The 57,522-nt window shown below is 68.6% G+C and carries 47 protein-coding genes and 2 tRNA genes (2 of these 49 only partly in view); 18 read left to right on the forward strand and 31 right to left on the reverse strand.

Features of this window, described 5'->3' with window-relative positions:
- A protein-coding gene (locus tag KHC28_RS19035) for a putative bifunctional diguanylate cyclase/phosphodiesterase (RefSeq protein ID WP_214009874.1) crosses the window boundary here: on the reverse strand, positions 1-1,206 show its 5' portion. Its footprint begins 1,050 nt before the window's first position; 1,206 of the gene's 2,256 nt are visible here — the first part of the coding sequence; it begins with the start codon at positions 1,204-1,206; its stop codon lies off the left edge, out of view.
- 203 nt (positions 1,207-1,409) lie between these two features.
- On the reverse strand, positions 1,410-2,810 hold the full coding sequence (gene mgtE / locus KHC28_RS19040; protein ID WP_214009875.1) for a magnesium transporter: 1,401 nt from the start codon (positions 2,808-2,810) through the stop codon (positions 1,410-1,412).
- Positions 2,811-2,985: 175 nt separating this feature from the next.
- On the opposite strand from mgtE, the gene KHC28_RS27500 reads away from it, so the two are divergent.
- Positions 2,986-3,270 carry an acylphosphatase gene (locus KHC28_RS27500; protein WP_312893261.1) on the forward strand — a complete coding sequence of 95 codons (285 nt, stop codon included), beginning with the start codon at positions 2,986-2,988 and terminating at the stop codon, positions 3,268-3,270.
- Positions 3,271-3,275: 5 nt separating this feature from the next.
- Here the strand turns inward: KHC28_RS27500 and lipB are convergent, their stop codons facing one another.
- A complete protein-coding gene (lipB, locus tag KHC28_RS19050; RefSeq protein ID WP_246564960.1) occupies positions 3,276-4,007 on the reverse strand; it encodes a lipoyl(octanoyl) transferase LipB in 732 nt (243 codons plus the stop codon).
- A 158-nt stretch (positions 4,008-4,165) separates the two neighbouring features.
- On the opposite strand from lipB, the gene KHC28_RS19055 reads away from it, so the two are divergent.
- A tRNA-Leu gene (locus tag KHC28_RS19055) sits at positions 4,166-4,250 on the forward strand.
- A 766-nt stretch (positions 4,251-5,016) separates the two neighbouring features.
- Here KHC28_RS19055 and KHC28_RS19060 read toward each other — a convergent pair.
- Positions 5,017-5,092 (reverse strand) — tRNA-Lys (locus tag KHC28_RS19060).
- 223 nt (positions 5,093-5,315) lie between these two features.
- On the opposite strand from KHC28_RS19060, the gene wrbA reads away from it, so the two are divergent.
- Positions 5,316-5,915, forward strand: a complete 600-nt coding sequence (gene wrbA / locus KHC28_RS19065) for an NAD(P)H:quinone oxidoreductase type IV (RefSeq protein WP_214009877.1) — start codon at positions 5,316-5,318, stop codon at positions 5,913-5,915.
- 148 nt (positions 5,916-6,063) lie between these two features.
- Here the strand turns inward: wrbA and tgt are convergent, their stop codons facing one another.
- From tgt to gyrA, 7 genes are all read right to left on the reverse strand, one after another.
- Complete coding sequence (tgt, locus tag KHC28_RS19070) at positions 6,064-7,200, reverse strand: tRNA guanosine(34) transglycosylase Tgt (RefSeq protein WP_214009878.1); 1,137 nt, start codon at positions 7,198-7,200, stop codon at positions 6,064-6,066.
- Entirely contained in the window at positions 7,197-8,273 is a 1,077-nt protein-coding gene (queA, locus tag KHC28_RS19075; RefSeq protein WP_214009879.1) for a tRNA preQ1(34) S-adenosylmethionine ribosyltransferase-isomerase QueA, read from the reverse strand. The genes tgt and queA overlap by 4 nt, the downstream gene beginning before the upstream one ends.
- Positions 8,274-8,449: 176 nt before the next feature.
- Positions 8,450-8,908, reverse strand: a complete 459-nt coding sequence (locus KHC28_RS19080) for a peptidylprolyl isomerase (RefSeq protein ID WP_214009880.1) — start codon at positions 8,906-8,908, stop codon at positions 8,450-8,452.
- A gap of 52 nt (positions 8,909-8,960) precedes the next feature.
- Positions 8,961-9,524: a peptidylprolyl isomerase gene (locus tag KHC28_RS19085; protein ID WP_214009881.1), complete on the reverse strand. Its 564-nt coding sequence runs from the start codon at positions 9,522-9,524 to the stop codon at positions 8,961-8,963.
- Between the two features lie 40 nt (positions 9,525-9,564).
- Complete coding sequence (gene coaD, locus KHC28_RS19090) at positions 9,565-10,074, reverse strand: pantetheine-phosphate adenylyltransferase (RefSeq protein WP_214009882.1); 510 nt, start codon at positions 10,072-10,074, stop codon at positions 9,565-9,567.
- A gap of 90 nt (positions 10,075-10,164) precedes the next feature.
- A complete protein-coding gene (locus tag KHC28_RS19095; protein ID WP_214009883.1) occupies positions 10,165-10,746 on the reverse strand; it encodes an LOG family protein in 582 nt (193 codons plus the stop codon).
- A gap of 97 nt (positions 10,747-10,843) precedes the next feature.
- Positions 10,844-13,600: a DNA gyrase subunit A gene (gene gyrA / locus KHC28_RS19100; protein WP_214009884.1), complete on the reverse strand. Its 2,757-nt coding sequence runs from the start codon at positions 13,598-13,600 to the stop codon at positions 10,844-10,846.
- 259 nt (positions 13,601-13,859) lie between these two features.
- Between gyrA and KHC28_RS19105 the strand changes: the two genes are divergently transcribed.
- A complete protein-coding gene (locus KHC28_RS19105; RefSeq protein ID WP_214009885.1) occupies positions 13,860-14,486 on the forward strand; it encodes a MarC family protein in 627 nt (208 codons plus the stop codon).
- 474 nt (positions 14,487-14,960) lie between these two features.
- Here the strand turns inward: KHC28_RS19105 and ssb are convergent, their stop codons facing one another.
- Positions 14,961-15,521, reverse strand: coding sequence for a single-stranded DNA-binding protein (gene ssb, locus KHC28_RS19110; protein ID WP_214009886.1), 561 nt, complete (start codon positions 15,519-15,521; stop codon positions 14,961-14,963).
- 331 nt (positions 15,522-15,852) lie between these two features.
- On the opposite strand from ssb, the gene uvrA reads away from it, so the two are divergent.
- Positions 15,853-18,759 carry an excinuclease ABC subunit UvrA gene (gene uvrA / locus KHC28_RS19115; protein ID WP_214009887.1) on the forward strand — a complete coding sequence of 969 codons (2,907 nt, stop codon included), beginning with the start codon at positions 15,853-15,855 and terminating at the stop codon, positions 18,757-18,759.
- Between the two features lie 1,511 nt (positions 18,760-20,270).
- Here the strand turns inward: uvrA and KHC28_RS28030 are convergent.
- Positions 20,271-20,495, reverse strand: coding sequence for a transposase (locus KHC28_RS28030; protein WP_376772761.1), 225 nt, complete (start codon positions 20,493-20,495; stop codon positions 20,271-20,273).
- 1,317 nt (positions 20,496-21,812) lie between these two features.
- On the reverse strand, positions 21,813-22,886 hold the full coding sequence (locus KHC28_RS19130; protein WP_214009889.1) for a COX15/CtaA family protein: 1,074 nt from the start codon (positions 22,884-22,886) through the stop codon (positions 21,813-21,815).
- A 208-nt stretch (positions 22,887-23,094) separates the two neighbouring features.
- Here KHC28_RS19130 and KHC28_RS19135 point away from each other — a divergent pair, with 208 nt between their 5' ends.
- Entirely contained in the window at positions 23,095-23,367 is a 273-nt protein-coding gene (locus KHC28_RS19135; RefSeq protein WP_214009890.1) for a DUF2842 domain-containing protein, read from the forward strand.
- A 57-nt stretch (positions 23,368-23,424) separates the two neighbouring features.
- Here KHC28_RS19135 and KHC28_RS19140 read toward each other — a convergent pair whose 3' ends face one another.
- The 5 genes from KHC28_RS19140 to tpiA all read right to left on the reverse strand — a co-directional run bounded on the left by KHC28_RS19140 (position 23,425) and on the right by tpiA (position 29,018).
- Positions 23,425-24,798, reverse strand: a complete 1,374-nt coding sequence (locus KHC28_RS19140) for a lipopolysaccharide biosynthesis protein (protein ID WP_312893262.1) — start codon at positions 24,796-24,798, stop codon at positions 23,425-23,427.
- 149 nt (positions 24,799-24,947) lie between these two features.
- Entirely contained in the window at positions 24,948-25,817 is an 870-nt protein-coding gene (locus tag KHC28_RS19145; RefSeq protein ID WP_214009891.1) for a VOC family protein, read from the reverse strand.
- Between the two features lie 160 nt (positions 25,818-25,977).
- Positions 25,978-27,606, reverse strand: coding sequence for a CTP synthase (pyrG, locus tag KHC28_RS19150; protein WP_214009892.1), 1,629 nt, complete (start codon positions 27,604-27,606; stop codon positions 25,978-25,980).
- A gap of 116 nt (positions 27,607-27,722) precedes the next feature.
- Positions 27,723-28,130: a preprotein translocase subunit SecG gene (gene secG, locus KHC28_RS19155; RefSeq protein WP_214009893.1), complete on the reverse strand. Its 408-nt coding sequence runs from the start codon at positions 28,128-28,130 to the stop codon at positions 27,723-27,725.
- Positions 28,131-28,259: 129 nt separating this feature from the next.
- Positions 28,260-29,018, reverse strand: a complete 759-nt coding sequence (gene tpiA / locus KHC28_RS19160; RefSeq protein WP_214009894.1) for a triose-phosphate isomerase — start codon at positions 29,016-29,018, stop codon at positions 28,260-28,262.
- Between the two features lie 191 nt (positions 29,019-29,209).
- Here tpiA and KHC28_RS19165 point away from each other — a divergent pair, with 191 nt between their 5' ends.
- On the forward strand, positions 29,210-31,126 hold the full coding sequence (locus KHC28_RS19165) for a peptidylprolyl isomerase (protein WP_214009895.1): 1,917 nt from the start codon (positions 29,210-29,212) through the stop codon (positions 31,124-31,126).
- Between the two features lie 25 nt (positions 31,127-31,151).
- Positions 31,152-32,666: an anthranilate synthase component I gene (gene trpE, locus KHC28_RS19170; protein ID WP_214009896.1), complete on the forward strand. Its 1,515-nt coding sequence runs from the start codon at positions 31,152-31,154 to the stop codon at positions 32,664-32,666.
- A gap of 313 nt (positions 32,667-32,979) precedes the next feature.
- Here trpE and csgH read toward each other — a convergent pair whose 3' ends face one another.
- From csgH to KHC28_RS19190, 4 genes are all read right to left on the reverse strand, one after another.
- Positions 32,980-33,279 (reverse strand): curli-like amyloid fiber formation chaperone CsgH, encoded by a 300-nt coding sequence (gene csgH, locus KHC28_RS19175; RefSeq protein ID WP_214009897.1) that lies wholly within the window; start codon positions 33,277-33,279, stop codon positions 32,980-32,982.
- 83 nt (positions 33,280-33,362) lie between these two features.
- Complete coding sequence (locus tag KHC28_RS19180) at positions 33,363-33,725, reverse strand: hypothetical protein (RefSeq protein WP_246564961.1); 363 nt, start codon at positions 33,723-33,725, stop codon at positions 33,363-33,365.
- A gap of 870 nt (positions 33,726-34,595) precedes the next feature.
- Positions 34,596-35,090, reverse strand: coding sequence for a hypothetical protein (locus KHC28_RS19185; protein WP_214009898.1), 495 nt, complete (start codon positions 35,088-35,090; stop codon positions 34,596-34,598).
- Between the two features lie 182 nt (positions 35,091-35,272).
- Complete coding sequence (locus KHC28_RS19190; protein ID WP_214009899.1) at positions 35,273-36,388, reverse strand: helix-turn-helix transcriptional regulator; 1,116 nt, start codon at positions 36,386-36,388, stop codon at positions 35,273-35,275.
- Positions 36,389-37,335: 947 nt separating this feature from the next.
- On the opposite strand from KHC28_RS19190, the gene KHC28_RS19195 reads away from it, so the two are divergent.
- From KHC28_RS19195 to KHC28_RS19225, 7 genes are all read left to right on the forward strand, one after another.
- Positions 37,336-37,944 carry an anthranilate synthase component II gene (locus KHC28_RS19195; RefSeq protein ID WP_214009900.1) on the forward strand — a complete coding sequence of 203 codons (609 nt, stop codon included), beginning with the start codon at positions 37,336-37,338 and terminating at the stop codon, positions 37,942-37,944.
- Between the two features lie 40 nt (positions 37,945-37,984).
- The gene (gene trpD / locus KHC28_RS19200; RefSeq protein ID WP_214009901.1) at positions 37,985-39,007 is read left to right on the forward strand and encodes an anthranilate phosphoribosyltransferase; all 1,023 of its coding nucleotides are present in this window, start codon (positions 37,985-37,987) and stop codon (positions 39,005-39,007) included.
- A 6-nt stretch (positions 39,008-39,013) separates the two neighbouring features.
- Entirely contained in the window at positions 39,014-39,838 is an 825-nt protein-coding gene (gene trpC / locus KHC28_RS19205; RefSeq protein WP_214009902.1) for an indole-3-glycerol phosphate synthase TrpC, read from the forward strand.
- A gap of 4 nt (positions 39,839-39,842) precedes the next feature.
- Complete coding sequence (gene moaC, locus KHC28_RS19210) at positions 39,843-40,334, forward strand: cyclic pyranopterin monophosphate synthase MoaC (RefSeq protein ID WP_214009903.1); 492 nt, start codon at positions 39,843-39,845, stop codon at positions 40,332-40,334.
- 15 nt (positions 40,335-40,349) lie between these two features.
- The gene (locus tag KHC28_RS19215; protein WP_214009904.1) at positions 40,350-41,579 is read left to right on the forward strand and encodes a molybdopterin molybdotransferase MoeA; all 1,230 of its coding nucleotides are present in this window, start codon (positions 40,350-40,352) and stop codon (positions 41,577-41,579) included.
- Between the two features lie 58 nt (positions 41,580-41,637).
- A complete protein-coding gene (hpxZ, locus tag KHC28_RS19220) occupies positions 41,638-42,024 on the forward strand; it encodes an oxalurate catabolism protein HpxZ (RefSeq protein ID WP_214009905.1) in 387 nt (128 codons plus the stop codon).
- Positions 42,025-42,201: 177 nt separating this feature from the next.
- Positions 42,202-42,915 (forward strand): GntR family transcriptional regulator, encoded by a 714-nt coding sequence (locus tag KHC28_RS19225; RefSeq protein ID WP_214009906.1) that lies wholly within the window; start codon positions 42,202-42,204, stop codon positions 42,913-42,915.
- A 72-nt stretch (positions 42,916-42,987) separates the two neighbouring features.
- On the opposite strand, the gene atzF is transcribed toward KHC28_RS19225, so the two are convergent.
- Positions 42,988-44,817, reverse strand: a complete 1,830-nt coding sequence (atzF, locus tag KHC28_RS19230; protein WP_214009907.1) for an allophanate hydrolase — start codon at positions 44,815-44,817, stop codon at positions 42,988-42,990.
- A 200-nt stretch (positions 44,818-45,017) separates the two neighbouring features.
- Between atzF and lexA the strand changes: the two genes are divergently transcribed.
- Positions 45,018-45,740, forward strand: a complete 723-nt coding sequence (gene lexA, locus KHC28_RS19235; RefSeq protein ID WP_214009908.1) for a transcriptional repressor LexA — start codon at positions 45,018-45,020, stop codon at positions 45,738-45,740.
- Between the two features lie 313 nt (positions 45,741-46,053).
- On the opposite strand, the gene KHC28_RS27510 is transcribed toward lexA, so the two are convergent.
- Positions 46,054-49,014, reverse strand: coding sequence for a ComEC/Rec2 family competence protein (locus KHC28_RS27510; RefSeq protein ID WP_246565025.1), 2,961 nt, complete (start codon positions 49,012-49,014; stop codon positions 46,054-46,056).
- A 220-nt stretch (positions 49,015-49,234) separates the two neighbouring features.
- Here KHC28_RS27510 and gltX point away from each other — a divergent pair, with 220 nt between their 5' ends.
- Both gltX and gltA read left to right on the forward strand, forming a co-directional pair.
- A complete protein-coding gene (gene gltX, locus KHC28_RS19245) occupies positions 49,235-50,671 on the forward strand; it encodes a glutamate--tRNA ligase (RefSeq protein WP_214009909.1) in 1,437 nt (478 codons plus the stop codon).
- 248 nt (positions 50,672-50,919) lie between these two features.
- On the forward strand, positions 50,920-52,230 hold the full coding sequence (gene gltA, locus KHC28_RS19250) for a citrate synthase (protein ID WP_214009910.1): 1,311 nt from the start codon (positions 50,920-50,922) through the stop codon (positions 52,228-52,230).
- A 161-nt stretch (positions 52,231-52,391) separates the two neighbouring features.
- On the opposite strand, the gene lpxB is transcribed toward gltA, so the two are convergent.
- The 6 genes from lpxB to bamA all read right to left on the reverse strand — a co-directional run.
- Positions 52,392-53,579 carry a lipid-A-disaccharide synthase gene (lpxB, locus tag KHC28_RS19255; protein ID WP_214009911.1) on the reverse strand — a complete coding sequence of 396 codons (1,188 nt, stop codon included), beginning with the start codon at positions 53,577-53,579 and terminating at the stop codon, positions 52,392-52,394.
- Entirely contained in the window at positions 53,576-54,523 is a 948-nt protein-coding gene (locus KHC28_RS19260) for an LpxI family protein (RefSeq protein ID WP_214009913.1), read from the reverse strand. Before KHC28_RS19260 ends, lpxB begins: the two co-directional genes overlap by 4 nt.
- The gene (lpxA, locus tag KHC28_RS19265) at positions 54,498-55,328 is read right to left on the reverse strand and encodes an acyl-ACP--UDP-N-acetylglucosamine O-acyltransferase (protein WP_214009915.1); all 831 of its coding nucleotides are present in this window, start codon (positions 55,326-55,328) and stop codon (positions 54,498-54,500) included. The genes KHC28_RS19260 and lpxA overlap by 26 nt, the downstream gene beginning before the upstream one ends.
- A complete protein-coding gene (fabZ, locus tag KHC28_RS19270; protein WP_214009916.1) occupies positions 55,325-55,798 on the reverse strand; it encodes a 3-hydroxyacyl-ACP dehydratase FabZ in 474 nt (157 codons plus the stop codon). Before fabZ ends, lpxA begins: the two co-directional genes overlap by 4 nt.
- Positions 55,795-56,892: a UDP-3-O-(3-hydroxymyristoyl)glucosamine N-acyltransferase gene (gene lpxD / locus KHC28_RS19275; protein WP_214010014.1), complete on the reverse strand. Its 1,098-nt coding sequence runs from the start codon at positions 56,890-56,892 to the stop codon at positions 55,795-55,797. The genes fabZ and lpxD overlap by 4 nt, the downstream gene beginning before the upstream one ends.
- Positions 56,893-56,991: 99 nt before the next feature.
- The coding region annotated (gene bamA / locus KHC28_RS19280) for an outer membrane protein assembly factor BamA (protein ID WP_214009917.1) crosses the window boundary (this coding region is incomplete at its 5' end): on the reverse strand, positions 56,992-57,522 show 531 of its 1,118 nt. Its footprint extends 587 nt past the window's final position.

The following is a 57,522-nucleotide window of genomic DNA, read 5'->3' on the forward strand; positions in this document are numbered from 1 at the left end:
GATGACGAACTCGTCACCGCCGAACCGTGAGGCCAGCAGCCCCGGCATGGTCAGCGCCTTCAACCGCGCGCCGATCTCCGCCAGCACCACGTCGCCGACATGATGCCCGAGCGTGTCGTTGATGTCCTTGAAGCCGTCCAGATCGAGGAAGAATACCGCCAGCCGATGCCCATCCCCCTCCAGCCGCGCGAGGCGGTCGCCCAGCACGCGCATCAGCATGGCGCGATTGGCGAGACCGCACAGCGGGTCGACATAGGCAAGCCGCGAGGCATAGGCCTCGCTGGCCGCGAGGTTTCGCGTCGCCCGGCGCGCATACCAGAGCACGCCGGCTGCCGCGACCAGCAGCAACACCGTGGTCGCCATCAAGGCCGGCAGCAGGGCGTGCAGCAGTGCCGTGCCAGGGGTATCCGGCTTCCACACCAGCCACGCCGGCTGGCTCTCTCCGGCGGCGAACGGGATCGCCACGCCATGGCGGTCGGCGGCAGGCGGCTGGAGGCTGACGGTCGGTTCGGCGATACGCAGCTCACGTGCGAGGCTGTTCAGGAAATGGTCGTCGATGAACAGAACGGTGACGGCGACCGGCGGAATCTGCTCGGGCGCGATCACCCGGCCATAGTCCGGCGTGATACTGATGGCACCGACCAGCGCCGGCCGGCCTTCCACGCGCACATAGCCGGCGCGAAAGGCCGAAGGCGCGTTGCCCTGCAGCCCGGCGGCCGCGCCGTCATTACGCCCCGACCGTCCGGCGACCGCCTTCTGGACGTCGTAGACGAAAGGCATCAGCGCGTCGCCGTCGAAGATCGCCTGCTCGCCGGCAACCTTCTCGCCATCGATCGCCGCATAGGCGACCGAGGTGTCGAGCACGATATAGGAACGGTCGTGGTGGTCCTGGTCGCGCAGCCACTTGCCGTAATTGCGGTGCACCCAGTCGACGTCGAGGAAATAAGCCGTCCGCAGTACCGATTCGTCCCAATGCGCGAAGCTGGCGAGATCCCGTTGCAGCAGGCCGACCTTGCCTTGCAGGGCATCGGCGACGACGCCGGTCCATCGCTGGCGCGCCGAGGCATCGACCCGCTCCGCCGCCAGCAGGGCGAAGGCGCCCATGGCGACGATCGCGGCGCACACCACCAGCGCCACCGCCAGGATTGTACGGTCGCTCGCCTTTGCCGAAGCCGTGCCGGCTCCACTGTCGATCGGAATACGCATTGCCGCCTGCCCGCTGCGATTTCCGATCAGAGGGTCCAAGCCGGCTCGCCCGACTCCCTCATGCCATCGATCCTCATTATTCCCTGACTTAACGGGCGAAACTTAATGTGGCTTGAAAGAATGAAAGAGATCGGTCGCCCCGCCGATCACCTCGCATGTGACATCATCGCGGCAATTCGCGCAAACGTGAATCGACGGCAAATTCAGAACCAGAGCGCGGCGATACCCAGAAAGGCGAAGAAACCGATCACATCGGTGATGGTGGTCACGAAGGGGCCGGACGACACTGCCGGATCGACGCCCATCCTGTTGAGCGTCAGCGGAACAAGAATGCCGCCCAGCGCCGCGGCGACCAGGTTGATGATCATCGCCAGGGCGATGACATAGCCGAGATCGGCGACGCCGAACCGGGCGAACACCACCGCCGCCATGATCACCGCGAAGACGACGCCGTTGAACAGCCCGACCAGCAATTCGCGGGCGATGACGCGCTTGGCATTGCTGGCGCGCAATTCGCGCGTGGCGATGGCGCGCACCGCGACCGTCATGGTCTGCGTGGCGGCATTTCCGCCCTGGCTGGCGACGATCGGCATCAACACCGCCAGTGCGACCAGCTTCTGCAATTCGTCCTCGAACAGCGAGATCACCGCCGAGGCGAGGTTGGCGGCGATGAGGTTGACCAGCAGCCAGGAAAAGCGGCTCTTGGCGATGTACCAGAAGCTGTCGGACAGCTCCTCGTCGGCGGCGACGCCGCCGAGCGCCTTCACGTCCTCGTCGGCCTCCTCCTGGATGACGTCGACGATGTCGTCGACGGTCAGCACGCCGACCAGCCGCCCGGCGCCGTCGACCACCGGCGCGGAGATGAGGTTGTAGCGCTCGAAGACACGCGCCACGTCCTCCTGGTCGTCCGTCGCCTGCACCACATGGCGGTCGGGCGTCACCACGTCGGCGAGCTTCAGCCCGCGCTTGGTGCGCAGCAGTCGGTCGAGCGGCACCGAGCCGGTCAGCCGGTAGGTGGGATCGACCACGAAAACCTCGAAGAAGGTCTCCGGCAATCCTTCCGTCTCGCCGAGATAGTCCAGCGTCTGCCCGACGGTCCAGAACGGCGGCAGCGCGATGAACTCGGTCTGCATGCGCCGGCCGGCGCTCTCTTCCGGATAGTCGAGGCTGCGCTGCAGCGCCGCGCGCTCGGTGAGCGGCAGATGGCCGAGAATCTCCTGCTTGTCGGCATCGTCGAGATCTTCGAGAATGTAGACTGCGTCGTCGGAATCGAGGTCGCGCACGCCCTCGACCACCGTCTCGGTCTCCAGTTCCTCGAGGATCTGGACGCGGACGGTCTCGTCGAGCTCGGTGAGCGCGGTGAAGTCGAAATCGGCGCCGAGCAGTTCGATCAGTTTCGGCCGGGCCGGCGCCGGCAGCGCTTCCAGCAGGCGGGCGAGATCGGTCTCGTGGAAATCGGCGACGAGGTCGCGCAGTTCGCCGCCGCGCCCCGCCTCGATGGCATTGCTTACCCGCTCGATGAAGGCGGGATCGTCGATCAGGGCGAGTTCGTCCTCGGGCTCGCGCTCGTCCGGACGAACGGCGAGATCGGTATCGTCGTTCATGCCGACCTCCAATGTCTGCGGATCTGGATCCGATCGTGGATTCGAGGAACGGAGCTGTTCTTATGAAGCATTGCCAGGGAAGGCAAATAGCGGCGCCAGCCTCGCGCGCCAGCCTCGGGAACGCGGCTCAGCCCACCCCGCCGCTCCCCGCCGCCTCCGGCCGGGCGCTGTCGTCGTGAACGCGTCGCGCGGCCTGCGCATCGTCGTTCACGGCCGGGTCCAAGGCGTCGGCTATCGCGCCTGGCTGGCGATGGAAGCAGGACGGCGCGGCCTGCGTGGCTGGGTTCGCAATCGCCGCGACGGCACGGTGGAGGCGCTGCTCCACGCCGACGAGGCGACCATGGAGGCCTTGATCGACGCCTGCCGGCGCGGACCAGCGGCCGCCTCGGTCAGCGCCATCGACCGGTTCGAGACGGATGAGGTGCCGCCGGCGAGCTTCGAGGTTCGCGCCTCGGCGTGAACGGCTCAGCTCCGGCCGGCGTCGTCCGCGACCGTCGGCCCGAACAGGGCCTCGAACTCGCGGCGCAGGGCAAGATCGACATCTTCCATCGTCACCGGCAGGCCGAGATCGACGAGGCTGGTGACGCCGTGCTCGCGCACGCCACAGGGAACGATACCGCCGAAATGGTCGAGATCAGGATCAACGTTCAGCGCCACGCCGTGCATCGTCACCCAGCGCCGCACCCGGATGCCGAGCGCGGCGATCTTGTCCTCGTCCGAGCCGGCGCGGTCCGGCCGGCGCACCCAGACGCCGACGCGGTCCTCGCGCCGCTCGCCGCGGACATGGAAGTTCCACAAGGTGCGAATCAGCCATTCCTCGAGCGTCGCCACGTAACGGCGGACATCCGGCGAACGCCGCTTGAGGTCGAGCATCACATAGGCCACCCGCTGGCCGGGACCGTGATAGGTGAACTGGCCGCCGCGGCCGGTTTCGTAGATCGGGAAGCGGCCGGGATCGACGAGATCCTCTGCCCGCGCGCTGGTGCCCGCCGTGTAGAGTGGGGGATGCTCCAGCAGCCACACGGTCTCCGGCGCGGTGCCGGCGGCGATGGCCTGGGCCAGGGCGTCCATTTCGGCGAGAGCGTCGGGATAGGCGACCGGCGCATCGGCGATACGCCAGCGCACCGGCGGCGCACCGGGTGCCGGCAGCATGGTGGCGATAAGCTCGTCGCGGGCGGGTGGTACGGTATGTTCCATGACGACCAGATAGTGATCGGGAAGGCATCTGTCTCTAGGAGCGACCCCTGCGGTGAACAAGCCTGTCCACAGCTGCGCGCGGCCCTTGTGAAGCCGGAACCGATCTGTTAGACGATGCCGCGCCGCGGAGCCAGCCAATGGTTCGGCTTCCGGTGGTTGCGGTCGTGGCGGAATTGGTAGACGCGCTGCCTTGAGGTGGCAGTGGGTAACACCGTGGAGGTTCGAGTCCTCTCGACCGCACCATTTTTTCTGATTTGGTGCTGATTTCGTTAGCCTTTCTCTCCATTTTCCCGCACCGGAAGCGATGGTGCGGGAAGAGATGTTCCAGCATTGTTCGCCAGCAAGTGCATCGTGTCCTTCGCAAGGCGCTGCCGATCGGCCTTCCGCGTGTAGAGCGAGGCCATCGTGCCCCGGTCCAGCCAAAAATGCTTCTAGCTGCGCCACCGTCGCGCCGGCATTTGCTGGGCGTCTGGCTGCTATCTTTTGGACACCGTGCGCCGACTTCGGCACACCCGCGGCCCGAGCCGCCGCGGCGAACTCATTGCCAAATGCTTCCTTGGTGAGAGGCCGGCCGTTGGCGCCGGCGATGAATGTCAGATCACCACAGGAACCGGCATCGAGTGTGGTCTGGAGCACCGCCAGAATCGGCAGCATTACCTCGATTGTTCCGTCGCCCTTTTCCGCCTTGAGAGCGGCAGCACCCTGACGAACGCGCCGCCGCCCGGGCCCGCCGCATCAGCACGCCTCAGCCTGGTGCCGGGCGGCACGGTGAGACGCCCCCGATACCGAATGCCGAGCAGCCGTCGCATCTAAGAGACCGTGATGTCATGTCGTCATCGACAGGATGGAGCCAGCCATCGTCGGCTTAGCCGAGGAGAGCGGCCTGATCGTGTTCATGCGTCATGCCGTCAGCGAGAGAACCAGTCCCCGGCTCACGCGAAGCACACCTCTCACCGACCTCATAGCGGCAAGACAGCTCCAATTTATTTTCTACTATCATGGATTTAAGTGGTGAGCCCGTCGGGATTCGAACCCGAGACCCCATGATTAAAAGTCACGTGCTCTACCGGCTGAGCTACGGGCTCCCACGGGACGGGGCTTAAGGGTTTCGAAGTCGGATGGCAAGAAGCACCGACACCTTACCCTTTGTCGTCGACACACTCCTGACAGGAGCCGCCCTTTCGATTGCATTTCTGCAAGGCCACCCTGTCAATCATCGCGCTTCCGGTGCACCGTCCGAGCCGCTAGCTTCCTGCCAACACCTCAGCCGGGCTGCCGGCCACGCCAGGATGCAAGGAGCATACGCAGATGGCAAAGGTTCTCGTTCTCTATTATTCGACCTATGGCCACATCGAGACGATGGCCGAAGCCGTCGCCGAAGGCGCCCGCGAGGCCGGCGCCGATGTCGTGGTGAAGCGCGTTCCCGAGACGGTGCCGGAAGAGATCGCCAGGGCGAACCACTTCAAGCTCGACCAGAAGGCGCCCATCGCCACCGTCGACGAGCTGAAGGATTACGATGCGATCATCTTCGGCTCCGGCACCCGCTTCGGCACCGTCGCCTCCCAGATGCGCGCCTTCATCGACCAGACCGGCGGCCTGTGGTTCACCGGCGGCCTCGTCGGCAAGGTCGGCTCGGTGTTCACCTCCTCGGCAACCCAGCACGGCGGCCAGGAATCCACCATCCTTGGCTTCGTACCGACCCTGCTGCATCACGGCATGGTTGTTGTCGGCCTGCCCTATGCCTTCCAGGGCCAGATGGGCCTGGACGAGATCAAGGGCGGCTCGCCCTATGGTGCCTCCACCATCACTGACGGCGACGGCTCGCGTCAGCCGTCCAAGGTGGAGCTCGACGCTGCCCGTTACCAGGGCAAGCACGTCGCCACCATCGCCGGCAAGCTGCACGGCTGAGCGAACGACATTCCGAAGCAAGAACGGCCGGACCCGCAGGTCCGGCCGTTTTCGTTCCAGTGTCGTCGTCCCGGCCGGAGGCAAAGCCCGAGAGCCTGGATCGCATCGCCGGGGACATCCGGGATGACGCGAGGAGCGGCGCAGGCCGTCAGCCACGCGCGGGAATGTCGCCCCTCGCCCAGCCTTCCTTCACCTCGGCCTTGAACGCCTCGAAGCGCCCCTCCGCAATGGCGGCGCGGATGCCCTGCATCAGGCTCTGGTAATAGGCGAGGTTCACCCAGGTGAGCAGCATCGAGCCCAGCATCTCGTCGCAGCGGATGAGGTGGTGGAGATAGGCGCGCGAATAATCCCGCGCCGCCGGACAGTCGCTCGTCTCGTCCAGCGGACGCGGGTCGTCGGCATGGCGGGCGTTCTTCAGATTGATCTTGCCGAAGCGGGTGAAGGCCTGCGCATGGCGGCCGGCACGCGTCGGCATCACGCAGTCGAACATGTCGACGCCGCGGCCCACCGCCTCGATGATGTCGTCCGGCGTGCCGACCCCCATCAGATAGCGCGGCTTGTCCTGTGGCAGGATTGCATTCACCACCTCGATCATGCCCAGCATCACATGCTGCGGCTCGCCGACCGCGAGGCCGCCGATCGAATAGCCGGGGAAGCCGATATCGACGAGGCCACGCGCCGATTCCTCACGCAGCACCGGCACGTCGCCGCCCTGCACGATACCGAACAACGCCCGACCGGGAGGCTGGGCCTCGAAGGCGCGCTTCGAGCGCTCCGCCCAACGCAGCGACAACCGCAGCGCCCTCGCCACGTCTTCGGGCGGCGACGGCAGCTTCACGCATTCGTCGAGCTGCATCTGGATGTCCGAGCCGAGCAGGCCCTGGATCTCCACCGAGCGCTCCGGCGACATCTCGTGATAGGCGCCGTCGATATGCGAGCGGAAGGTGACGCCCTTCTCGGTCAGCTTGCGCAGGCCCGCCAGCGACATCACCTGGAACCCGCCGGAATCGGTCAGGATCGGATGCGGCCAGCGCATGAATTTGTGCAATCCGCCCAGCTCGGCAATCCGCTCGGCCGAGGGGCGCAGCATCAGATGATAGGTATTGCCGAGCAGAATGTCGGCGCCAAGCTCCCGCACTTGTTCGGGGTACATCGCCTTCACCGTGGCGGCGGTGCCGACCGGCATGAAGGCGGGCGTGCGCACCACCCCGCGCGGCGTGATCACCTCGCCGAGGCGGGCACTGCCGTCACGGCCGAGCGGGCGATAGGAGAAGGCTTCGGTCATCGGGATCTTTCGGGAAACAGCAGGCAGGCGTCGCCATAGGAATAGAAGCGGTAGCCGGTGTCGATGGCGTGGGCATAGGCGCGCTTCTGCGCCTCGTGGCCAACCAGCGCCGCAACCAGCATGACGAGGGTCGAGCGCGGCAGGTGGAAGTTGGTCATCATCGCGTCGATGAAGCGGAAGCGGTAGCCGGGCGTGATGAAGATGTCGGTCTCACCCTGCCAGGCCTCCAGCCGGCCCGAGGCGGAAGCGCTCTCGATCAGCCGCGTCGCCGTCGAGCCGACAGTGACGACACGGCCGCCCCGCCGTTTCACCGCGTTGAGCGCCTCGGCGGTCTCCTGCGAGACCTCGCCCCATTCGGCATGCATGCGATGGCCCGTCGTGTCCTCGGCCTTGACCGGCAGGAAGGTGCCGGCGCCGACATGCAGCGTCACGCGATGCACCTCGACATCTCGCGCCGTCAGACGGTCGACCAGCGCCGAGGTGAAATGCAGGCCGGCGGTCGGTGCCGCGACCGATCCCTCGGCATTGGCGAACATGGTCTGGTAATCGGCACGATCCTGCGCGTCCTCGGCCCGGCGCGCGGCGATGTAGGGCGGCAGCGGCATATGGCCGACCCGCGCCACCGCCTCGTCGAGCGCCGCGCCGGCAACAGCGAAGCGCAAGGCGATCTCGCCGCCCTCGCCTTTCGCGGCGATCTCGGCATCGAGCGTCGCCGCGCCGTCCTCGGAGCGGAACGTCACGACATCGCCGACCGCGAGCCGCTTTCCCGGCCGCGCCAGCGCCAGCCAGCTATCGGGAGCCAGCCGCTTGTGCAGCATCGCCTCGACCCGCACATCGGAACCGCCAGCGCGGCTGCGAATGCCGTCGAGGCGGGCGGGCAGCACGCGGGTATCGTTGACGACGAGCGCGTCGCCAGGCGCCAGCAGGTCGGGGAGATCACCGACATGCCGGTCATCGAGCTCCGGCGCGCTCCCCGGGCGCACCACCAGCAGCCGCGCCGCCTCGCGCGGCTCCACCGGGCGCAGCGCGATGCGCTCGGGCGGCAAATCGAAATCGAAGAGGTCGACACGCATGATCGGTTCGATGCCGAGGCCGACGGCCGGATCGATCCCGTCCGGGCGGCCAATAAAGAGACGAACATAATGCAAGCGGCGTCCCGGCGGCCGGATGTGGTCATCCGAAGGCCGGGACGCCGCTCAGCGAAAGCGTTGCCGGACGGTTCACCACCGCCCGGCGGAGCTTCGGACGATCACGCCGCCAGCTTGGCGGAGACGATCTTGTCCGGGTTGATCACCGGCTCGCCGCGCTTGATCTTGTCGACATTCTCCATGCCCTCGATCACCTCGCCCCAGACGGTGTACTGGCCGTCGAGGAAGGAGGCGTCGGCGAAGCAGATGAAGAACTGGCTGTCGCCGGAGTTCGGGTCCATGGCGCGGGCCATGGAGACGGTGCCGCGCTGATGGCGACCCTTGTTGAACTCCGCCTTCAGCTTCTGGCCGGAACCGCCGCGGCCGGTGCCGGTCGGGTCGCCGGTCTGCGCCATGAAGCCGTCGATGACGCGGTGGAACACCACGCCGTCATAGAAGCCCTGCTTGGCCAGTTCGCTGATGCGGGCGACATGGCCGGGAGCGAGGTCCGGGCGCAGGCGGATCTTCACCGGGCCCTGGGTGGTCTCCAACAGCAGGATGGATTCGGGGGTGTCGCTCATAGTCGTTACTCCTTGAGAAAAATCTGACGGATGACGGTGCGTGTCGCGCACATCACTTCACGTCGGCGGCAACCTTCATCGACACGATCTTGTCGGGGTTCTGCACCGGCTCGCCGCGCTTGAGCTTGTCGACGTTCTCCATGCCGGACACGACCTGGCCGATCACCGTGTACTGGCCGTTGAGGAAGGACGCATCGCCGAAGGTAATGAAGAACTGCGAATTGGCGCTGTTCGGGCTCTGGGCGCGGGCCATGCCGACCGTGCCGCGCGTAAAGGGTACGTTGGAGAATTCGGCCGGCAGGTCGGGATAGCGCGAACCGCCGGTGCCATTGCCGTACTGGCCGTCGCCGGTCTGGGCCATGAAGCGGTCGATCACCCGGTGGAAGGGCACGTTGTCGTAAAAGCCCTCGCGCGCCAGCTGCTTGATGCGCTCGGCATGCTTGGGCGCGATATCCGGGCGCAGCACGAAGACCACCGGCCCCTTGGTGGTCTGCATGATGATGGCGTTCTGCGGATCGACGTTAGGCGGCAGCTTGGGAGCCTGCGCCGTCTGGGCGACGGCGGGTAGCGCGAACACGGCGGTGACGGCGAAGGCGGCGATCAGACTGCGGATCATCAGAAAACTCCGGTGCGGCTGCGGATTTGGCCGTGCGCGATCAAATAGGGCGGCGCAGCTTGGTGGCCAGACGGCCGACCACGGCGGCCGGCACGAAGGACGAGACGTCGCCTCCCATCCCGGCGATCTGCCGGACAAGGGTGGCGGTGATGGGGCGGGACACGGCGGAGGCCGGCAAAAATACCGTCTGCACCTCCGGCCGCAGCACGGCGTTCATGCCCGCCATCTGCATCTCGTAGTCGAGATCGGTGCCGTCGCGCAGGCCGCGAATGAGCAACCGGGCGCCATGGCGATACGCCGCTTCCACGACCAGATCGGCGAAGGTGATGCATTCGAACGCCGCGCCCTCATGGCGGGCGATCGGCTCGAAGATCTCGGTGAGCATCTCCAGCCTTTCCTCCGCCGCGAACAGCGGGGCCTTGCCGGGATGCACGCCGATACCGATCACCAGCCGGTCGACCATGCGCGCGGCGGCACGTGCCACCTCGACATGGCCATTGGTCGGCGGATCGAAGGAACCGGGATAGAAGGCGGTGCGCAGGGCGCTCATGCGGAGCCTCTCGTTGCGCGGCAAGGGTTAGCGGGCTCACGCGGTGGACGCAAGGGGCAGACGCGTCTGCGTCACCCCGCAGGGCGTCGGTCAGCGCTCGCCACGACCGATCCACTTGGCGACCTGCGGCGCCCGATAGGCCCGCAGCCGGGCCAGCAGCGCTTTGGGATTGTCGGCGACGAGCAGCATGTCGCGATGCGCCTCGCGCATGAAGCCTTCCCCGACCACATGGTCGACGAAGCCCAGCAACCGGTCGAAATAGCCGCCGACATTGAGCAGCGCGCACGGCTTGTCATGGCTGCCGAGCTGCGCCCAGGTCCATACCTCGAACAGCTCCTCCAGCGTGCCGATGCCGCCGGGCAGCGCGACGAAGGCATCGGCGAGCTCGGCCATCATCGCCTTGCGCTCATGCATGGAGCCGACGATACGCAAATCCGCCAGCCCCTTATGCGCGACCTCGCGCTCCAGGATGCCGCGCGGGATGACGCCCGTCACCTCGCCGCCGGCGGCAAGCGCGGCATCCGCCAGCGCGCCCATGAGACCCACCGAAGCGCCGCCATAGACGAGGCCGATCCCCTCGCGCGCCAGCGCGGTGCCGAGCGCGACGGTGGCTTCGGTATAGTCCGGCCGATGACCGGCATTGGAGCCGAGGAAAACGCAGATGCGGCGCATGGGCATGCCCTTCGACTGACACGTCGCTCAAACGGCAACGGCGCCGTCTCCAGCGCCGTCGCATTGTCGGATCATGATGCGGCAGAAGGTCGGCGGCTCAGTCGGCCGCCTCCTCGCCGATCTCATCCTCGCCCTCTTCCTCGCTGACGCGCTCGACCGACACCACCTTCTCGTCCTCGGCGGTGTTGAAGACGATCACGCCCTGGCTGCCGCGACCGACGACGCGGATGCCGTTTACCGGGCAGCGGATCAGCTGGCCGCCATCGCTGACCAGCATGATCTGGTCGGCATCCTCCACCGGGAAGGAGGCGACCAGCGGCCCGTTGCGGTCGTTCACCGCCATGGCGACGATGCCCTTGCCGCCGCGACGCGTCGTCCGATACTCGAAGGACGAGGTGCGCTTGCCGAAACCGTTCTGCGACACGGTGAGGAGGAACTGCTCGGCCGCACCCATCTCGGCGTAGCGGGTCTGCCCGAGCTCGCTGCCGCCGGCATCGACCTCCTCGGCATCCGCGTCGACAACTTCCGCCTCGACGTCCGCTGATTCATCCACCTCGTTAAGACTACGCCGTATGGCATTGGCACGCTTGATATATTCGGCGCGCTCCTCCGCTGTCGCATCCACATGCCTGATGATCGCCATCGAGATCAGGCGATCGCTCTCGTCGAGCTGGATGCCGCGCACGCCCATGGAGTCGCGCCCCTTGAAGACGCGCACCTCGGTAGTGGGGAAGCGGATGCACTGCCCCTTGGCGGTGGTCAGCAGCACGTCGTCGGCCTCGGAGCACAGCTGGACGCCGGCGATCGCCTCGCCTTCCTCCAGCTTCATGGCGATCTTGCCGTTACGGTTCACATTGGTGAAGTCCGACAGCTCGTTGCGCCGCACCGTGCCGCCGGTGGTGGCGAACATGATCTGCAGCCGGCCCCAGGCCTCCTCCTCAGGCAGCGCCATGATGGAGGTGATGCGCTCGTCAGAATCCAGCGGAAGGATGTTCACCAGCGCCTTGCCACGCCCCTGCGGGGTGGCGATGGGCAGCCGCCAGACCTTCAGCTTGTAGACCTGCCCCTTGGAGGAGAAGAACAGCACCGGGGCATGGGTCGAAGCGACGAACAGGCGGGTGACGAAATCCTCGTCGCGCGTCTGCATGCCGGAGCGGCCCTTGCCGCCGCGCCGCTGCGCCCGATAGGTCGAGAGCGGCACCCGCTTCACATAGCCGGCGTGCGAGACCGTGACGACCATGTCCTCGCGGGCGATCAGGTCCTCGTCCTCGAAGTCGCCCTCGCCTTCGGTGATCTCGGTCCGGCGCGGGGTGCCGAACTGCGTCTTCACCTCGAGCAACTCGTCCTTGACGATCTGGCGGATGCGGACGCGGCTCGCCAGGATCTCGAGATATTCACGGATCTCGACGGCGATCTTGTCGAGCTCGTCGGCGATCTCGTCGCGGCCCAGCGCGGTGAGTCGCTGCAGGCGCAGCTCGAGAATGGCGCGCGCCTGCTCTTCCGACAGCTTGTAGGTGCCGTCCTCGTTCAAACGGTGGCGCGGATCGTCGATCAGGGCGATCAGCGACGCCACATCCAGCGCCGGCCAGTGCCGCGTCATCAGCAATTCGCGCGCCGTCGCCGGATCCGGCGAGGTACGAATGGTACGGATGACCTCGTCGATATTGGCGACCGCGATGGCGAGGCCGACCAGCACATGCGCGCGGTCGCGCGCCTTGCGCAGCAGGAACTTGGTGCGGCGGCTCACCACGTCCTCGCGGAAGGCGATGAACGCGGTCAGAAGGTCCAGCAGCGACATCACCGCCGGACGACCGCCGTTCAACGCCACCATGTTGGCGCCGAAGGAGGTCTGCAGCGCCGTCATGCGGAACAGATTGTTCAGCACCACGTCGCCCTGCGAATCGCGTTTGATCTCGATGACGATGCGCAGCCCTTCGCGCGAGCTCTCGTCGCGGATCTCGGATATGCCCTCCAGGCGCTTTTCGCGCACCAGCTCGGCCATACGCTCGATCATCGTCGCCTTGTTCACCTGATAGGGAATCTCGGTGACGATGATCGCCTCGCGATCCTTGCGGATCGTCTCCACCGTGGCGCGGGAGCGCATGACGATCGAGCCGCGGCCGGTCATGTAGGCCTGGCGGATGCCGCTGCGCCCGAGGATCAGCGCGCCGGTCGGGAAATCCGGGCCGGGCAGGATGTCGAGCAGCTTCTCCACATCGATATCCGGCTCGTCGATCATGGCGATGGTGGCATCGATCACCTCGCCGAGATTGTGCGGCGGGATGTTGGTCGCCATGCCCACAGCGATGCCGCCGGCGCCATTGACCAGAAGGTTGGGGAAGCGCGCCGGCAGGACCGTCGGCTCCTGCTCGCGGCCGTCGTAATTGTCCTGGAAGTCGACGGTGTCCTTGTCGAGATCGTCCAGCAGCGACAGCGCCGGCCGGGCGAGACGCACCTCGGTGTAGCGTTCGGCCGCCGGCGGGTCGCCGTCGATCGAGCCGAAATTGCCCTGACCGTCGATCAGCGGCAGACGCATGGAGAAGTCCTGCGCCAGGCGCACCAGCGCATCGTAGATCGCCTGGTTGCCGTGCGGATGGTACTTGCCCATCGTGTCGCCGGTGACGCGGGCGGACTTGTTGTAGGGACGCTCGGGGACGTAGTTGTTCTCGCGCATCGAGAACAGGATGCGGCGATGCACCGGCTTCAGGCCGTCGCGCACGTCGGGCAGCGCGCGGGAGACGATCACGCTCATCGCGTAGTCGAGATAGCTGCGCGAGAGCTCCTCGGTGATCGAAACGGGCCGGATATCCGAAGGACCTTCGTCCTCGGGCCTCAGCGTATCGGAATCGGACAAGGAAGCGACTTTCCGTAGATTGCTTATTGAGTTGTTTTATCTATCCGATTCCGCTCGCCAACGCCAGCGCGACGACTCCGCGACAGCCGTTAATTCATAAGCAATACCAATGACTTGCAACGGCGTTTTTGAAGCCCGCTCAAAAGGTGGCGGAACCATGGCCGACGGGACCGAAAATACCTTCCCCTTCGGGTCCCGCTCATAGGAAGATGCACCCGTACCGCCCACGCCCTGGCGGCATCGAGGGACCCGTCACGGCATGTTCGATTACGTCATATCGGCGGCGGTCACGATGCTGGTGGTCATCGACCCGATCGGCCTCGCGCCACTGTTCCTCGCCGTCACCACCGGCCTGTCGACGGAGGAACGACGCCACGTCGCCTGGCGCGCCTCGGCGATCGCCCTCGCCATCCTCGCTCTGTTCGGCCTCGTCGGCGCGCCGCTGCTTGCCGCGCTCGGCATCACCCTGCCCGCCTTCCGCATCGCCGGCGGGCTGCTGCTGTTCACCATCTCGTTCGAAATGGTGTTCGGGCGACGCAGCGAGCGCAAGACCGACGCCACCGATGCAGCGATGCGCGAACATCTCCTGCACAATCTGGCGGTGTTTCCGCTCGCCATTCCGCTGATGGCAGGGCCGGGCGCCATTACCGCCATGATGCTGCTGGCCGGCGAAGCGCGAGGCGATGGCGCCCGCCTCGGTGCGCTGTTTGCCATCACACTCATGGTGATCGCCAGCTGCCTGATCGTCTATCTCGCCGCCGACCGGGTGAACCGCTGGCTCGGCATCACCGGCAACGCCATATTGACGCGGCTTCTCGGCGTCGTGCTCGCCGCTCTCGCCGTCCAATTCGTCATCGATGGCGTGAAGACGGCATTCGGGCTGTAGACCCTGCGAGGTCATCCGGGCCACGGCGGCGTTCAGGGCCGCCTCCCCGGCACCCCGGCCACGCCCGCGACGACGGACAGCGTAACCCGCCAACACCGATCGGCTGCCGCCCTGAGCCCACCCGGCGACGATAAGCCCGACAGTGAGAGGTTGGCCTCGCATGATCACCTTCGAGGGATCATGCCCTCGAGGGATCATGCACTTGAGGAATCAAGCACACCGACACACCGGCAGCTCACATACGCGACCGTCGCCGGTGCCGCCCCGACCACGCCGGCCGCTGGTCGACGGGCCTGCCTTCTGCACTCAAACGATCGAACCGCAACCTGCGAGCCGACGAAGGGAAGCTCCCTCCATCAGGCCCGACAAGGTTGGAACCGCTCAGCGCCCGACACGAAGACCGCAGCGGAGTCGAGACGGAAGCGCGGTCGCGCGCAGCGGCGAGAACATGCACTCGCCGTGCAGATCGAAAGCTCAGAACGGAATTTCGTCGTCGATGTCGCTGCTGCTGCCGCCGCCGAACGAGCCGCCACGCGAGGGCGCCCCGCCGCCGACCGCCGCCGGCTTGCGCTCGCCGCCGAAGGAGCCTCGGGCGGACGACCCACCGAAAGAGCCGCCGCCGGAGCCAAAATCGCTGCTGCCCGCGCCGTAATCGTCGCCGCCACTGGCACCCTCACCGCCGCCGCGGCTGTCGAGGATGGTCAGCTCGCCGCGGAACTGCCGCAGCACCACTTCGGTGAAATAGCGCTCGGCGCCGGCTTGGTCGGTGGCCTTGCGGGTTTCCAGCTGGCCCTCGATATAAACTTTCGTGCCCTTGCGCAGATATTGCTCGGCGATACGCAGCAGGTTCTCGTTGAAGATCACCACGCTGTGCCACTCGGTGCGCTCGCGGCGCTCGCCCGAGGCCTTGTCGCGCCACGTCTCCGATGTAGCGATGCGCAGATTGCACACCCGGCCACCGTTCTGGAACGTCCGCACTTCCGGATCGCGGCCCAGATTGCCGACCAGGATCACCTTGTTGACGCTGCCGGCCATTCCGTCCTCCAAAATCCGTCTGCCGTATAGGATCGATGAGTATAGACCACGGCGCCGCTCATCGGCGGACTCGCGACGCCTTCGTCCACATCTTTGGCACCGCGTCGGCACCGGAAGCCAAAGTCGCCGACCCTGTCGCCCAAACAATGTTCTTGTTATGTTCGTATCATCGTGCATAGTGCCACGCAAGCCCGATGACGTTTCGGCCGAGCGACACTATGTTTGACGCCATGCAGCAAGCACGAGCACCCTCCCCGAGACGGCCATGCCGCCCACCGGGGGATCGGGTGCTTTCGTGCTGTCCCCTTGGGACCGGGATTGAGAGACAGGAATGAAGGACCTTCCGCCGCCGTCGCGCCGCGACGCCCGCTCGATCACCATTCGCGGCGCGCGCGAGCACAATCTGAAGAATGTCGACCTCGAGATCCCTCGCGACAGCCTCGTGGTGTTCACCGGCCTGTCGGGCTCCGGCAAATCGTCGCTCGCCTTCGATACCATCTATGCCGAAGGCCAGCGGCGCTATGTGGAAAGCCTGTCCGCCTATGCCCGCCAGTTCCTGGAGATGATGCAGAAGCCGGACGTCGACCAGATCGACGGCCTCTCGCCGGCCATCTCCATCGAACAGAAGACCACCTCGAAGAACCCGCGCTCGACGGTGGGCACGGTCACCGAGATCTACGACTATATGCGCCTGCTCTGGGCGCGCGTCGGCATTCCCTATTCACCCGCCACCGGGTTGCCGATCGAGAGCCAGACCGTCAGCCAGATGGTCGACCGCGTGCTCGCGCTGCCGGAGAAGACCCGCCTCTATCTGCTCGCCCCCGTGGTGCGCGGGCGCAAGGGCGAGTACCGCAAGGAACTGGCGGAGTTCCAGAAGAAGGGTTTCCAGCGCGTCAAGATCGACGGCGCCTTCCATGAGATCGCCGAGGCGCCGGCGCTCGACAAGAAGTTCAAGCACGACATCGACGTGGTGGTGGACCGCCTGGTCGTGCGCCCGGACATGGCGAGCCGCCTCGCCGACAGCTTCGAGACCGCGCTTGGCCTCGCCGACGGCATCGCGGTGGTCGAGTTCGCCGACGAGACCGAGGCGGACGGCAGCCAGAAGCGCATCATCTTCTCGGAAAAATTCGCCTGCCCGGTTTCCGGCTTCACCATTCCCGAGATCGAGCCGCGGCTGTTCTCCTTCAACAATCCGTTCGGCGCCTGCCCGACCTGCGACGGGCTCGGCCATGAGAGCAAGATCGATCCCAACCTGATCGTTCCCGACGGTGCGCGCACGCTGAAGCAGGGCGCCATCGCGCCCTGGGCGAAGTCAAGTTCACCCTATTACGGCCAGACCCTGGACGCCCTCGCCCGCCATTACGGCTTCAAGCTCACCACGCCCTGGGCGGAGCTGCCGGAGAAAGTGCGCGGCGTCATCCTGCACGGATCCGGCAGCGAGGCGATCCGCTTCATCTATGATGACGGCGTGCGCGCCTACGAGACCTCCAAGACCTTCGAGGGCATCGTTACCAATCTCGAGCGTCGCTGGCGCGAAACCGAGAGCGAATGGGCGCGCGAGGAGATCAGCAAATACTTCTCCGACGTGCCTTGCGCCGCTTGCAACGGCTATCGCCTGAAACCGGAAGCGCTGGCGGTGAAGATCGCCGGCTCGCATATCGGCCAGGCGGCGCAGCTGTCGGTACGCACAGCACTCGACTGGTTCGCCACCCTCCCCGGCCAGCTCACCGACAAGCAGAACGAGATCGCAGTGCGCATCCTCAAGGAGATCCGCGAGCGCCTCGCCTTCCTGCTCGATGTCGGGCTTGACTACCTCACCCTCGCCCGCGCCTCCGGCACGTTGTCGGGCGGCGAGAGCCAGCGCATCCGCCTCGCCTCGCAGATCGGCTCCGGTCTCACCGGAGTGCTCTATGTGCTGGACGAGCCGTCCATCGGCCTCCACCAGCGCGACAATGAGCGCCTGCTCGGCACGCTCAAGCGCTTGCGCGATCTCGGCAATACCGTCGTGGTGGTGGAGCATGACGAGGACGCCATCATGGCCGCCGATTATGTGGTCGATGTCGGCCCTGGCGCCGGCGTGCATGGCGGGCAGATCGTCGCACAGGGCACGCCGCCGGAGATACTTGCTAACCCGAATTCGCTGACCGGCAAATACCTTACCGGCGAACTCGGCGTGCCGGTCCCCAAGCGGCGCAAGCCGAATCCGAAGCGGATGCTGCGGGTGGCGGGCGCGCGCGGCAACAATCTGAAGGACGTCACCGCCGAGCTGCCGCTCGGCCTGTTCACCGCGGTCACCGGCGTCTCTGGCGGCGGCAAGTCGACCCTGCTCATCGACACCGTCTACAAGGCGGTGGCACGCCGGCTCAACGGCGCCTCCGAGCCGCCGGCGCCGCATGACCGCCTCGAAGGGCTGGAGCAGCTCGACAAGGTGATCGACATCGACCAGTCGCCGATCGGCCGCACGCCTCGCTCCAATCCTGCGACCTATACCGGCGCCTTCACCCCGATCCGCGAGTGGTTTGCCGGCCTGCCGGAGGCGAAGGCGCGCGGCTACGGCCCCGGGCGTTTCTCCTTCAACGTCAAGGGCGGCCGCTGCGAAGCCTGCCAGGGCGACGGCGTCATCAAGATCGAAATGCATTTCCTGCCAGACGTTTACGTCACCTGCGACGTCTGCAAGGGCAAGCGTTACAATCGCGAGACGCTGGAGGTCACCTTCAAGAACAAGTCGATCGCCGACGTGCTCGACATGACCGTCGAGGAGGGCGCGGAGTTCTTCAAGGCGGTGCCGGCGGTGCGCGAGAAGCTGGAGACGCTCTCCCGCGTGGGGCTCGACTACATCAAAGTCGGCCAGCAGGCGAACACGCTGTCGGGCGGCGAGGCACAGCGGGTGAAGCTCTCCAAGGAATTGTCGCGCCGTGCCACCGGGCGCACGCTTTACATCCTCGACGAGCCGACCACGGGCCTGCATTTCCACGACGTCGCCAAGCTGTTGGAAGTGCTGCACGAACTGGTCGAGCAGGGCAATACGGTGGTGGTGATCGAGCACAATCTCGAAGTGATCAAGACCGCCGACTGGGTGATCGATCTCGGGCCGGAAGGCGGTGACGGCGGCGGCGAAATCGTCGCCGAAGGGCCGCCGGAGGCGATCGCCAAGGCGTCGCGCAGCCATACCGGCCGCTTCCTCGCCGAGGTGCTGGCGCGTCGCCCGATGAAGAAGCGGCCCGACGCGGCGGAGTAGTCCGAACCCCTCGTCTCGACGCGCCGCGATGTGCAGTGAGGTGTACGATGCGGCCAATCCGGCGGCGGAATGTCCGATGAGGACGAGCGGTGGAGGCAGTCACCTCTACCGCATTTGCCGGCCCGAGGAGTTCAGGCGGGGTGCCCCTTCGCCCGGGCGGGTCGCAAAGTGGCGAGTGCCCTTTTGCGCCTGCCGCTCCTGTCGAGCGGGATGGCATGGAATGGTGTCGTCCATGTCGCGGATGCCCAGTTGGAGCTTGCGATGATGGCTGGACACGGCGAGCCGGCCTCCATGCCACGCGCGGTTGGCTGTACGAACGGCGGCAGGGTGGCAACCGTCCGGCGACCGGGCCGTAACGGCACGGATTGACGCGGCCGGCGTCGCTGATGTCCGGTTAGCGCTCGCGAAGGTTCACTGCCTCCGGCCAGCGCCCCTGCCCTCTGCGACTGGTAGCGTTGGCTGCAAGACGAACAGACCGGGGCAACATCCTCGCAGGGATGCGTGACGACGTGGAATGAGCTCGACCGCCTCGCGATGGTGCAAACGGTGCTCGCAGCCGCACAGGTGCCGGCGGGTTGGTCTGCCCTTCCTTCTCGCGCTATCGGCTGCGGGAAATATAAGCCGTTAGCATCGGGCTGCCGACCGGGCCGGTAGGGCATGGGGCGAGGTCGACCGCGACATACTGGATCGCAGTCGACATGTGCCATGGCGGCCGCCGCTGTGGACGAACCTACCCTTGCGTCACGATCCGTCTGCTGCGGTCGACATCGGCTTCCCGATCGGTCCGTAACGGACCCGACCAGGACCCGCTATACCGCCGGCACTTGATGGAGGGGTCGATGCTCGGGTCGATGCTTGGGTCGATGGTTCACCCCGATCGGCGGCCTGTTCATTCGCCACGCACCATCGGCCACATGGGATGGGATGCATCGGGTTCGCAGCCGAGCCGATGACGCACGGAACCAAGCCGCCTGTCGTGTTCCAGGGGGTGAGATTGAGTTGGTCCACCAAGTGGATGAGGCTGCGATGCAGACGGCTGAAAGGAAGATGTCTGCGCGCTTGTCGTCGCGGGTAGCGATGCGCCGGAAGTCCTTAAGCCTGCAGAATACCCACCCGATGGGGTTTCGAGCGCGATAGGGGTCGCGGTCGTGGGCGTGCGGGTTCTTGCGGGTCGGATCGGTGGGCATGGCGGGTTCGGTTCCGCGCCCGGTGAGCCAGCCGCACAGGCTTGTCGCGTCGTCGGCCCGATCGGCCAGCAGCGTGTGGCGGGGTGGCGGATGGCGAGCAGCGTTTTGGCGCCGGCGAGGCTATGAGCGGTGCCGGGTGTCGGGACGAAAGCGACGGGTGGCCGCGATCATCGCTCCACGCGTGGATTTTGGTGGTTCGCCCGCCACGCGAGGCGCCTATGGCATGATGATGCCCGCTTTGCGCTGGCAGCCGAGGAGCGAGCTTTGCTAGGGGTGGCGCCCACCGCACCCGTGCCCCCCAGTCGAGGCGTAGAGAATCCGCTTTTACACGCCCTGCCGGCTCCAACGGCTCCATCGATTGCAGACGATGGAGGGACCGTAGACGCTTGGGTCGTCCTTCCAGCGACCGCCCGAACGCATGTGCCTGATCCCCGAGATCACGCGCCGGCCATCAACGCGCCGCACCCCACGACGGCCCCGCGACAAAGGCGGCTGGATTGCCGCCCATTCTACATCCGACAGCCGATAAACCTCTTGCTTTCGCGCCACCCGAAAACCACCGAATGCCAAGGGGTCAGATCCCTACCCTTCCAACACCCCCACTCGGGTTTCGAACCGAGTTCGCAGTCGGGATGAGCAACGCCCCCCTGTGCGGGCAGGATGGCCCTACCGGAATGCTTCATCGCCTGTGCGGGTGGTGGCAGGCGGTCTCGGTTTCACGATCGGACCGTCGCGGGTCCGGGCAAAGCCGGCCATACCAACGGTACATCGGTCGATGCTGGCAGGAATGGCCGGCAATGGCGGATCGGGCATCCTGCGTCGCTCGCACCGTCGACTGCCGAAACGGGGTTCGCAGTGGCCCCGCTCCGACCGCAACCGACGGAACGAGACTGGCCGTGCCGCAGATACGCGGGCGAGGCTGGCCGGGACGGGCCAGCCCCAGCGGGCGGGCTGTCGGGGCACCAGGCATCGTCGAAGGTGAATTGCAGCGGTCTCCCGACCACCGTGCTCCGGTGGGATGGCGGCTCGGAAGTGCAGTCTGTCAGGCACTCGCCCGACATAGACAGACGACGCGGGCCACCGCCGCGCGGGACTTGCGAGTTCGCCGCGCCGGGCCGAGCGTTTCGCTGGGGGGAGATCCAGCGGCCTCGCAGCTGAAACGGTCGGCCCGGCGAGCGATTGCACGATCGACGCTCTCGCCGTGATCGCCAGTGCCGGCCGGTGATTCCGATGTCTCGCGACGCGCATTGGCAATCCGCGGTCCGAATGCCCCAATCTCCCCTCCGATGCTGCCTCGGAGGGTCGAAGTGCATCGAGCCCGGATCGGCCCGATGGCTGGTCGATGGCGTACTCTGTTCCCGGCTTCAGTGCCGCGGCGAGGACCGGCACAACCTCGACGCCGGATCGCCCCGGCGACCGATCGAAGGTACCAAGATCTTCTCGCGGCTGTGATGCCCCCGGCAGCTAAGGCCTCCTCCGGCGCGACAGGTGGGATAGGGTTCTCGCCATTCCCTTCGCGCCGAGGTCCTTGTCTCGCGAAGGCTCATCACGTCGTAACCCTTTCCGAGCGAGTTGCAGCCGGTCCGGCCGAGCGGCGCGTTCGGCGCCGAGCTCTCGGGAGGAGGGAGCGACCGGTTTCGCCAAGAACGTCCTGTCGCTAAGGGCACTCGCCAGCGCTCGGACCGATGGTCGGCCGCGGGACCGCCGCCCGGAACGGCAGGGGTGCCGCGTGGCGCCGGTCCGAGCAATGGCCGTGCGCGAACGGGAAAAACGATACCGTTTCGCAAGGCACCCCATCCGCTATCGCCCCCCGTTCGGCCGCGCGAGGCGCCAGCGTGAGGGTGGAGGCCCGCCAGAGCGGGCGCCTCAGGCGGCGGCGCGGGTGCGGCAGAGGTGCAGCGTGGCGCCGATCAGCACGATGGTCGCGCCGAACTGGTGCGCCAGCGCGATGTCGATCGGCACCTGGTGGATCAGCGTCAGGATGCCGAGCAGCGCCTGCGCCGCCACCAGCCCCATCAGCAGCGCCGCGCGGCCGCCGGCCGGGCTCGCGCGCAGCGCCAGCCAGTTCACCACCGCCAGCGCCAGCACCGTATAGGCGGTCATGCGATGGTTGAACTGCACGGTGAGCACATTCTCGAACAGGTTGCGCCACGCCGGCTGCTGCACCAGCAGGTTCTCGACCGGCGGAATGAAATGCCCGTCCATCAGCGGCCAGGTGGTGTAGGTGAGCCCGGCATCCAGCCCGGCGACCAGGCCACCCAGGAAGATCTGCAGCAGCACGACGGCGAACAGCGCCCAGGCGAGCGGTACCGCCATGCCCGGCGCGTTCCGGCGCCCGCCCGGCACGGCCCGGACCGTGCGGGCCGGCCGCAGGCCGTCGGCCACCGCCATCGTGGCGGCGAGGATCAGGCAGGCCAGCGTCAGATGCGTCGCCAGCCGGTACTGGCTGACATCGACGCGTCCGACAAGGCCGGACGCCACCATCCACCAGCCGACCGCTCCTTGCAGCCCGCCGAGCAGGAACAGCCCGCCGAGCTTCCAGCGCAGCGGGCCGGTGACCAGGCCGCGCCACAGGAAATACAGGAAGGGCAGCAGGAAGACGAAACCGATCAGCCGGCCGAGCAGCCGATGCCCCCACTCCCACCAGAAGATGGTGCGGAACTCGGCGAGGCTCATGCCCCGGTTGATCTGCTGATATTGCGGGATCTGCTGGTATTTCTCGAACTCGGCCTGCCACGCCGCTTCGGAAAGCGGCGGAAGGGCGCCGGTGACCGGCTTCCACTCGGTAATCGACAGGCCGGACTCGGTGAGCCGCGTGGCGCCGCCCACCACCACCATCAGCACGATCAGCGCCGCCACCGCATAGAGCCACAGCCGCACCGGACGCAGCCGGTCCGAAGCCGGCGCGGCGGAAAGATCGATGGTGCCGGAGAGGGCCATATGCAGTTCCTGCGGTTCGGCGGCCGGCCCTCATTGCGGAAGGTTCCGGCCGATCCGATGTTCGAGGTCGGGCTTCAACCCGCGGCGGGGGAGCGATACCGGATCCCGTCGCCGGGTTTCAACCTAGCGTCGGAGCGGATATAGCTCACCGCGCGCCCGCACAACCGGGCGAATTGTCCCTGAGATCACTTATCGGGCAACCCCGCCGATGGACGACCGCGCCTCCCGACCGACCGAGCGCCCGAGCGCGCCCCCTTCGCTGCCGCCGCGCCTGCGCAAGTTCATCGGCACCTGCCTGATCCTCATCCTGGTGATCGTCTGGTCGCTCGGCGCCATGGCGCTGGCGCAGGGCCGGGTGACGACGCTGCCGGGTTTCTGGCAGTTCATCGCCTATGTCGTGCTGGGCATCGGCTGGGTGGTGCCGGCGGCACTGCTGATCCGCTGGATGCAGAAGGGCGACCGCAAGCCGGAAACGCTCTGAGCGCGGATCGGCCGGCGACCGGGCACGACCTATCGGCGCGAGCTTATCGCCGCGACCTCATGCCGCGTGCGGCAACCGCCCCGTCGCCGGCTCGGCGAAGGTGACCATGGCGATGTCGCCGAAGCCGCGCGCGGCCAGCGCGTCGAAGGCCTGCACCGCATCGGTGGTGCGGGCGCCGGGATGGGTGACGAGGATCAGCGTCGGGCCGAGCCCGGCGATGCGGCCGGCCTCCTCCAGCATGCCGAGCGGCGGCGCCGCCACCACCACATGGTCGTAGGTCTGCTCCAGCGCCCGCAGGATCAGCCCGAGGCGCTCGGACGCGACGAGGCCGTCCGCCTCGCGGGCACCGCGCCCCGGCGGGATGACATGGCAGCGCGAGGACGTCTCGCGATGGATGGCATCGGAAAAGCTGGCGACGCCGAACAGGAGGTCGGTGAGCCCCGGCGCGCGCGGATCGGCGGTGAGCTCGGCCAGCGCCTCGGCGGTGATGTCGAGGCAGACGATGACGACGCGCTTCTCGCAGGCGGCGAGCGAACGACCCAGCGCCAGCGCGCACTGCGCCGTGCCCTCATCCGCCGACGGGCCGGTGACGACCACCAGCCGCGCCGCCGCACCGCGCAGCCGCACCAGCCGCGACAGGTCGGCCAGCTCGCCATCACGGCCGAGCCGCAGCCGGGCACGCGAGGGGGTCTCCTCCGTCTCGTCCTCGCTGCGCGAGCCGATCCACGGCAGGTGCTGCACCGGCGCCTGCGGCACCTCGGCCGTCGCCGGATCGAGCCCGGCCCTCAGCAATTCCGGCCGCTGCCGACGCCACATCGCCTGCAGGAGGAAGGTGAGCGCGAAGCCGAACAGCCCGGCGCCCAGCCCCCATTCCAGCGGCGACAGGCCGAGCGCCTGGCGCGGCGGCAAGGCGCGCGACAGGCTCACCGGCGTTGTGGCGTCGCCGAACACCCGGCGCAGCTCGACATAGGATTCGCCGAACGCATTGGCGACATCGGCAGCCAGCACGCCGTCGGCGGCGGTGAAGCCGATGGTGGCGCGCCCGTCGGCGGTGGTGGTGAGCCGCAGCCCCGCCTCGATGGCGCGCAGCGCGCTCTCCTCGTCGACCGCTGCGGCGGCGAGCGCCGGCGAGAACGGCAGCAGCGCGGCCAGACCGCGCCCGGCGGTGAGCCGTTCGCCGAGGCCGTTGCGTTGCAGGACCTGGCGAGCGAATTCGCGTGAGGTGATGAGCTGGAACTGGCTGCGGCGGGCCGCGCTGGCGCGGGCATCGAGCGGCCAGCCCTCGACGCGCAGCCGCGCCTCGGCGACATAGCGCGGCTCGACGCTCTGATGCACTAAGCCGGCGGCGAGCAGGCCGACGATGAGCGGCGCGGCAAGATGGCGGCGGGCGAAGCGCCGGCAACGACCGAGGGCACGACGCAGCGCCGACACCGGCGTCTCCGCCGCTGTCGCCTCTCCCCGCGCGCCGGACGCCGGGACGTCCAGGACCTTGTCGCCGTCATCCATCATCCGGCCATTAGACCGGAAGCGTGGTTTCCATGGCGTTAAGGCAGGGAAGCCTCAGGCAAGGGGAGCGACGATCAGGCGGCCGGTTCGAACACCAGCATGGCGCCGAGCGCCGCCTTGGGACCGACGACGATGACGCCCTCGATCTCCTCGGCGGTCATGCGGCTGGAGCCGAGCCGCTTGCGGGTGCGGTCGATATCCGCCACCGCGAAGCGGACCCCCGCGAGATGCAGGCCCGGCCCGGCGGGCGCGGTGGCGCCGAAGCGATCGTTGAACAGCTTGGGGTTCAGCACCTCGATACGGCCGCGCGGCGTCTCGGCGATGTACCAGCCCTCCACCGCGCGGCGGAAAGCGGCGCCGGTGAACGTCGCGAGGAAGTCGAGATGCCCGGCCGGATCCTCGGCGGCCAGCACCACGCCGGCGACGCCGGTGGTGCCGTTCATGTGCCGCTGCAGGTCCGGCACCCAGAAATTCTCCGGATGGCGCTGGGTGCAGGTGAAGAAGCCGGTCTGCGGCGAGGCCGGATCGCGAGCGAAGGCCAGCGAGAACGCCACCTCGACATCGCTGCCGTCCGGCCGCTTGGCGGTGCGCTCGAAATCAAACAGGTCGAGACCACCGAAGCCGGCGGCGTCGAACTCCGCCTTCTCAGCGGCGGGATCACGGCCCTCCAGCACCAGCATGGACAGGCCCGGCCCACGCTCGGCCAGGAATTCGCGGTTGAAGGCGCCGAAGGACAGGTTGGTCTCGCCATGCGGCGGGATGTGATCCGGCTCGGCGATCTCCAGCACTTCCATAAAGAAGCCGGGGGTCTGCACGATACGATTCTGCGTGCCCCAGGGATGGCGGTTGCGCGCCCCGACCGTGAAGCCCAGCATGTCGTAGAGCTCTCCCGCGGCTTCGAGATCGCGGACGACATGCACGACGTGATCGAGGCCACGGGCCATGGGCTTCTCCTCCGAACCCTTCCCGGCGGATCAGGCGAAACCGCCCGACCGAACGGAAAGCATCCTACCTTCAACAGGATGGAGCCCGTTTCTCCACAAAAGGCTTAAAGCGAAAGCTCAAAGCTCCTGCGGAAAGGCTCCAGCGGATGAGGCCCCGCCTTCAGACGAGGCGACTTTGCACCATCGCCGCCCCGATGAAGGAGGCGAAGAGCGGGTGCGGCTGGAACGGGCGCGACTTCAGTTCCGGATGGTACTGCACGCCGATGAACCAGGGGTGGTCCGGGTACTCGATGATCTCCGGCAGCAGCCCGTCCGGCGAGGTGCCGGAGAACAGCATGCCGCAGGCTTCCAGCCGCTCGCGATAGCGCAGGTTCACTTCATAGCGATGACGGTGGCGCTCGGAAATCTCGGTGGCGCCGTAGACCTGCGCCACCCGGCTGCCCTCCGCCAGCGCGGCGGGATAGGCGCCGAGACGCATGGTACCGCCGAGATCGGTGTCGAGGCCGCGCTTCTCCAGCTCGTTGCCGCGCAGCCACTCGGTGAGCAGGCCGACCACCGGCTCCGGCGTCGGGCCGAACTCGGTGGAGTTGGCCTCGGTGATGCCGGCGAGATTGCGGGTCGCCTCGATCACCGCCATCTGCATGCCGAAGCAGATGCCGAGATAGGGCACGCGCCGCTCGCGGGCGAACTGCGCCGCGCGGATCTTGCCTTCGGCGCCGCGCTGGCCGAAGCCGCCCGGCACCAGGATGCCGTGGACATGCTCCAGGAACGGCGCCGGGTCCTCGCGCTCGAAGATCTCGCTCTCGATCCAGTCGAGATTGACGCGGACATTGTTGGCGATGCCGCCATGCGCCAGCGCCTCGATGAGCGACTTATAGGCGTCCTTCAGCCCGGTATACTTGCCGACGATGGCAATGGTGACCGCGCCTTCCGGGTTGCGGATGCCGCTCTCGATCTTGTGCCAGCGGGTGAGCTCCGGCTCGGGCGCCGGCTCGATGCCGAAGGCGGCCAGAACCTCGTTGTCGAGCCCCGCCTCGTGATAGAGCGAGGGCACCGCATAGATGTTGTCGGCGTCGCGCGCCTCGATCACCGCGCTCTCGCGGACATTGCAGAACAGGCCGAGCTTGCGGCGCTCCTCGCGCGGGATCTCGCGGTCGGTGCGGCAGAGCAGGATGTCCGGGGCGATGCCGAGCGCGCGCAGCTCCTTCACCGAGTGCTGGGTCGGCTTTGTCTTCAGCTCGCCGGCCGAGGGGATGTAGGGCAGCAGCGTCAGGTGCACATAGATGCAGTGCTTGCGCGGCAGCTCCTGCCCGACCTGACGGATGCTCTCCAGGAACGGCATCGCCTCGATGTCGCCGACCGTGCCGCCGATCTCCACCAGCACGAAGTCGTAGCCTTCGTTGCCGGAGAGGATGAATTCCTTGATGGCGTTGGTGACGTGCGGGATCACCTGCACCGTGGCGCCGAGATAGTCGCCGCGCCGCTCCTTGTTCAGGATCTCCTGATAGATGCGGCCGGTGGTGATGTTGTCCTGCTTGTTCGCCGAGCGGCCGGTGAAGCGCTCGTAATGGCCGAGATCGAGATCGGTCTCGGCGCCGTCGTCGGTGACGAAGACTTCGCCATGCTGATACGGGCTCATCGTGCCCGGATCGACATTGAGATAGGGATCGAGCTTGCGAAGCCGGGTCTTGTAGCCGCGGGCCTGCAGCAACGCGCCGAGGGCGGCGGAAGCCAGACCCTTGCCGAGCGAGGACACAACGCCGCCTGTGATGAAAATATAGCGCGCCATGGAGTTCGGTTTCTAACTGCGAAAACGCGATTCGGCGAGGGCCGTCTTAGCCGGACGACCCCCGCTGTGGAGAAAAGAGCGAAACGGGACGGCGGGAGAGGCCCGCCGCCGGGCGATCACTGCGACTGCGGAACCTGCGGCGCGGCGGGCGCCGCCGGGGCGGCGGGAGCGGCCGGAGCGGTGCCGGGCGCCGGCTGGGCGCCCTGGAGCTGCTCGAGCACGTTGCCGCCCGGCGCCGCCGGCGCGCCCGAAGGCAGCGTCGTCGGCGTGGAGAAGATCGAGGACGGCCCCCGGCCCCAGCCGGCCAGGATGGTCAGGCTCAGGCTGGTGATGAAGAACAGCGTCGCCAGGATCGCCGTCGCACGGGTCAGCACGTTGGCGGTGCCGCGGGCGCTGAAGAAGCCGCCACCGCCGCCACCGCCGCCGCCAATCCCGAGCCCGCCGCCCTCGGAGCGCTGGATCAGCACCACGCCGATAAGAGCCAGCACCACCATGAGGTGGATGATGATGATTACGGTCTGCATCTGACGCCTTCAAAATCGAATACGGCGGCGGACGAAACATCGCCGCCGGCTTTTGTCGGTCGGGTTCCTACACGATCACGCCCGGCATTTCCAGCGCGCCACGGAAGGCGGCTGAAACCGGGAGGCGCCCTACATATAGGCGCCGGCGATCGCCATGAAATCCCCCGCCTTCAAGCTGGCGCCGCCGACCAGCGCACCGTCCACATCGGCGACCGCCAGGATCTCGGCGGCATTGGCCGGCTTCACCGAGCCGCCATAGAGGATGCGGATGCCGTTGCCCACAACCTCGCCGAAGCGCGCGACCAGCGCCGCCCGGATGGCGCCGTGCATCTCGGCGATGTCGCCGATGCTCGGGGTGAGGCCGGTGCCGATCGCCCATACCGGCTCATAGGCGACGACGAGATTCGCCGCGCTCGCCCCGTCGGGAATCGAGCCGGCGAGCTGCACGCGCACCAGGTCGAGCGCGACGCCCTCCTCGCGCTGCTGCCGGTGCTCGCCGACGCAGACGATGGCGGCGAGCCCGGCGCCCCAGGCGGCCAGCGTCTTGGCGCGCACCGCCGCATCGGTCTCGCCATGATCGGTGCGGCGCTCGGAATGGCCGAGAATCACCGCGCTGCCGCCGGCGTCGAGGATCATCTCGGCGGCGATGTCGCCGGTGTGGGCGCCGTGGGTGTTGGCGTGGCAGTCCTGGCCGCCGACCGCGACCCCGGACGTACCGGCGGCGGCGGCGAGCGCGGCGATCAGCGTCGCCGGCGGGCAGATCATCAGCTCGGTGCGGGCGCGCAGCGCGGCGTCATAGGCGGCGACCATCCGGTCGAACTCCTGCACGGAGGCCTTCAGACCGTGCATCTTCCAATTGCCGGCGATCAGCGGACGGCGCGTCGTCATGAAAAGTCTCGCTCCCTCAAATACCCGCATTTCCAAGCTTGATGACCCGGCGTAACAGACCGCGCCGGACCGCGCAAATGGCCGCATGTGCGGCGTTGCGACACCATCGCGGCATCCCTATGATGCGCGCCTTTCGCGACCCGGGCCGAGACGCCCGGGTTTTTGCCGGCCTACGCCCGACGAGAACAACAATGCTGCAGACCCTGCGTAAGAGCGCCTCCGGAATCATCGCCAAGGTCCTGATGGGACTCCTCATCATCAGCTTCGGCATCTGGGGCATCGCGGACGTGTTCCGCGGCTTCGGCGGCCAGACGCTGGCCTCCATCGGCTCCACCGAGATCAGCGTGCCGGAGTTCCAGCAGCTCTACCAGCAGCGCCTGCAGCAGATCTCCCAGCAGCTCAAGCAGGGCCTCACCCCCGACCAGGCGCGCGCCTTCGGCATTCCCGACCAGGTGCTGAACGAGCGCCTCGGCGAAGCCGCGCTCGACGAGGCGACCCGCCGGATGGGCCTCTCGGTCTCCGACCAGCAGGTGGTCGACCGGGTGCAGAGCAACCCGGCCTTCTTCGGCCCGTCCGGGGCCTTCGACCACAACTACTTCCTGCAGCTGCTGCGCTCCAACGGCTTCACCGAGCCGCGCTTCGTCGAGGCGGAGCGCCGGCTCGCCCAGCGCCAGCAGCTGATCCAGTCGCTGGCCGGCGGCATGGAAGTGCCGCAGGTGCTGAAGGACGCGGTGAAGCGCTATGAGAGCGAGACCCGCTCGGTGAGCTACGCCATCATCGGCGACGCCAATGTCGGCCCCTTCGCCGCGCCGACCGACGAGCAGCTGAAGGGCTTCTTCGACGCCCGCAAGCTGGCGTTCCGCGCGCCGGAATTCCGCAAGATCAACCTGCTCGTCCTCACCCCCGCGACGCTGGCCGGCAAGGAAGACATCGCCGACGCCGACGTGAAGGCGTTCTACGACGCCAACCAGGCCCGCTTCGGCACGCCGGAGCGCCGGGTGATCGACCAGATCGTGTTCCCCAACGCCGACGAGGCCAAGGCCGCCGCCGACCGGATCGCCGCCGGCACCTCCTTCGCCGACATCGCCGCCGAGCGGAAGCTGGAGGCCAAGGACACCGCGCTCGGCACGGTGACCCGCGCCGACATCTTCGACGCCGCCATCGCGGACGCCGCCTTCGCGCTCGCCGCCGAGGGCACCAGCGGCGTGGTGAACGGCCGCTTCGGTCCGGTGATCGTGCATGTCGGCGCCATCACCCCGGCCTCGGTGAAGCCGCTCGACGAGGTGGCCGCCGAGATCCGCAAGGAACTTCAGCTCGACACCGCCCGCCGGGCGCTGCTCGCCGCCTATGACAAGATCGAGGACGACCGCAACGCCGGCGCCACCCTCGCAGAAGCCGCCTCCAAAGCCGGGCTGACGCTGCAGACCCTCGACACCGACGCCCAGGGCAACACGCCGGACGGCACCGCCATCCCTGCCCTGCCGTCGCGCTCGGACGTGCTGCGCCTCGCCTTCGCTACCGAGGTCGGCGCGCAGAACGACCCGATCACCCTGCCGCAGAACACCGGCGCGCAGGGCGGCCAGGACGGCGGCTATGTCTGGTACGACGTGACCGACGTCACCGCCCCGCGCGAGCGCACCTTCGAGGAAGCGCGCGCACAGGTGCTGGCCCGCTGGAAGGAGGACGAGACGGCGCAGGCGCTCGACGCCAAGCTCGCCGAGCTCAAGAAGAAGATCGCCGACGGCGCCGCCTTCGACCTCACCATCGCCGATGCCGGGCTGGAGCTGCGCACCGCCAACGGCCTGCGCCGCGGCCGCGCCAATGAGGGCGTGCCGCAGGAGGCGATCAACGCCATCTTCGACACCCGCGACGGCGCGGTGGGCAGCGCCCCGCTGCCGGGCGACGACCGCCTGCTGTTCAAGGTGACCGGCGTCAACATTCCCGCCGAGGCGCCGCAGAACGACAAGATCATCGCCGATATCGGCCAGAGCATGCAGAACGACCTGATGACCGAGTATCTGGTGCAGCTGCAGAGCGACCTCGGCGCCAAGATCAACCGCGCCGCCCTCGACCAGATCGTCGGCGTACCCGCCGACGCGGTGAACTGAGCCGACGGGAAGCGAGGACCTTGCGATGAACCTCAATCCCGACGCGGAAGCCTTCGCGAGCGCCTATGCGCGCGGCGAGGCGCAGGTGATCGGCGAGACGCTGGTCGCCGATCTCGAAACCCCGGTCTCGGCCTATCTGAAGATCGCCGCCGAGCGGGCGAACTCCTTCCTGCTCGAATCCGTCGAGGGCGGCGCCACCCGTGGGCGCTACTCGATGATCGGCATGGAGCCGGACCTGATCTGGCGTTGCCGCGATGGCCGTGCCGAGATCAACCGCCGCGCCGCGCTCGATCCCGACACGTTCGAGCCGTGCACGCAGCCGCCGCTGGCCTCGCTGCGGGCGCTGGTCGAGGAATCGCGCATCGCCCTGCCCGACGGCGCGCCGCCGATGGCGGCCGGCGTGTTCGGCTATCTCGGCTACGACATGGTGCGGCAGATGGAGCGCCTGCCGCAGGCCAAGCCCGACCTGCTCGGCGTGCCGGATTCGATCTTCATCCGCCCGACCGTAATGGTGGTCTTCGACGCGGTGCGCGACGAGGTGACGGTGGTGACACCGGTGCGCCCCGCCGCCGGCGTCAGCGCCACCGCCGCGCTGGAAGCGGCGCGCGCGCGCATCGAGCGTGTGGTGGCGGCGCTGGAAGGCACCCTGCCCACTCAAGGCACCGAGGACGCGCTGCACCAGCTGGTGGTGCCGGTCTCCAACACCGCGCCGGACGCCTACCGGGCGATGGTGGACCGGGCGAAGGAATACATCCGCGCCGGCGACATCTTCCAGGTGGTGCTCTCGCAGCGCTTCGACGCGCCCTTCACCCTGCCGCCCTTCGCGCTCTACCGGGCGCTGCGGCGGATCAACCCGGCGCCGTTCCTGGTCTATTTCAACTTCGGCGGCTTCTCGCTGGTGTGCTCCTCGCCGGAAATCCTGGTCCGGCTGCGCGACAACACCGTCACCATCCGCCCGATCGCCGGCACCCGCCGGCGCGGCGCCACCCCGCAGGAGGACAAGGCGCTGGAGGTCGAGCTGCTCGCCGACCCGAAGGAGCGCGCCGAGCATCTCATGCTGCTCGACCTCGGCCGCAACGATGTCGGCCGCGTCGCCGCCATCGGCACGGTGGAGGTGACCGAGAGCTTCCTCATCGAGCGCTACAGCCAGGTGATGCACATCGTGTCGAATGTCGAGGGCGACCTCGACCCGAAGCACGACGCGCTGGATGCGCTGGCGGCGGGCTTTCCCGCCGGCACCGTCTCGGGGGCGCCGAAGGTGCGGGCGATGGAGATCATCGACGAGCTGGAGCGGGACAAGCGCGGCATCTATGCCGGCGCCATCGGCTATTTCGGCGCCGATGGCGAGATGGACACCTGCATCGTGCTGCGCACCGCCGTGGTGAAGGACGGCAAGATGCACGTGCAGGCCGGCGCCGGCATCGTCTACGACTCGGATCCCGAGAGCGAGCAGCAGGAATGCGCCAACAAGGCCAGGGCGCTGTTCCGCGCCGGCGAGGAGGCGGTGCGTTTCGCCGCCCGGGCCGGCAGGGGTCAGTGAACGGACCGGCCTCTGGCCGGGCGGGGTCGCCGAACGGGTTGACCAAGGGCCGGCGAGGGACGCGAAGCGGGCCAACCTCGGGCCGGCTGGACGGTGATCGCCGGCGGCAGGCCTGAGCCTGTCCGCCGGCCGTCCGGAAGATTTCGACACCGGAAGCCGGCGGCGGTGGAAGGCCGCCGGTGGTCAAGGCTGCCCGAGGACATCGGCCTGGGGCTCCCCGCTGTCGCCCGGGCTTCCGACCGGGACGGTGCGCGACCGGCAGGCCGGCCGCAGTTCCACGGAACGCGCCGGCTCACGGTTGCGGCGCTCGCGGTTACGATTTGGTGGTCGTACAGACCAGCTTGCCATCATGGCCATAGACCCTCAGCTGCGCGGTCCAGCCGGCCGCTCCGACATAGGCCGTCGCCAGCCGGCCGTTTTCCAGATCGCCGACCTCGAACTCGCCGCCCTGCCGGGAGGTGGACACGTTGCCGGAGGCACCCGAGCGGACGACCAGCACATACTGGCCCTTCGCCACGTCCTGAGAGTCGAGCACGGCCTCGAGCTTGACCATGCCGTTGCGCTCGACGACCTCGATGTGACACGGCGGCATGGCCGCGGCGGTCATGATCATTTCGGCACCCTTCCTGGGAAATGGAGCGGCCGACGGACACTCATCGATGACCGCCGGCCGCCCGATGGTTCTGGACGTGTCGTTCAATACTGCACGATCACCGAGGAATTGCCCTTGCCCACCTGGGTGGTGGTGGCTTCGTTGTACTTGCCGAACTGCAGGGTGCCGGACACATTGTTCTTGCCGACCTGCACCGTCAGGGCCTCGTTCTTCTTGCCGAACTGGCCGATGCCGGAAACGTTGCCCTTGCCGGCCTGAAGCGAGACCGCCTCGTTCTTCTTGCCGACCTGGCCGATGCCGGAATAGTTGCCCTTGCCGACCTGACCGATGCCGGCCTGGTTGCCCTTGCCGGTCTGCGAGACATCAGCCTCGTTGCCAGCCGCATTGGCCAGCGGGATGGTGACCAGGATCATGGCGGAAGCCAGCAGTACAGATGCGAGTTTCATGGCTAATCTCCTTGGGTTTTGATTTATTTCCCCGTCGCCGTCGACGGCGTCAGGAAAGTAGCCGCAGCTCTACCGAGATACTTGACCGAAATCCGACCAGACTTCTGGTGCGTTTCTGCATCAAATCAGCGCGATTTCACGTCGATCTGACCCAGCTAGCCTGCCCCTTGGTCCATTCGTACTATCGCGCTGGCGTATCTACCTGCCGGAACGGCCCATTGGACGGTCCACTCGCCGTAATATCCTACCCAACCTCCGGTTTTCCTTGGTGGAATCACCGCCGGGAATAGCCCGATGGACCATCCGCGGGGTTCCAGGCGCCGACGAGGCCTCTGCGGGACCGTCTGGCGAAGGGTCGGCGGTAAGCCGACGAAGCAAAAGCCCGGCGGCTGCGGCGACATGGAGCCGCCCAGGCACGCTTGCCGGCGAGCGGCGCGCCGACGCGGGCAACAAGCGCGCGCGAGGCACACGGCGGCGGCGCGTGACGTCCGCATGTGCTCGCCACATGCTGCGCTCGCCACGTGCGCTCGCGCGAACCCTCGCGCGCGAGCACGCGTACATTCCCGTCATGACCGCGCCCGCCATGACCGCGGGCGCCTCGCCGGCCCGCACCGAAGGGCCGGATCGACGCGGGCGGCGGCCGGCCGCCCCTTCCGGAGCCACCGTCCGCGACCGCGCTGCGTCGCTCTGCGATCGCCGCCGGCAAGGCGCGATCGGTCGGCCGGCATCTTCTTCCTCGTCGCGATGTCCCTGCACGGCCGCACGCCCTACGCGCAACCAGCAGGCGCGCTCATGGCTCGACGGGACGGGAAGACGGGGGAGAAGGGGAGAGGCCGGCGCCTGCCAGAACATTCGCCGGCTTTGGGAGGATCAGTTCTGCACCACGACGAGCGAATTCATCTGGCCGGACTGCCGGGCGAAGATGCGGTTGTCCTGGCCGCCCTGGAAGATCTGCGCCAGATTGACGATGCCCGACTGGATCAGCGTCGTCGTATTCCGCATGCCGACCTGAAGCACCCGCGCGACATTCACCCGCCCGGTCTGGGCGATCACCGCGGTGTTCTGGATGCCGTATTGCTTGACCTTGGCCCGGCTGTTCATTCCCGACTGCAGAACGTCGGTGATGTTCCATCCGCCATATTGCGCGACCTTGGTGCGGTTGTAGCGCCCGGACTGGTCGACGGCCGCGTAGTTGTCCCGCCCCATCTGACCGATGGCACTGAAATTTTCCCGCCCGCTCTGGCTGATGCCGGCGGCATTGCCCGCGCCGGCTTGCGACACAGATGCCCTGTTGCTGTCGGCCTCCGCCTGGGTAATGGCGGCGAGAACGAAAGCGGCGACACAGAGTGCGACTTTGATCTTCATGACAGACCTGCTTGATTGGAGTGACATCCGAGCAGATGGTCAATAAACCTAGCGCACGCGATCTACTTTACCTTAATTCTACCAGCATCTTGGGAGATATATTCATCGCTCCGGTGCGAATATGGGAAACTCTGATCAGTTTATCCCGGCGGAATAGTCCGATCGTACCAAGTCGATAGCATTCAGATGAAGCCCGACAGCAGGGACAGAAGGTTCTGCATCTGCATCTGCCGATGCAGGCCGAGCCGGTTCATCGCCGAGGCCAGCTGGTTGTGAACGGTGTTCTTGGAGACCTGCCGCGACTGGGCGATCTCGGTGCTCGACTCGCCATTGGCGAGCGCGCAGGCGAGGCTTGCCTCGGTGGCGCTGAGCCCCAGCACCGCCCGCACGGCATCCGGCTTGAGGGAGTCGTTGCGGCCGAGCTCGCGGATGCTCAGAAGGGCGACGCGCTCCGGCAGGGCGATCGCCGGCTTGAACGGGATCGAGCTGTGGCCGTTGCGGGTCGAGGTGGCGAGGCTGACCAGCCAGCCATGCGAATTGATGCCGCCGCGCACCCAGAACACCTTCTGTTCGATCCGGCCGGCGATGACGGCGTCGAGATGTTCGTGGATCTGGCTGCCGAGCTCGGCACTGCGGATCTCGAACTCCCCGTCGGAGATGCCGATGTCGGGATTGTCGGTGGTGAGCGCGATGAACGCCCGGTTGGCCAGCACGATCCGGAGATCGGAGCGCACCAGCGCCCGCGGCGTCGGGGCGTTGGTGAAGATGAACTCCATCCGTTCCGCCAGTTCGCGCTGCCGGACCAGTTCGCGATGGGTCTTGAAGGCGATCTGCAGATAGGGGAGGAGCGCCATGACCTCCTCCCTCTGCCGCAAGCAGGCCTTGGAGGAATTGTGCGGGTGGACCATGAGCAGCGCGAAGCGACGCTGTCCCTCGCGGGCGATCAGGATACCCGACAGCACCCCATGCTCGCCGAAGGCGCCGCACAGGCTGCGGACCTCGGGACGCAATGCGACATCACGCAGTTCCAGCTCGAAGGCCGCACCCTGCCCCAGCGACTGGGTGGTCGCGTCGAAGAAGGCGACCAGATCGGGACACAGCAGCGTCGATTTCGGTACGCCGCGCGCGACGATGGCGATCTTGTCGCCGTCGCCATTGCCATGACCGTGGCCATTTCCGTGGCCGTTGCCGTGGCCATTTCCATTGCCGTTCCCGTTGCCATGGCCGTGGCCGCTTCCGTGGCCGTTGCCGTTGCCCAGGCCGAGGAAGAAGCCGACATCCGCGCCTGTCCGCGCCAAGACGCTGGCAAGGACCTCGTCCCAGAGCTCCGGAGAAATCGCTGCTTCCTGAATGGTCGTGATGATCGATGTTCGCCACGAGTCCGCATCAACGTCGCACATCATGGTCGGCCGCCCCCGACTCTACTGGACTGGATTACACAGGAACCGCCCAGAACCCGCACAATTTTGAACTGAATTGGAATATTTTCAAGGGGACACCAAATCCCCCTTACGGCAGGCGCGCCACCGCCCCGCACGTCTGCGCCTGTTCGTCCCCGTCCGTGCGACGCCAACCCGCGCTGAGACGACGTCAATCGCCTCGCAGCGTCGCGAATACCGGGATGAAGGGCGGAGCCATGATCGTCCTCAGGATACCGTCAGAAGTCTAATACCCCCGGATAGGGGTATCACTGGTTGCATCCCCGCGCGCACGTTATCGTCTGCGCCATGCTTCCGAGACAGGCGCTTGACCAACAACTTGCGGAACTTGGCCGGATAATCGTCCGATTTCCGAATAAACTATATGAGGGCGAATGCGTATTGCCGAAGAGAAATGCCGCTACGTAAGTCCACGCCCTCCGGCCCCTCCCGAGCGTCGGCATGCGCGCCGACATAATTCATTACCGTGGCGGACGATCATACCGGGCGCCGGGGGCGCTCCTCGGCAGCACCCTTGGCTTGACCCGGCACCGGAGCGCATCCTAAGTGTTCCCCTGGAAACGTTCTGGAACCGTCGCCGGGCCGATCTGCACGACAGACCTTCCCGGCGGGGCCAGCGACTGAGACGGAAGACGGCGCCCTCGAGGGGGCCGCATCGGGGTAGCGCGGTGACAATGTACAGGGTGCGTGGCGAGCGATGGCGTGGCGGGTTTTGACCTCGCTGCCGGGTGCGGCTTGACCCCGCGCCTTCCCGCATCCTAGAGCTTTTCGCAAAGGCGGAAGCTCGCCGCTCGAACGGACCCGCGATGATCCTTCTCGTCGACAATTACGACAGCTTCACCTGGAACCTCGTCCACTATCTCGGCGGGTTGGGAGTGGAGGTGGACGTGCGCCGCAACGACACCCTCACCACCGACGAGGCGCTGGCGCTGAAGCCCGAAGCCATCGTCATCTCCCCCGGCCCGGCGACGCCCAACGAGGCCGGCATCTGCCTCGACCTGATCGCCCGCGCTGCCGGCGACGGCGTGCCGGTGTTCGGCGTCTGCCTCGGCCACCAGGCGATCGGCCAGGTGTTCGGCGGCGAGGTGGTGCGCGCGCCGCTGCCGCTGCACGGCAAGATGAGCGACATCCACCATCGCGGCGAGAGCGTGTTCCGTGGCATCAACGGCCCGTTCCGGGCGACGCGCTACCACTCGCTGATCGTCAAGCGCGACACCCTGCCCGCCCCGCTCGCCATCACGGCGGAGACCGAGGACGGGCTGATCATGGGCCTGTCCCACAAGGAGCTGCCGGTGCACGGGGTGCAGTTCCACCCCGAGAGCATCGCCTCCGAGCACGGCCGGACCATCCTCAAGAATTTCCTCGACCTCGCCCGCGCCTGGAACGCCGGCCCGCGCCGTTCGCGCGCGGCCTGAGGCGGGAGCGGAGACGAAAGCGGAGCAGAGAGCGGGGACCATGGAGAATTTGAAGGCCGTCATCGGCAAGATCGCCACCGGCGCCACGCTGACGCGCGCCGAGGCGGCGGGCGCCTTCGACATCATGATGTCCGGCGAGGCGACGCCCTCGCAGATCGGCGCGGTGCTGATGGGCCTGCGCGTGCGCGGCGAGGATGTCGAGGAAATCGCCGGCGCGGTGACCACCATGCGCGCCAAGATGCTGCGGGTTTCCGCCCCGCCCGGCGCGGTCGACGTGGTCGGCACCGGCGGCGACGCCTCCGGCTCCTACAACATCTCCACCTGCGCCTCCTTCATCGTCGCCGGCGCCGGCGTGCCGGTGGCCAAGCACGGCAACCGGGCGCTGTCCTCCAAATCCGGCGCCGCCGACGTGCTGATGGCGCTCGGCGTGAAGATCGACCTCTCGCCGGCCGGCATCTCCCGCTGCATCGCGGATGCCGGCATCGGCTTTATGTTCGCCCCGGCGCATCATCCGGCGATGAAGCATGTCGGCCCGACCCGGGTGGAAATGGGCACCCGCACCATCTTCAACCTGATCGGCCCGCTGTCGAACCCCGCCGGGGTGACGCGGCAGATGGTCGGCGTGTTCGCGCGCGGCTGGATCGAACCGCTGGCCGAGGTGCTGCGCACGCTGGGCTCCGAGCGCGCCTTCGTGGTGCACGGCTCCGATGGGCTCGACGAGATCACCACCACCGGGCCGACCTATGTCGCCGAGCTGCGCGATGGCAAGCTGTCGAGCTTCGAGATCGAGCCGGAGCGCTTCGGCCTCGCGCGGGCGACGCCGGAGGCGCTGAAGGGCGGCGACGGCGCGGTGAACGCGCTCGCCTTGCGCGCCGTACTCAACGGCGCGAAGAACGCCTATGCCGATATCTCGCTGCTGAACGCCGCCGCCGCTCTGGTGGTGGCCGGCAAGGCCGACGCGATCGGCGAAGGGCTGGAGCTCGCCCGCTGGAGCCTGAATGGCGGCCATGCGGAAGCCGCGCTGGCGCGGCTGGTCGCGGTCTCCAACGACATCGAGGAGTAAGACGCGATGGCGGACATTCTCGAGAAGATCGGCGCCTACAAGCGCGAGGAGATCGCCGCGGCCAAGCTGAAGGTGCCGCCGGCCGAGATCGCCGCCCGCGCCGCTGCCGCCCCTGCCCCGCGCGGCTTCCTGAAGGCCATCGAGGCCGAGATCGCCGCCGGCAGGACCGCGCTGATCGCCGAGATCAAGAAGGCCAGCCCGTCCAAGGGGCTGATCCGCCCCGACTTCGATCCGCCGGCGCTGGCCAAGGCCTATGAGGCCGGCGGCGCCGCCTGCCTTTCGGTGCTCACCGACACGCCCTCCTTCCAGGGCGCGCCGGAATTCCTCACCGCCGCCCGCGCCGCCTGCGCCCTGCCCGCGCTGCGCAAGGATTTCCTCTACGACACCTATCAGGTCGAGGAGGCCCGTGCCTGGGGCGCCGACTGCATCCTCGTCATCATGGCCTCGGTGGACGATGCGCTGGCGCGCGACCTCGTCGACGCCGCGCACGGCCTCGGCATGGACGCGCTGGTCGAGGTGCACGACGATGCCGAGCTCGACCGGGCCCTGAAGCTGCCGGCGCGGCTGGTCGGCATCAACAACCGCAACCTGCGCAATTTCGAGGTAACGCTCGCCACCTCCGAGCGGCTGGCGCCGCGCATCCCGGCCGACCGGGTGATCGTCGGCGAGAGCGGCATCTTCACCCCCGACGACATCGCCCGGCTGGCGCAGGTGAACATCCGCACCATCCTGGTCGGCGAGAGCCTGATGCGGCAGCAGGACGTCACAGCGGCGACGCGGACGCTGCTCGCCGGCCCAGCGGCCGGCAACGCGCTCAGCCGCGCGGGCTGACCCGATGGGCGCTCCCGAGCAGCCGAAGCTCTCGCATATCGACGCCAGCGGCGCCGCCAACATGGTCGACGTCGCCGACAAGGCGGTGACCGACCGTATCGCGCTGGCCGAGGGCCGCGTGGTGATGCTGCCGGAGACGCTGGCGCTCATCGAGAGCGGCAACGCCAAGAAGGGCGATGTGATCGGCACCGCCCGGCTCGCCGGCATCATGGCCGCCAAGCGCACCCATGAGCTGATCCCGCTCTGCCACGCACTGCTGCTCTCCAAGGTGGCGGTGGAGATCGAGGCCGACGCCTCCCTGCCCGGCCTGCACGTGCGCGCGAGCGTGCGCACCGCCGGCCAGACCGGCGTCGAGATGGAGGCGCTCACCGCGGTGTCGGTCGCCTGCCTCACCATCTACGACATGGCGAAGGCGGTGGACCGCGGCATGCGCATCGAGGGCATAAGGGTGCTGGAGAAGGCCGGCGGCCGCTCCGGTCACTGGACGGCGGACTGAGAGATCGCAGCGACCATGGCCAAGACCGCATTGATGCCGCTTGAGGAGGCGCTGGAGCGCCTGCTGTCGCAAGCCGAGGTTCTGCCGGCGGAGACCGTGGCGCTCGACGCCGCGCTCGGGCGCGTGCTCGCCGCCCCGGTGGTGGCGCGCCGCACCACGCCGGGCCGCGACGTCTCGGCGATGGACGGCTACGCGGTGCGCGCCGCCGACGCGACGCAGGGCGCGCTGCTTGAGGTCGTCGGCGAATCCGCCGCCGGGCGCCCCTATTCCGGCACGCTCGCCCCCGGACAGGCGGTACGTCTGTTCACCGGCGCGGTGGTGCCGGACGGTGCCGACGCGGTGGTGATCCAGGAGGACACCGCGCGCGAGGGGGCCGCCGTCCGCATCAACGAGGCCGCCATCGCCGGCCGGCACATCCGCAAGGCCGGCGGCGACTTCCGCGACGGCGAGACGGTGCTGGAGGCCGGCCACCGCCTGCGGGCGCGCGATCTCGCGCTGGTCGCCGCCTGCGACCTCGCTTCAGTGCAGGCGACCCGGCGTCCCCGCGTGGGCCTCCTCTCCACCGGCGACGAGCTGGTGCGCCCGGGATTGGGCGCCGAGGCGCATCAGGTGATCCTGTCCAACATCTACGCGGTCGGCGGCGTCGCCCGGCTGGCCGGCGCCGAGGTAGTCGACCTCGGCATATTGCCGGACCGGATGGACGACACCCGCGCGGGCATCCGCGCCGCCCGCGACGCCGGGCTCGACGTGCTGGTGACCTCGGGCGGCGCCTCGGTCGGCGACCACGATCTCGTCGCCCCGGCGCTGACCGCCGAGGGCGCCGCGCTGGCGGTACACAAGATCGCGCTGCGGCCGGGCAAGCCGCTGATGTTCGGCCGGTTTCCGGCCCCAGGCTCGGCGCATGTGCTCGGCCTGCCCGGCAACCCGGTCTCGGCCTATGTCTGCGCCCTCATCTTCCTGCGCCCGCTGCTGCGCCGCCTCCAGGGCGAGGCGGGGGTCGGCGGGCTGGAGCTGGTGCCGGCCGAACTCGCGGCCGACGTGAAGGCCAACGACCACCGCATGGACTTCATGCGGGCGCAGATCACCGGCCATCGCGCCGGGATACCGCAGGTCCGCCCGATGCCGGTGCAGGATTCCTCCATGCTGAGCCTGCTCTCGCGCGCCGACGTGCTGCTGGTGCGCGGCCCGAACGCCCCCGCCGCCAAGGCCGGCGAGACTTGCGAGATTCTGCCGCTGGAGGATTGACCCGGCACGTCCGAGGCTGTGTGCTGTCCCATAGCAAGATGCAAGGGATTCCAGCACGATGGACATCGACATCCCCGAGGTGAGGGCCGAGGTCGAAGCGGCGTTCGCCCGCTACGAGCAGGCGCTGGTCAGCAATGATGTGGCGGCGCTCGACGACCTATTCTGGGACGATGCCCGCACCATCCGCTATGGCGGCGGCGAAAACCTCTACGGCATCGGTGCCATCCGCGCCTTTCGCGCCGCCCGCTCGCCCGTCGGGCTGGAGCGCACGCTGGACGGCACGGTGATCACCACCTATGGCCGCGACATGGCCATCGCCGCGACGCTGTTCCGCCGCGCCTCCGCGCCCGGCAAGGTCGGCCGGCAGATGCAGACCTGGATGCGCACCGCCGGGGGATGGAAAGTCGTCGCCGCCCATGTCAGCCTGATCGCCGAACCGGCGTGAGCGTCGATTCCGGCCTGCGCTGGAAAATCGCCGCAACAAACCACTATCCGAACCTGCCGCTAGCTGAACCTTCCGCCTGAAACCGAGCCTGCCGAGAGCCGATGACCCGTTTCCACATCCCCGCCACCGCCCCCGCCCGGAGGGCACCCGTGCCGCGCGCCGGCCGGCGGGGCTGACATGTCGCTTCCCGAAAGTCCCGTCGCCCTCGCCGTGCCGCCTACCGCCGCCGCTGCCACCACGGCGCGCCCCGGTCGCCGGACCCGCGCCGAGGATATTCGCGAACAGCTCGCCGACGAGATCACCCGTGGCCAGCAGCCGCCCGGCACCTTGCTGGACGAGAGCGCGCTGGCGGCCCGCTTCGGCGTGTCGCGCACCCCGGTGCGCGAGGCGATCCGCGAGCTCGCCGCCTCCGGCCTGATCGACGCCCGTCCGCATCGCGGTGCCATCGTCGCCCGGCCGAGCTTCGAGCGGCTGCAGAACATGTTCGAGGTGATGGCCGAGCTCGAGGCGCTGTGCGCCGGCCTGTGCGCGCAGAACATCAACCCGGCCGAGCGGCGCCGGCTGGAAACGCTGCACGCCGACATGGGCGAGATGATGCGGCTCGGCGACTTCGCCGCCTATCGCGAGGCGAACGAGCAGTTCCATGCCTCGATCTATGCCGGCGGGCACAATGACTATCTGGTCGAGCTGACGCTGGCGACGCGGCAGCGGCTCTCGCCGTTCCGCCGGGCGCAGTTTCGCGCGCTGGGGCGCCTCGCCCTCTCGCATCTGGAGCACGACCGGGTGGTCACCGCCATCCTGCGCGGCGACCGCGATGGGGCGGCGATGGCGATGCGCGACCACATCGCCATCGTTCACGACGCGTATGAGAAATACGCGCAACTGATTTGATATCGCTGGACTTTCCGACCCCGGCGCCAGCGGCGCGCGGGACTCGTTGATCCCGGCGCCGGACGCCGTGCCTCACCCCGCCGCCGGGATGCCGGCAGCCTGGCGCTGACGCTGGTCGTCGGCGAGGAAGCCGCGCCAGCCGCCGAATTCGGTAATGTCGCGCGCATCGCGCGCCGCCACCGCCTCCAGCGCGAAGCCCTTCACCCGGCTGCCATCCTCCAGCTGGATGGTGGCGATGCCGAGCGGCGCGGGAATGGCGTCGACGAAGCCGGCGAAGGCCTCGGCGGGCAGCGCCCAGATCTCGCAGTCGATCGCCCCGCCGCTGCCCGGCTCAACCCGCAGCAGGCCCGGACGGCGCACCCGCCCTTCGGGGAGCGCGTAGAGCCGGTAATCCTCGCTGGTGCGCGCCCGGCGCAGGAACACCCCACCCGCCGCCAGCAGCTCGCCATTGAGCGGCAGGCCTGACAGATGCGCCCCGAACAGCGCGAGGGCGTGATAGCCCGCGCCCGGCTGCGGCACGGCCTGGGGCAGCGCCGGCAGCGGCAGGCCGGTGGCGCCCATCGGCAGGTCGGTCGCGGCATGGAAGGCGGCGGCGATGGCGGCGAGCTGCGCGTCGCGCCCTGCCCCGGCCAGCAGCGTGACGCCCACCGGCGCCCCGTCCGGCCGCATCCCCGACGGCACGGCGATGCCGCACATGTCGAGCAGGTTCACGAAGTTGGTATAGATGCCGAGATTGGAATTGAGCCGCACCGGATCGGCCAGCATCTCCTCCACCGTGTAGACGGTCGGCATGGTCGGCACCATCAGCGCGTCGCAGCCATCGAGGCTGGCGCGGGCGCGCGCCGCCAGCTCGACCCGGCGGTAATGCGCGCGGAACGCTTCGACGGCGGTGCGCCGCCGCCCTTCCTCGATGATGGAGCGCACCACCTCGTTGAAGCTGTCCGGCTTCGATTCGAGGAAGGGGCCGACGGCGGCGTAGCGCTCGGCCACCCAGGGCCCCTCATAGAGCAGCTTCGCCGTCTCGTAGAACGGCTCCATGGCGATCTCGACGATGCGGGCGCCGAGCGAGGCCAGCCGCGCGATCGCCTGCGTGAAGGCGGCTTCCGCCTGGCGGTCGCCGAGGAACAGCCGGTCCTCCGGCCGCGGCACGGCGATGCGCGCCGCCGCCGGGAAGGCGCCGGGCGCGCCGAGCGGCAGCGGACGCGAGAATGGATCGGCCTCGTCCGGCCCGGCCATCGCCCGCAGCGCGGTGAAGGCATCCTCGACGGTGAGGCCGAATACCGAGATGCAGTCGAGCGTGCGGCAGGCCGGCACCAGCCCGGCCGTGGAAACCAGGCCGAGGCTCGGCTTGATGCCGACGACGTTGTTGAGGCCGGCGGGGATGCGGCCCGAACCGGCGGTATCGGTGCCGAGCGAGAACGCCACCAGCCCCGCCGCCACCGCGACGCCGGAGCCGGAGCTGGAGCCGCCGGGGATGAGATCGGCGCGCACTGCATTGCGCGGCGTGCCATAGGGCGAGCGGGTGCCGTTCAGCCCGGTGGCGAACTGGTCGAGATTGGTCTTGCCGATGACGATGGCACCGGCGCGCTTCAGCCGGGCGACGGCGGTGGCGTCGCGCGCGGCGACATAGGCGAAGTCCGGGCAGGCGCAGCTGGTCGGCAGGCCGGCGACGTCGATATTGTCCTTCACCGCGAAGGGCACGCCATAGAGCGGCAGTTGCGCCGGATCCCGCCCCTCCAGCGCCGCCAGCTGCTCGGCGAGCGCCTCCGGGCCGACCAGCGCGGTGAACACCGAGGGATCGGCGTGACGCTCGATCCGCTCCAGGCAGGCGGCGACGGTGCGCGCGGGGGTCGAGCGGCCGGAGCGGTGTGCGTGGAGGATTTCGGCGATCGTGGCGGACAATGCGGGTCTCCCGGCTGAGCAGATCACAAAACTGCATATAACATGAGCAATCAATATGACATTGCATACACTAGTCGGAGCCCGCCGCCGCGTCGACCGCTTAGCGCTTTATTTACCGATTGTGGAACACAAAAAGAACGGATAGTGTTTGTTCGTGATTTGTTTCATTTTGCCTGACCGCTGGGGACGGACCTGCGCTGATGCTCACCCGCAAGCAACACGAACTGCTTCGCTTCATCCATGAACGGCTGAAGGAGAGCGGCGTGCCGCCATCCTTCGAAGAGATGAAGGAAGCGCTCGACCTCCGGTCCAAGTCCGGCATTCACCGGCTGATCACCGCCCTGGAGGAGCGCGGCTTCATTCGCCGCCTGCCGAACCGCGCGCGGGCACTGGAGGTGATCCGCCTGCCGGAGACGGTGCAGGCGGCACCCAAGGCGGCGGCGCCGGCTCCGGCGCGCAGCTTCGCGCCGAGCGTGATCGAAGGCAGCCTCGGCCGTGCCAAGCCGACCGCGCCGCCGGCCGCCGAGGAGGAATTGGCCCGGCCGATCCCGATCCCGGTGATGGGCCGCATCGCCGCAGGCTCGCCGATCTCCGCCATCCAGTCGGCCAGCCAGACCATCGCCATGCCAGCGGACATGCTGGGCAGCGGCGAGCATTTCGCGCTGGAAGTACGCGGCGATTCGATGATCGAGGCCGGCATTCTCGACGGCGACCTGGCGCTGATCCGTCGCGGCGACACCGCCGAGAACGGCTCGATCGTGGTGGCGCTGATCGATGACGAGGAGGCGACGCTGAAGCGCCTGCGCCGCAAGGGCGCCTCCATCGCGCTGGAAGCCGCCAACCCGGCCTACGAGACCCGCATCTTCGGACCGGACCGGGTGCGCATCCAGGGCCGGCTGGTCGGCCTGTTCCGCCGTTACTGAGCCGCCGGGACGCGACGGGCTGGCGCGCCAGCGCAGGGCGGAATCTCTGACGGCGGGATGCCTGTTCGTGCGGGCCTGTGACGCCGATGGGCGCACGCGGCAGCGCACGGAAGAGCGCGGACCTACCTGGAACGGATAGCGGGCGGTGCCGGGAGCAGTGACGATCAGGGGCGCGCCCCGACGTCGCGTGCCGAGTATCGCCGACGTTGCGATACACATCCCATGCTAGGCGTTAGGCAGCGCGAGGCGCGTGCCATTCGGCAGGCGGGCCTCGATGGGGCACCAGCGATCGTCGGGCTCGAGCCGTGGACAGCTAGGACCCCGGCAACCAGGGGCGCGTGCCGTCCGGCGGGCGAGCCTCGATGCGCCGCCACCGACCATCGGGCTCGAGCCGCAGCGCGGTGCCGGCGCCCTCACCCGCGCGATCGAGCTGCACCACCTCGGCGGCGCAATCCGCCGGCGCCTTGAAGCGTGTCAGCACCAGCGCCGCGCGCCGGCAATCATCGGCCAGCGCGGCGGGATCGAGCGGATAGGCGACCAGTCGGCCATCACGCGCCGGCAGCACGCAGCCCAACGCATCGCAACGCGCGGCGACGCTTCCGGCTGGTGGCGAGCTGGCGGATCCCGAAGCGGACGCGAGGGTCGACAGAAGGTCGGCAGCCGTCGCGACATCGGAAAGGCCGGGCTGCGGCATCCCAGCCTGCGCCGCGCCGGACGATGGCGCGACGGCGCGCGCAGCGGACTGAGCGTTTTCGAGTTCCGCCGTCAACGGGCCCCCGGAATCAGGCCGGGTAGGTCCCTGCCCGGAAGCCGGTGCATTGTTGGGCGGGCGCGAAGAGGACGCTGTCGCGGACGGCCCGGCGCCCGCCGCCGGCGGCGGGACAGGACTGACGGCGGAGGCGGTCGGTGACGCGGCGTTCGGGGAAGCTTGAGTGTCCGGGGGAGGTATCAAACCGCTCGCCAACAGGGACGCTCCCGCGGATAGCTGCGCGTCGATCGGCGGCGGGACACGACTGACGGCGGGGGCTGTCGGCGACGCGGCGGTCGGGGAAGCTTGAGTGTCCGGGGGAGGTTCCAAACCGCTCGCCGACAGGGACGCTCTCGCGGATAGCTGGGCGTCTATCGGCGGCGGGACAGGACTGACGGCGGGAGCGGTCGGCGACGTGGCGTTCGGGAAAGCTTGAGTGTCCGGGGGAGGTTCCAAACCGCTCGCCGACAGGGGCATTGTCGCGGACGGCACCGCGGCCGCTGGTAGTGCCGGGACGCGACCCGCGGCGGGGGCGGTCGGCGAGGTGGCGGTCGGGGAAATCGGAGATTGCGAGGGGCGTATCAAACCGGCCACCACGCCACTCGCCGGCACCGTCTCCCGCCTGATCGTCGTCCTGGCCGCCCCAGCCGCCTCCCCTGCCGCCACGCCCTTGCCGCGCCGGCCCTCGGCCGAGAGCCATTGCTCGGCGGCGAAGCGCTCGGCGAGGCCCTTGCGGCGGTCGCCCATCAAAGCGAGCTCGCCGCCCGGGCCGCGCACCGCCACCGTCCGCGCCTGTGCATCGATCAGCACGTCGAGCGGGCGGGCGGCGAGGATCGGCCCGCCGGCGGCGAGCGCCAGCAGCGCCGCGGCCAGCGACAGGCGCGTGCGCAGCAGGCACAGGGCGAGAAAGGCCAGGGTGATCAATACCAGGCTGGCCAGCGGCATAGCCGGCACGCCGCCATCGGCGCCGGGCAGCGCAGCCACCCAGCGCGCGACGGCGTTCATGGCGTCGATGCCCCAGCCCATCACCCGGAAGGCCGGCCCCTCCCAGCCGAACGGCATGGCCAGCGTGCCGACGAGGCCGGCCGGCATGATCACGAAGCTCACCAGTGGCGTGGCGACGAGATTGGCGATGAGGCTCAGCGGCGCGAGGCGCTGGAAATGGTAGGCGGCATAGGGCGCGGTGGCGAGCCCGGCGGCCAGCGAGGTCAGCGCCAGAGCCGCCAGCCAGCGCGTCGGGCCGGAGGCATACCACGGCACCCGGCCGGTTCCGGCGGCAAGGAGCCGGCGGCCGCCGCGCTCATAGACGACGATCAGCGCCAGCGTGGCAGCGAACGACATCTGCGCGCCGGGATCGAGGATCGCCCAGGGGGTCAGCGCCAGCACGATGAGCGCCGCCAGCGCCAGCGTGTGCAAGGTGAGCGCCGGGCGGCCGAGCATCACGCCGCACAGCACCAATAGCGTCATCACATAGGAGCGCTGCGTCGCCACCTCGGCGCCGGACAGCAGCAGGTAGTAGGTGGCCGCAAGCAGCGCCGGCACCGCCGCCCAGGCCTTGATCGGCCGGGTGAGCGCCAGCCCCGGCCACAGGGCGAGCAGCGCCCGGGCGAGGAAGAACACCGTCGTCGCCACCAGCGCCATGTGCAGGCCGGAGATCGACAGGATGTGCGACAGGCCGGAGACGCGCATCGCCTCTTCCAGCGGCTCGGGCACCTGGCCGCGAATGCCGGTGACCAGCGCCACGGCGACGCCGCCGGCCTCGCCCGGCAGCACGGTGCGGATGCGCGCCGCCATGGCCTGCCGGCTCGCCTCCAGCCAGGCGGAAAAGGCGAGCGCAAGGTCGGGCGGCGACGGCGCCGGCGTCTCGCGCCACTTGCCGACCGCATAGCCGGTGGCGCCGATGCCCTCGAACCACGCCGCCCGGCCGAAATCGAAGCCGCCGGGATAGGCCGGCCCCGGCGGCGCGGCGAGATCGGCACGCAGGCTCACATGCGTCCCGACCGCGGGCGGGCTCGCCGTGGCGAGCGCGATGCGCACGCGCTGCGGCGTCACTTTGGGCGGACGGTCGAAGCCGCTCACCTTCAGCACGATGCGGCTGCCGCGCGGGCGCAGCTCGGCCTGCTCGACCATGCCGCTCACCGTGACGCCGGCGAGCGGCGCCGCCAGCACCGGATGCGCCATGCGCTGCACCTGCAGGCTGGCGAGGCCGAAGCCGGCCGCCACGCTCGCCGCCAGCGCCAGCGCGTGAAAGGCGAAGGGCCGGGCCCGCAAGGCAAGGGCGAGGCCGAGCAGCACCAGGAAGGCCGCCGGCCCGGCATAGGGCGACGGCTCGGCGGCGGCGCCGAGATAGAGGGCGATGCCGAGCGCGAAGCCGACCGGCAGGAACAGCGCGCCGCGCCGGTCTTCCACCTCGCGTGCCAGCAGGACACCGAGCGCGCCGGCGAGCCGCACCGGCAGAGGCGGCCGGGTGCCGCCGGCAAGGGCGACCGGAAGCGCAGGCGCGTGACCGGGCGCATGGACAGGCATGGGCACGGCGACCGCCTGCCCCCCTGCCCGCGCCCTCGCGCGCCCGACGCGATCGCCCGCCATGTCCCCCACGTCCCCCGTACGATCCTGTGCCGCCGACCTCTTGTCGTCGACCTCTTGCCGCACGGCGTCTTTTCCCCGCTCGCGCTCCTATGGTACACGCACGCATCCCGACCGCTACCGCCCGCGACGCTGCGCCGGGCGACGACACGGAAAGCCGATGTCCGACACCGTCATTACCCGCTTCGCCCCCTCCCCGACCGGCTTCCTCCATATCGGCGGCGCCCGCACTGCGCTGTTCAACTGGCTGTACGCCCATGCCAAGGGCGGCAAGATGCTGCTGCGCATCGAGGACACCGACCGCCAGCGCTCCACCCCGGAAGCGATCGACGCGATCATCGACGGCCTGTCCTGGCTCGGCATCGACTGGTCCGGCGACGTCATCTACCAGTTCGCCCGCGCCGCGCGTCACCGCGAGGCGGTGGAGCAGATGATCGCCGCCGGCCACGCCTATCCCTGCTACGCCACCGCCGCCGAGCTGGAGGAGATGCGCGAAACCGCCCGCAAGGAAGGCCGCGCCCCGCGCTATGACGGCCGCTGGCGCGACCGCGATCCCGGCGAGGCGCCTGCCGGCGTCAAGCCGGCCATCCGGCTGAAGGCGCCGAACGAGGGCGAGACGGTGATCGACGACCTGGTGCAGGGCCGCGTGGTGTTCCAGAACAAGGAACTCGACGACCTCGTGCTGCTGCGCTCGGACGGCACGCCGACCTACATGCTCTCGGTGGTGGTTGATGACCACGACATGGGCGTCACCCACATCATCCGCGGCGACGACCATCTCACCAATGCCGCCCGCCAGACGCAGATCTACCGCGCGCTCGGCTGGGACGTGCCGATCATGTCGCATATCCCGCTGATCCACGGGCCGGACGGCGCCAAGCTCTCCAAGCGCCATGGCGCGCTCGGCGTCGACGCCTATCGGGCGATGGGCTACCTGCCCGCCGCGCTGCGCAATTACCTCGTCCGCCTCGGCTGGAGCCATGGCGACCAGGAGATCTTCTCCACCGAGGAGATGATCTCGCTTTTCGATCTCGACCGCGTCGGCCGCTCGCCGGCCCGCTTCGACTTCGCCAAGCTGGAAAACATCAACGGCCACTACATGCGGGCGACCCCGGATGCCGAGCTGATGGCCGCCATCGACCAGCTGCTGCCGCACCTGCCGAACGGCGCCGAGATCGCCGCCGCGCTCACCCCGGAAAAGCGCGCGCAGTTCCTCGCCGCCATGCCCGGCCTGAAGGAGCGGGCAAAGACGCTGATCGAGCTGATCGACAGTGCCGGCTACATCGTCAAGCAGCGCCCGCTCGACATGGAGGAGAAGGCCAAGGCACTGCTCACCGACGACGCCCGCGCCCTGCTCGTCGCCACCCATGCGGCGCTGGCCGAGACCGGCGAATGGACCGCCGCCAGCACCGAGGCGGCGGTGCGCACCGTCGCCGAGGCCCGGGGCGTGAAGCTCGGCGCCATCGCCCAGCCGCTGCGCGCCGCCATGACCGGCCGCACCACCTCCCCCGGCATCTTCGACGTGCTGGCGGTATTGGGGCGCGACGAGTCGCTGGCGCGCATCGCCGATCAGGCGCCCGCCGGACGGGCGGCCTGAGGTCGTACGACGAAGTGTTGATGCAGGTGCGAAAACCGCGAAACGCCCTGCCGTTACTGGATTTCGATGTTATTGGCCTACCGTGTCCGCTGCGCTTGCGAGCACGGTTCGAAACCGTTACGACTTTACGCGTCCAGCCACTGGGGAGCATAGAAGGCCCCTCGGAAACGGCTGCCGCACAACAAGGCGAGAACCCCCGCCGACGCGCTCCGCTTCGTTCGGTCCATTGACTCTCAGGGAGACCCCGCATGGACGCCATCAACGGCACTTCCGCGAAAACGGCCACACTCAGTATCGGCGACAAGAGCTGGGACCTCCCGATTCTGAACGGCACGATCGGGCCGCAGGTCGTCGATATCGGCAAGCTCTACGGCCAGACCGGGATGTTCACCTACGACCCCGGCTTCACCTCGACCGCGAGCTGCGAGAGCCAGATCACCTATATCGACGGCGACGAAGGCGTCCTTCTCTATCGCGGCTACCCGATCGAGCAGCTGGCCGAAGACGGCGACTTCCTCGAGACATGCTACCTGCTGCTCTATGGCGAGCTGCCCACTGCCGCCCAGAAGGCGGACTTCGACTACCGCGTCACGCGCCACACCATGGTGCATGAGCAGATGAGCCGCTTCTTCCATGGTTTCCGCCGCGACGCCCATCCGATGGCGGTGCTGGTCGCTTCGGTCGGCGCGCTCTCGGCCTTCTATCACGACAGCACCGATATCGCCGACCCGCAGCAGCGCATGATCGCCTCGGTGCGGATGATCGCGAAGATCCCGACGCTGGCGGCCATGGCCTACAAGTACCATATCGGCCAGCCCTTCGTTTACCCGAAGAACGACCTCGACTACGCCTCGAACTTCCTGCGCATGTGCTTCTCGGTGCCGTGCGAGGAATACAAGGTGAACCCGGTGCTGTCGCGCGCCATCGACCGCATCTTCACCCTGCACGCCGACCACGAGCAGAACGCCTCGACCTCCACCGTGCGCCTCGCCGGCTCCTCCGGCGCCAACCCCTTCGCCTGTATCGCCGCCGGCATCGCCTGCCTGTGGGGACCGGCGCATGGTGGCGCCAACGAGGCGGCGCTCAAGATGCTCGGCGAAATCGGCTCCGTGGAGCGCATCCCGGAATTCATCAAGCGCGCCAAGGACAAGAACGACCCGTTCCGCCTGATGGGCTTCGGCCACCGCGTCTACAAGAACTACGACCCGCGCGCCAAGATCATGCAGAAGACCTGCCATGAGGTGCTCGGCGAGCTTGGCATCAAGGACGATCCGCTGCTCGACATCGCGGTGGAGCTGGAGCGCATCGCGCTGCAGGACGAGTATTTCGTCGAGCGCAAGCTCTACCCGAACATCGACTTCTATTCGGGTATCACCCTGCGCGCGCTCGGCTTCCCGACCTCGATGTTCACCGTGCTGTTCGCCCTCGCCCGCACCGTGGGCTGGATCGGCCAGTGGAAGGAAATGATCGAGGATCCGGGCCAGCGCATCGGTCGCCCGCGCCAGCTCTACACCGGCGCGCAGCGTCGCGACTACGTGCCGATCGCCCGCCGCAAGTGAGGCGGCCGGCGGTGGAGGACGGCGCAAATCGTCCTCCGCTCAGGCACCGACGCTGATACAATCCCCGCCTCCGGCACCGGATGGCGGGGATTTTCGTTTCCGGGGTCGTTGTTTGCAGGGACCGTGATCGTTCCCGGCTCAGGCGCCGGGAGGCCGCGCCCCTAGGGCGCCGTCGGCGCCGGCCGGCCGGCCACTTCCAGCACTGCGCGGGCGGCGCGCCGGCTTGGCGTCTCGCCATCGACGCCCATCAGTTCGCCGAGCCGTTCGAAGGCGGCGAGCTGCGCCTCGCGCTCCGGCCCGCCCTCGATCAGCCGGGCAAGCACCGCCGCCATCGCCGGCGGATCGATGTACCATTGCAGATATTCCGGGATCGCCTTCTCGCCGAGGATGAGGTTGGGCAGGATCGCCGAGGTGATGTTCAGCACGTGATAGGCGAAGCGCGCCTCCAGCCAGTGGACCCGGTAGGTGGCGATGGAAGGAATGCCGGCGAGCGCCAGCTCCAGCGTCACCGTGCCGGAAGCGGCGAAGGCGGCGCGGGCGCGGCGGAAGGCGGCGTGCTTCTCCGCCTCGTCGACGACGATGCGCGGCGTCACCGTCCAGCCGGCCACCATCGCCCCCACCTCGGCCCGCCGGCGCGGCAGGGTCGGCAGCACCAGTTCGAGGTCCGGCACCTGCGCCACCAGCCGCGCCAGCACATCGCCAAACAGCGGCCCCAGCCGCTGCAGTTCCGAGCGGCGGCTGCCCGGCAGCACCAGCAGCAGCGGCGGCTTGCCGTCGCGCCGCAGCGCCTCCTCGGCATTCGGGCGGATCTCGTCCAGCATGCCGAGCAGCGGATGGCCGACATAGGTGGTCGGCGGCCCGTCGAGCCGCGCCATCACCTCCGGCTCGAAGGGCAGCACCGCCAGCACCCGGTCGACATCCGGCTTCATCGCCTTTGCCCGCCCGGGTCGCCACACCCACACGGTGGGCGCGACATATTTGACGATCGGCAGATCCGGCAGTCGCGACCGCACCTTGTGGGCGACGCGGTGGGTGAAGTCCGGCGCGTCGATCAGCACCAGCACGTCGGGGCGCGCGCGCACCACGGCGTCGGCGGCCTCGCGCAGGCGCTTGAGGATGCGCGGCAGGCCGGCGACCACCTGCCCGACGCCGATGGCGGTGATGTCGTCCATCGGGAACAGCGAGGCGAGGCCGGCCGCCTCCATGCGCGGTCCGCCGATCCCGGTGAAAGCTATGGCGCCGCCGGTGAGCACGCCGAGTTCGCGCATCAGCCCGGCGCCCAGCACGTCGCCCGACTCCTCCCCGGCAATGAGGAAGACCGACAGCGGCCGCGCCGGCGCCTGGCTCATCGGCCCGTCTCCCCGTCGGCTTCCGGCGCGAATCCGTAGATGAACAGGCCGGCCGCATCCGCCGCGCGGATCATCGCCGCGAGATCGGTAGCGATCACCCCGCCAGCCTCGACCGCGATGCCGGCGAGCCCGGCCGCCGCCGCGCCCTCGACGGTGGCGACGCCGAGCGAGGGCAAATCGAAGCGCCGATCCTGCGCGACCTTCGGCACCTTCACCAGCACGCCGGACGGCGCCCGGCGCCGGATACGACCATTGGAGCGGAGTTCGGCGCAACGGCGCAGCATCAGGTCGGTGCCCTCCGCCGCCTCGACGGCGACGACGTGCCGGTTGATCACCACCAGCCCCTGGCCGATATCGAGCGGCCCCATCACCGCGAGCGCGTGGCGGCCGGTGAGCACGTCGTCGAGCTCATCGCGGCCGAGCGCCACCCGGCCGAGCTGGCCGGCCGGCACCAGGATCTCCGGCGCGACCTCATGGGCGCCGAGCAGCCGGAAGCCGGCATCCTCGAACGCCTCGCCGACGCCGGTAAGCAAATGATTGTCGCCGCCGCGCAGCATGCGGAAGATGCGCGGCAGCTGCCGCACCATCTCCCAGTCGAACTTCACGTCCAGGAGGCGCGGGCGCAGCACATTGCCGATGAACACCACGTCGCGGCAGCCGCGCCGACGCATCTCCGCGCAGAGCTTGCCGAACTGGCCGAGGGCGATCCAGCTGTGCGGCCAGGCCTCCACGGCGGGATCGGCTAGGCCGCGCAGGGCGAAGAGATGCACCCGCCGTCCGGCGCGCGTCGCCGCCTCGGCGACCGCCAGCGGGAAGGCGCCGCCGCCGCAGATGATGGCAAGCGGCTCGCCGCTTGGCTCGCCGCCCTGCCGATCACCGTCCACGGCGGCGGGCGCGGCGGTGGCGAGCCCGGGAGCCTCAGGCGGCGTCGGGCTCGGCGCCATTGTCGTCGGCATCGGCGGGAACGGTGAGGCGGCGCTTGCCGGCGGTGCGGACGAACTCGACGATCCGCATGACATTGGCGTTCTCGCCGAAGTGCTCGGCCACGCGATCCGTGCGCTGCGCCAGCGTGCCGGCGCCGTAGAACAGCTCGCGATAGGCGCCCTGCAATTCGCGACGCTGCTGCAGCGTAAGGCCGCGACGCTTCAGCCCGGTATAATTGAGCGAGCGCAGCCCCGGATGACCTTCCATCATCAGGCCGAACGGGATGACGTCGAAATGCACGCCGCACATGCCACCGATCATCGCGCCCTCGCCGATGCGGGTGAACTGGTGCACCGCGGCCAGCCCGCCGATGAACACGTTGTCGCCCACCGTGACATGGCCGGCCAGCGTCGCGTTGTTGGCGAACACCACCCGCTCGCCGATCACGCAGTCATGCGCGACGTGGCTGCCGACCATGAAGAAGCCGTTGGCGCCAACCCGCGTCTCCATGTGGCCACCGACGGTGCCGATGTTCATCGTCACATGCTCGCGGATGACGCACCGCTCGCCGACGACCAGCCGGCACGGCTCGCCCTTATAGTGCACCGACTGCGGCGGCTGGCCGAGCGAGGCGAAGGGATAGACCACCGAATGGGCGCCGATCTGCGTGTGGCCGGCCACCACGACATGGGAGATGAGCCGGACGCCCTCGCCGAGCTCGACATTGGGGCCGACGGTGCAGAACGGACCGATCTCGACGTTCTCGCCCAGCACCGCGCCGTCCTCGACCAGCGCGGTGGGGTGGATGCGTGCAGTGCCGCTCATTTGCCGCCGCCCTGGGCGATCATCGCCCCGACTTCGGCCTCGGCAACCAGCTGGCCGTCGACCTTGGCCTCACCACGGAACCACCACATGTTGCGGCGTTTGGTCATCTGCGTCATGTGGTACTCCAGTACATCGCCCGGCACCACCGGCCGACGGAACTTCGCCTTGTCGATGGTCATGAAATAGACCAGCGACGGCTTGCCGCCCTCGGCCCGCTCGAACAGGCAGATGGCCCCGGCGGTCTGCGCCATGCCTTCGAGGATCAGCACGCCCGGCATCACCGGGTTGTCCGGGAAATGGCCCTGGAAATGCGGCTCGTTGGCGGAGACGTTCTTGATGCCGACCGCACGCTTGTCGCCCTCGATGCCGACGATCTTGTCCACCATCAGGAACGGGTAGCGGTGCGGCAGGGCGGCGAGAATCTTCTGGATGTCCGCCGCGCCGAGACTGGTTTCGGCCTGTTCGCTCATGAGTTCTTCTGTCCTTCGTCAGCGGCCCGCCCGGTCCCGCGCTCGGCACGGGCTAGGCGCTGGACCGCCATCACCTCCCGGAACCAGTCCCGCATCGGCTGAGCCGGGGAACCGCCCCATTCGACGCCCGGCGGGACGTCGTTCTTCACATTGCTGGTCGCCGCGATCCTCGCGCCGTCGCCGATGCGGACATGGCCGATCACCCCGACCTGCCCGCCCAGCATGACGAAATCGCCCAGCGTCGCGCTGCCGGCGATGCCGGTCTGCGAGACGATGACGCAATGCCGCCCGATCACCACGTTGTGGGCGATCTGTACGAGATTGTCGATCTTGGTGCCCTCGCCGATCACCGTATCGCGCAGGCCGCCGCGGTCGATGGTGGTGGAGGCGCCGATCTCGACGTCGTTCTGCACGATCACCCGGCCGATCTGCGGCACCTTGGCGTGGCCGCCGGCGCCGCCGACATAGCCGAAGCCGTCCTGGCCGATGCGCACGCCCGGATGCAGGATCACCCGGTCGCCGAGCAGCGCGTTGAGCACGCTGGCGCCGACGCCGATGGTGCAGTCGCGCCCAACGCGCACCCCCGGCCCGATCACCGCGCCGGCGGCGACGATGCTGCCGGTGCCGATCTCCGCGCCCGGGCCGACCACCGCGCCGGGATCGACGGTGACGCCGTCCTCGAGCCGCGCCTGCGGGTGCACCATGGCGCCGGCAGCGACACCCGACTGGCCGAACACCGAGGCCGGCCGCAGCGAGGAGGGATAGAGCGCGCGGGAAAACGCGACGAAGGCGGCGTGCGGGCGCTTCACCACCACCGCCGCCACGCCGGCCGGCACTGCATCGATGAAGCGCTCGCCGATCAGGCAGACGCCGGCGCGGGTGGCGCGCAGCGCCGGCACGAAGCGGGCGCCGTCCATGTAGGTGACGTCGTCCGGCCCGGCATCCTCCAGCGAGGCGATGCCGGAGACGTGACATTGCCCCCGCCACGCGTCCTTCGGGGCATCGGCCAACCGGCCTCCGACCAGCGCGCAGAGTTCGTCGAGGGAAAAGCTCCGCACCGGACGGTGGAAAAGAGGATCAGCCGCTGACTGCATCGTGCCGGACATGCCTGTCGCCCAATGAACCGACGGCCCGGGCGAGCCGGGCCGTCGTATTCCGCCAATGATGTGGCCGCCAAGGATCGGGCGCAAACCTCAGAAGCGGGTGCCGCCGCTGAAGCGGAACGCCTGCGTCTGGTCGTAATCCTCCTTCGACAGCACCCACGCATAGTCGAAGCGCAGCGGGCCGAAGGGCGACTTCCAGATCAGGCTCACGCCGACCGAGGAGCGGATCGAGTCGCTGTCGGCGACGCAGACATTGGCCATGCCCTTGGTCGAGGAGCCTTCGATCGCGCTGCAGTTCACCAGATTCTGGTCCCAGCCGGCGATGTTCTCGAAGGTGGTGTCGCCCTGGTAGTCCCACAGCGAACCGGCATCGGCGAACACCGCGGCCTTCAGGCCCACTTCCTTCGGCAGGAAGGAGAGCGGAAACTGCAGTTCCGCCGTCGTGCCCCAGTAGAGCGTACCGCCCAGCGCGTCCGGATCGGAACCGTCGAGGCCGGAGGCCAGGTCGCGCGGACCGATACCGTTCGATTCGAAGCCGCGGACGAGGTCCGGACCCTTGAAGAAGTTGTCAAGGATGCGCAGGTCCTCGCCACCCCAGGAGGAGACGTTACCAGCCTGGCC

Source organism: Ancylobacter sonchi (assembly GCF_018390695.1).
Lineage (GTDB): Bacteria > Pseudomonadota > Alphaproteobacteria > Rhizobiales > Xanthobacteraceae > Ancylobacter > Ancylobacter sonchi.

What these genes read in the sequence shown, in the direction of transcription:
- uvrA (WP_214009887.1), top strand. Translation starts at nt 15,853, where the DNA reads ATGAAGGACCTTCCGCCGCCGTCGCGCCGCGACGCCCGCTCGATCACC.
- KHC28_RS19165 (WP_214009895.1), top strand. Translation starts at nt 29,210, where the DNA reads ATGCTGCAGACCCTGCGTAAGAGCGCCTCCGGAATCATCGCCAAGGTC.
- gltX (WP_214009909.1), top strand. Translation starts at nt 49,235, where the DNA reads ATGTCCGACACCGTCATTACCCGCTTCGCCCCCTCCCCGACCGGCTTC.
- queA (WP_214009879.1), bottom strand. Translation starts at nt 8,273, where the DNA reads ATGCGTGTCGACCTCTTCGATTTCGATTTGCCGCCCGAGCGCATCGCG.
- KHC28_RS19195 (WP_214009900.1), top strand. Translation starts at nt 37,336, where the DNA reads ATGATCCTTCTCGTCGACAATTACGACAGCTTCACCTGGAACCTCGTC.
- pyrG (WP_214009892.1), bottom strand. Translation starts at nt 27,606, where the DNA reads ATGGCGCGCTATATTTTCATCACAGGCGGCGTTGTGTCCTCGCTCGGC.
- KHC28_RS19085 (WP_214009881.1), bottom strand. Translation starts at nt 9,524, where the DNA reads ATGATCCGCAGTCTGATCGCCGCCTTCGCCGTCACCGCCGTGTTCGCG.
- KHC28_RS19215 (WP_214009904.1), top strand. Translation starts at nt 40,350, where the DNA reads ATGGCCAAGACCGCATTGATGCCGCTTGAGGAGGCGCTGGAGCGCCTG.
- KHC28_RS19105 (WP_214009885.1), top strand. Translation starts at nt 13,860, where the DNA reads ATGTTCGATTACGTCATATCGGCGGCGGTCACGATGCTGGTGGTCATC.
- gltA (WP_214009910.1), top strand. Translation starts at nt 50,920, where the DNA reads ATGGACGCCATCAACGGCACTTCCGCGAAAACGGCCACACTCAGTATC.
- KHC28_RS19185 (WP_214009898.1), bottom strand. Translation starts at nt 35,090, where the DNA reads ATGAAGATCAAAGTCGCACTCTGTGTCGCCGCTTTCGTTCTCGCCGCC.
- trpE (WP_214009896.1), top strand. Translation starts at nt 31,152, where the DNA reads ATGAACCTCAATCCCGACGCGGAAGCCTTCGCGAGCGCCTATGCGCGC.
- trpD (WP_214009901.1), top strand. Translation starts at nt 37,985, where the DNA reads ATGGAGAATTTGAAGGCCGTCATCGGCAAGATCGCCACCGGCGCCACG.
- KHC28_RS19095 (WP_214009883.1), bottom strand. Translation starts at nt 10,746, where the DNA reads ATGCGCCGCATCTGCGTTTTCCTCGGCTCCAATGCCGGTCATCGGCCG.
- KHC28_RS19145 (WP_214009891.1), bottom strand. Translation starts at nt 25,817, where the DNA reads ATGGCCCGTGGCCTCGATCACGTCGTGCATGTCGTCCGCGATCTCGAA.
- lipB (WP_246564960.1), bottom strand. Translation starts at nt 4,007, where the DNA reads ATGGAACATACCGTACCACCCGCCCGCGACGAGCTTATCGCCACCATG.
- moaC (WP_214009903.1), top strand. Translation starts at nt 39,843, where the DNA reads ATGGGCGCTCCCGAGCAGCCGAAGCTCTCGCATATCGACGCCAGCGGC.
- lexA (WP_214009908.1), top strand. Translation starts at nt 45,018, where the DNA reads ATGCTCACCCGCAAGCAACACGAACTGCTTCGCTTCATCCATGAACGG.
- wrbA (WP_214009877.1), top strand. Translation starts at nt 5,316, where the DNA reads ATGGCAAAGGTTCTCGTTCTCTATTATTCGACCTATGGCCACATCGAG.
- KHC28_RS19180 (WP_246564961.1), bottom strand. Translation starts at nt 33,725, where the DNA reads ATGAAACTCGCATCTGTACTGCTGGCTTCCGCCATGATCCTGGTCACC.
- hpxZ (WP_214009905.1), top strand. Translation starts at nt 41,638, where the DNA reads ATGGACATCGACATCCCCGAGGTGAGGGCCGAGGTCGAAGCGGCGTTC.
- lpxB (WP_214009911.1), bottom strand. Translation starts at nt 53,579, where the DNA reads ATGAGCCAGGCGCCGGCGCGGCCGCTGTCGGTCTTCCTCATTGCCGGG.
- KHC28_RS27510 (WP_246565025.1), bottom strand. Translation starts at nt 49,014, where the DNA reads ATGCCTGTCCATGCGCCCGGTCACGCGCCTGCGCTTCCGGTCGCCCTT.
- KHC28_RS19260 (WP_214009913.1), bottom strand. Translation starts at nt 54,523, where the DNA reads ATGGCGCCGAGCCCGACGCCGCCTGAGGCTCCCGGGCTCGCCACCGCC.
- tgt (WP_214009878.1), bottom strand. Translation starts at nt 7,200, where the DNA reads ATGACCGAAGCCTTCTCCTATCGCCCGCTCGGCCGTGACGGCAGTGCC.
- secG (WP_214009893.1), bottom strand. Translation starts at nt 28,130, where the DNA reads ATGCAGACCGTAATCATCATCATCCACCTCATGGTGGTGCTGGCTCTT.
- fabZ (WP_214009916.1), bottom strand. Translation starts at nt 55,798, where the DNA reads ATGAGCGAACAGGCCGAAACCAGTCTCGGCGCGGCGGACATCCAGAAG.
- KHC28_RS19130 (WP_214009889.1), bottom strand. Translation starts at nt 22,886, where the DNA reads ATGGCCCTCTCCGGCACCATCGATCTTTCCGCCGCGCCGGCTTCGGAC.
- csgH (WP_214009897.1), bottom strand. Translation starts at nt 33,279, where the DNA reads ATGATCATGACCGCCGCGGCCATGCCGCCGTGTCACATCGAGGTCGTC.
- lpxA (WP_214009915.1), bottom strand. Translation starts at nt 55,328, where the DNA reads ATGAGCGGCACTGCACGCATCCACCCCACCGCGCTGGTCGAGGACGGC.
- KHC28_RS19135 (WP_214009890.1), top strand. Translation starts at nt 23,095, where the DNA reads ATGGACGACCGCGCCTCCCGACCGACCGAGCGCCCGAGCGCGCCCCCT.
- trpC (WP_214009902.1), top strand. Translation starts at nt 39,014, where the DNA reads ATGGCGGACATTCTCGAGAAGATCGGCGCCTACAAGCGCGAGGAGATC.
- KHC28_RS19080 (WP_214009880.1), bottom strand. Translation starts at nt 8,908, where the DNA reads ATGAGCGACACCCCCGAATCCATCCTGCTGTTGGAGACCACCCAGGGC.
- tpiA (WP_214009894.1), bottom strand. Translation starts at nt 29,018, where the DNA reads ATGACGACGCGCCGTCCGCTGATCGCCGGCAATTGGAAGATGCACGGT.
- ssb (WP_214009886.1), bottom strand. Translation starts at nt 15,521, where the DNA reads ATGGCCGGCAGCGTCAACAAGGTGATCCTGGTCGGCAATCTGGGCCGC.
- KHC28_RS19225 (WP_214009906.1), top strand. Translation starts at nt 42,202, where the DNA reads ATGTCGCTTCCCGAAAGTCCCGTCGCCCTCGCCGTGCCGCCTACCGCC.
- mgtE (WP_214009875.1), bottom strand. Translation starts at nt 2,810, where the DNA reads ATGAACGACGATACCGATCTCGCCGTTCGTCCGGACGAGCGCGAGCCC.
- lpxD (WP_214010014.1), bottom strand. Translation starts at nt 56,892, where the DNA reads ATGCAGTCAGCGGCTGATCCTCTTTTCCACCGTCCGGTGCGGAGCTTT.
- coaD (WP_214009882.1), bottom strand. Translation starts at nt 10,074, where the DNA reads ATGAGCGCCCTGCGCACCGCCTTCTATCCCGGTTCCTTCGATCCGCCG.